At 57.8% G+C, this 56,582-nt stretch carries 60 protein-coding genes, 2 tRNA genes, 1 other RNA gene and 1 pseudogene (2 of these 64 cut by a window edge); 15 read left to right on the top strand and 49 right to left on the bottom strand.

Going from position 1 to position 56,582, the window contains the following annotated elements; all coding sequences use genetic code 11:
- On the top strand, positions 1–1,889 hold the 3' portion of the coding sequence (locus tag CZ203_RS01840; protein ID WP_143436075.1) for a hypothetical protein. It extends 178 nt beyond the left edge of the window; the window shows 1,889 of its 2,067 coding nt (coding positions 179–2,067); the start codon falls outside the window, past its left edge; it ends in the stop codon at positions 1,887–1,889.
- 48 nt (positions 1,890–1,937) lie between these two features.
- Here the strand turns inward: CZ203_RS01840 and CZ203_RS01845 are convergent, their stop codons facing one another.
- Together CZ203_RS01845 and CZ203_RS14435 are read right to left on the bottom strand one after the other, a co-directional pair.
- Complete coding sequence (locus CZ203_RS01845) at positions 1,938–3,467, bottom strand: recombinase family protein (protein ID WP_143436077.1); 1,530 nt, start codon at positions 3,465–3,467, stop codon at positions 1,938–1,940.
- Positions 3,464–3,601, bottom strand: a complete 138-nt coding sequence (locus CZ203_RS14435; RefSeq protein ID WP_159456315.1) for a hypothetical protein — start codon at positions 3,599–3,601, stop codon at positions 3,464–3,466. The genes CZ203_RS01845 and CZ203_RS14435 overlap by 4 nt, the downstream gene beginning before the upstream one ends.
- 114 nt (positions 3,602–3,715) lie before the next feature.
- Here CZ203_RS14435 and CZ203_RS15050 point away from each other — a divergent pair, with 114 nt between their 5' ends.
- Both CZ203_RS15050 and CZ203_RS01850 read left to right on the top strand, forming a co-directional pair.
- On the top strand, positions 3,716–4,168 hold the full coding sequence (locus CZ203_RS15050) for a dipicolinate synthase (protein WP_227104597.1): 453 nt from the start codon (positions 3,716–3,718) through the stop codon (positions 4,166–4,168).
- Positions 4,165–4,755 carry a dipicolinate synthase subunit B gene (locus tag CZ203_RS01850; protein WP_235847439.1) on the top strand — a complete coding sequence of 197 codons (591 nt, stop codon included), beginning with the start codon at positions 4,165–4,167 and terminating at the stop codon, positions 4,753–4,755. The genes CZ203_RS15050 and CZ203_RS01850 overlap by 4 nt, the downstream gene beginning before the upstream one ends.
- 48 nt (positions 4,756–4,803) lie before the next feature.
- Here the strand turns inward: CZ203_RS01850 and thpR are convergent, their stop codons facing one another.
- The 12 genes from thpR to CZ203_RS01910 form a co-directional block, all read right to left on the bottom strand.
- Positions 4,804–5,328: an RNA 2',3'-cyclic phosphodiesterase gene (thpR, locus tag CZ203_RS01855; protein ID WP_087064382.1), complete on the bottom strand. Its 525-nt coding sequence runs from the start codon at positions 5,326–5,328 to the stop codon at positions 4,804–4,806.
- 20 nt (positions 5,329–5,348) lie between these two features.
- Complete coding sequence (locus tag CZ203_RS01860) at positions 5,349–7,763, bottom strand: ATP-binding protein (protein WP_087064383.1); 2,415 nt, start codon at positions 7,761–7,763, stop codon at positions 5,349–5,351.
- A gap of 351 nt (positions 7,764–8,114) precedes the next feature.
- Positions 8,115–8,609, bottom strand: coding sequence for a DNA-deoxyinosine glycosylase (locus CZ203_RS01865; protein WP_087064384.1), 495 nt, complete (start codon positions 8,607–8,609; stop codon positions 8,115–8,117).
- Positions 8,606–9,661: an A/G-specific adenine glycosylase gene (gene mutY, locus CZ203_RS01870; protein ID WP_235847440.1), complete on the bottom strand. Its 1,056-nt coding sequence runs from the start codon at positions 9,659–9,661 to the stop codon at positions 8,606–8,608. The genes CZ203_RS01865 and mutY overlap by 4 nt, the downstream gene beginning before the upstream one ends.
- Entirely contained in the window at positions 9,646–10,071 is a 426-nt protein-coding gene (locus tag CZ203_RS01875) for a PaaI family thioesterase (RefSeq protein WP_087064385.1), read from the bottom strand. Before CZ203_RS01875 ends, mutY begins: the two co-directional genes overlap by 16 nt.
- 77 nt (positions 10,072–10,148) lie before the next feature.
- A tRNA-Tyr gene (locus CZ203_RS01880) sits at positions 10,149–10,233 on the bottom strand.
- A 33-nt stretch (positions 10,234–10,266) separates the two neighbouring features.
- Positions 10,267–10,342, bottom strand: a tRNA-Thr gene (locus CZ203_RS01885).
- Between the two features lie 100 nt (positions 10,343–10,442).
- The gene (locus CZ203_RS01890; RefSeq protein ID WP_087064386.1) at positions 10,443–11,165 is read right to left on the bottom strand and encodes a helix-turn-helix domain-containing protein; all 723 of its coding nucleotides are present in this window, start codon (positions 11,163–11,165) and stop codon (positions 10,443–10,445) included.
- 220 nt (positions 11,166–11,385) lie between these two features.
- Positions 11,386–12,405: an FUSC family protein gene (locus tag CZ203_RS01895; protein ID WP_087064387.1), complete on the bottom strand. Its 1,020-nt coding sequence runs from the start codon at positions 12,403–12,405 to the stop codon at positions 11,386–11,388.
- Positions 12,406–12,552: 147 nt separating this feature from the next.
- Complete coding sequence (locus tag CZ203_RS01900) at positions 12,553–13,476, bottom strand: CobW family GTP-binding protein (protein WP_087064388.1); 924 nt, start codon at positions 13,474–13,476, stop codon at positions 12,553–12,555.
- Positions 13,473–14,858 carry a uroporphyrinogen decarboxylase family protein gene (locus CZ203_RS01905; protein WP_087064389.1) on the bottom strand — a complete coding sequence of 462 codons (1,386 nt, stop codon included), beginning with the start codon at positions 14,856–14,858 and terminating at the stop codon, positions 13,473–13,475. Before CZ203_RS01905 ends, CZ203_RS01900 begins: the two co-directional genes overlap by 4 nt.
- Positions 14,859–14,983: 125 nt before the next feature.
- On the bottom strand, positions 14,984–15,823 hold the full coding sequence (locus CZ203_RS01910; protein WP_087064390.1) for a MerR family transcriptional regulator: 840 nt from the start codon (positions 15,821–15,823) through the stop codon (positions 14,984–14,986).
- An 86-nt stretch (positions 15,824–15,909) separates the two neighbouring features.
- On the opposite strand from CZ203_RS01910, the gene CZ203_RS01915 reads away from it, so the two are divergent.
- A complete protein-coding gene (locus CZ203_RS01915; RefSeq protein ID WP_087064391.1) occupies positions 15,910–17,238 on the top strand; it encodes an MATE family efflux transporter in 1,329 nt (442 codons plus the stop codon).
- A gap of 52 nt (positions 17,239–17,290) precedes the next feature.
- On the opposite strand, the gene CZ203_RS01920 is transcribed toward CZ203_RS01915, so the two are convergent.
- On the bottom strand, positions 17,291–18,886 hold the full coding sequence (locus CZ203_RS01920; RefSeq protein WP_200809410.1) for a peptide chain release factor 3: 1,596 nt from the start codon (positions 18,884–18,886) through the stop codon (positions 17,291–17,293).
- A 295-nt stretch (positions 18,887–19,181) separates the two neighbouring features.
- Between CZ203_RS01920 and CZ203_RS01925 the strand changes: the two genes are divergently transcribed.
- A complete protein-coding gene (locus CZ203_RS01925; RefSeq protein WP_087064393.1) occupies positions 19,182–20,084 on the top strand; it encodes a DMT family transporter in 903 nt (300 codons plus the stop codon).
- Positions 20,085–20,187: 103 nt separating this feature from the next.
- A complete protein-coding gene (locus tag CZ203_RS01930) occupies positions 20,188–21,297 on the top strand; it encodes a S1C family serine protease (RefSeq protein WP_087064394.1) in 1,110 nt (369 codons plus the stop codon).
- Positions 21,298–21,346: 49 nt separating this feature from the next.
- On the opposite strand, the gene recR is transcribed toward CZ203_RS01930, so the two are convergent.
- The 6 genes from recR to CZ203_RS01960 form a co-directional block, all read right to left on the bottom strand.
- Positions 21,347–21,946, bottom strand: coding sequence for a recombination mediator RecR (gene recR / locus CZ203_RS01935; protein ID WP_087064395.1), 600 nt, complete (start codon positions 21,944–21,946; stop codon positions 21,347–21,349).
- 7 nt (positions 21,947–21,953) lie between these two features.
- Entirely contained in the window at positions 21,954–22,295 is a 342-nt protein-coding gene (locus tag CZ203_RS01940; RefSeq protein ID WP_087064396.1) for a YbaB/EbfC family nucleoid-associated protein, read from the bottom strand.
- Between the two features lie 12 nt (positions 22,296–22,307).
- A complete protein-coding gene (locus tag CZ203_RS01945) occupies positions 22,308–22,676 on the bottom strand; it encodes a hypothetical protein (protein WP_087064397.1) in 369 nt (122 codons plus the stop codon).
- Positions 22,588–23,841, bottom strand: a complete 1,254-nt coding sequence (dnaX, locus tag CZ203_RS01950; protein WP_456236177.1) for a DNA polymerase III subunit gamma/tau — start codon at positions 23,839–23,841, stop codon at positions 22,588–22,590. The genes CZ203_RS01945 and dnaX overlap by 89 nt, the downstream gene beginning before the upstream one ends.
- Positions 23,842–23,887: 46 nt before the next feature.
- An RNA gene (gene ffs / locus CZ203_RS01955) (signal recognition particle sRNA large type) lies at positions 23,888–24,156 on the bottom strand.
- 64 nt (positions 24,157–24,220) lie between these two features.
- A complete protein-coding gene (locus tag CZ203_RS01960; protein ID WP_159456316.1) occupies positions 24,221–26,701 on the bottom strand; it encodes a transglycosylase domain-containing protein in 2,481 nt (826 codons plus the stop codon).
- 215 nt (positions 26,702–26,916) lie between these two features.
- Between CZ203_RS01960 and CZ203_RS01965 the strand changes: the two genes are divergently transcribed.
- A complete protein-coding gene (locus CZ203_RS01965; protein WP_087064400.1) occupies positions 26,917–27,255 on the top strand; it encodes a BofC C-terminal domain-containing protein in 339 nt (112 codons plus the stop codon).
- Positions 27,256–27,561: 306 nt separating this feature from the next.
- Here CZ203_RS01965 and CZ203_RS01970 read toward each other — a convergent pair whose 3' ends face one another.
- Positions 27,562–29,337 (bottom strand): stalk domain-containing protein, encoded by a 1,776-nt coding sequence (locus CZ203_RS01970; protein WP_087064401.1) that lies wholly within the window; start codon positions 29,335–29,337, stop codon positions 27,562–27,564.
- Positions 29,338–29,541: 204 nt separating this feature from the next.
- On the opposite strand from CZ203_RS01970, the gene pdaA reads away from it, so the two are divergent.
- On the top strand, positions 29,542–30,366 hold the full coding sequence (pdaA, locus tag CZ203_RS01975) for a delta-lactam-biosynthetic de-N-acetylase (protein ID WP_235847441.1): 825 nt from the start codon (positions 29,542–29,544) through the stop codon (positions 30,364–30,366).
- 78 nt (positions 30,367–30,444) lie between these two features.
- Here pdaA and CZ203_RS01980 read toward each other — a convergent pair whose 3' ends face one another.
- The 6 genes from CZ203_RS01980 to CZ203_RS02005 form a co-directional block, all read right to left on the bottom strand.
- Complete coding sequence (locus CZ203_RS01980; RefSeq protein WP_087064402.1) at positions 30,445–31,302, bottom strand: hypothetical protein; 858 nt, start codon at positions 31,300–31,302, stop codon at positions 30,445–30,447.
- Positions 31,303–31,362: 60 nt separating this feature from the next.
- A complete protein-coding gene (gene aroF / locus CZ203_RS01985) occupies positions 31,363–32,382 on the bottom strand; it encodes a 3-deoxy-7-phosphoheptulonate synthase (RefSeq protein WP_087064403.1) in 1,020 nt (339 codons plus the stop codon).
- A gap of 78 nt (positions 32,383–32,460) precedes the next feature.
- Positions 32,461–32,937 carry a methylglyoxal synthase gene (locus CZ203_RS01990; protein ID WP_087064404.1) on the bottom strand — a complete coding sequence of 159 codons (477 nt, stop codon included), beginning with the start codon at positions 32,935–32,937 and terminating at the stop codon, positions 32,461–32,463.
- Between the two features lie 93 nt (positions 32,938–33,030).
- Positions 33,031–33,615, bottom strand: coding sequence for a peptidoglycan recognition protein family protein (locus tag CZ203_RS01995; protein WP_159456317.1), 585 nt, complete (start codon positions 33,613–33,615; stop codon positions 33,031–33,033).
- 194 nt (positions 33,616–33,809) lie between these two features.
- Positions 33,810–36,050, bottom strand: a complete 2,241-nt coding sequence (locus tag CZ203_RS02000) for a sensor histidine kinase (protein WP_143436080.1) — start codon at positions 36,048–36,050, stop codon at positions 33,810–33,812.
- The gene (locus CZ203_RS02005; RefSeq protein WP_087064407.1) at positions 36,037–36,726 is read right to left on the bottom strand and encodes a response regulator transcription factor; all 690 of its coding nucleotides are present in this window, start codon (positions 36,724–36,726) and stop codon (positions 36,037–36,039) included. The genes CZ203_RS02000 and CZ203_RS02005 overlap by 14 nt, the downstream gene beginning before the upstream one ends.
- A 289-nt stretch (positions 36,727–37,015) precedes the next feature.
- On the opposite strand from CZ203_RS02005, the gene CZ203_RS02010 reads away from it, so the two are divergent.
- On the top strand, positions 37,016–37,762 hold the full coding sequence (locus CZ203_RS02010) for a LytR/AlgR family response regulator transcription factor (protein WP_087064408.1): 747 nt from the start codon (positions 37,016–37,018) through the stop codon (positions 37,760–37,762).
- Positions 37,759–39,105 (top strand): ATP-binding protein, encoded by a 1,347-nt coding sequence (locus CZ203_RS02015; RefSeq protein ID WP_235847442.1) that lies wholly within the window; start codon positions 37,759–37,761, stop codon positions 39,103–39,105. The genes CZ203_RS02010 and CZ203_RS02015 overlap by 4 nt, the downstream gene beginning before the upstream one ends.
- A 356-nt stretch (positions 39,106–39,461) precedes the next feature.
- Here the strand turns inward: CZ203_RS02015 and CZ203_RS02020 are convergent, their stop codons facing one another.
- A complete protein-coding gene (locus tag CZ203_RS02020) occupies positions 39,462–40,337 on the bottom strand; it encodes a helix-turn-helix domain-containing protein (protein ID WP_087064409.1) in 876 nt (291 codons plus the stop codon).
- Between the two features lie 178 nt (positions 40,338–40,515).
- Here CZ203_RS02020 and CZ203_RS02025 point away from each other — a divergent pair, with 178 nt between their 5' ends.
- On the top strand, positions 40,516–41,700 hold the full coding sequence (locus CZ203_RS02025) for an iron-containing alcohol dehydrogenase (protein WP_087064410.1): 1,185 nt from the start codon (positions 40,516–40,518) through the stop codon (positions 41,698–41,700).
- Between the two features lie 327 nt (positions 41,701–42,027).
- On the opposite strand, the gene CZ203_RS02030 is transcribed toward CZ203_RS02025, so the two are convergent.
- Positions 42,028–42,693 (bottom strand): hypothetical protein, encoded by a 666-nt coding sequence (locus CZ203_RS02030; RefSeq protein ID WP_087064411.1) that lies wholly within the window; start codon positions 42,691–42,693, stop codon positions 42,028–42,030.
- 521 nt (positions 42,694–43,214) lie between these two features.
- On the opposite strand from CZ203_RS02030, the gene CZ203_RS02035 reads away from it, so the two are divergent.
- Positions 43,215–43,865, top strand: coding sequence for a site-specific integrase (locus tag CZ203_RS02035; protein WP_159456318.1), 651 nt, complete (start codon positions 43,215–43,217; stop codon positions 43,863–43,865).
- Positions 43,866–44,061: 196 nt separating this feature from the next.
- Here the strand turns inward: CZ203_RS02035 and CZ203_RS14440 are convergent, their stop codons facing one another.
- Positions 44,062–44,238, bottom strand: a complete 177-nt coding sequence (locus CZ203_RS14440) for a hypothetical protein (protein ID WP_159456319.1) — start codon at positions 44,236–44,238, stop codon at positions 44,062–44,064.
- A gap of 125 nt (positions 44,239–44,363) precedes the next feature.
- A complete protein-coding gene (locus CZ203_RS02040) occupies positions 44,364–44,939 on the bottom strand; it encodes an SOS response-associated peptidase (RefSeq protein ID WP_087064413.1) in 576 nt (191 codons plus the stop codon).
- A gap of 190 nt (positions 44,940–45,129) precedes the next feature.
- On the opposite strand from CZ203_RS02040, the gene CZ203_RS02045 reads away from it, so the two are divergent.
- The 3 genes from CZ203_RS02045 (at position 45,130) to CZ203_RS02055 (ending at position 46,952) form a co-directional block, all read left to right on the top strand.
- Positions 45,130–45,735 (top strand): helix-turn-helix domain-containing protein, encoded by a 606-nt coding sequence (locus CZ203_RS02045; RefSeq protein WP_087064414.1) that lies wholly within the window; start codon positions 45,130–45,132, stop codon positions 45,733–45,735.
- A 109-nt stretch (positions 45,736–45,844) separates the two neighbouring features.
- Complete coding sequence (locus tag CZ203_RS02050) at positions 45,845–46,528, top strand: phosphatase PAP2 family protein (protein WP_087064415.1); 684 nt, start codon at positions 45,845–45,847, stop codon at positions 46,526–46,528.
- 121 nt (positions 46,529–46,649) lie between these two features.
- Positions 46,650–46,952 carry a hypothetical protein gene (locus CZ203_RS02055; protein ID WP_143436082.1) on the top strand — a complete coding sequence of 101 codons (303 nt, stop codon included), beginning with the start codon at positions 46,650–46,652 and terminating at the stop codon, positions 46,950–46,952.
- A gap of 47 nt (positions 46,953–46,999) precedes the next feature.
- Here CZ203_RS02055 and CZ203_RS02060 read toward each other — a convergent pair whose 3' ends face one another.
- From CZ203_RS02060 to CZ203_RS02130, 17 genes and pseudogenes are all read right to left on the bottom strand, one after another.
- Positions 47,000–47,719 (bottom strand): N-acetylmuramoyl-L-alanine amidase family protein, encoded by a 720-nt coding sequence (locus CZ203_RS02060; protein WP_159456320.1) that lies wholly within the window; start codon positions 47,717–47,719, stop codon positions 47,000–47,002.
- Entirely contained in the window at positions 47,716–47,997 is a 282-nt protein-coding gene (locus CZ203_RS02065; protein ID WP_087064418.1) for a phage holin family protein, read from the bottom strand. Before CZ203_RS02065 ends, CZ203_RS02060 begins: the two co-directional genes overlap by 4 nt.
- Positions 47,975–48,247: a hypothetical protein gene (locus tag CZ203_RS02070; RefSeq protein ID WP_087064419.1), complete on the bottom strand. Its 273-nt coding sequence runs from the start codon at positions 48,245–48,247 to the stop codon at positions 47,975–47,977. Before CZ203_RS02070 ends, CZ203_RS02065 begins: the two co-directional genes overlap by 23 nt.
- A 48-nt stretch (positions 48,248–48,295) precedes the next feature.
- On the bottom strand, positions 48,296–48,541 hold the full coding sequence (locus tag CZ203_RS02075; RefSeq protein ID WP_087064420.1) for a hypothetical protein: 246 nt from the start codon (positions 48,539–48,541) through the stop codon (positions 48,296–48,298).
- Positions 48,542–48,582: 41 nt separating this feature from the next.
- Positions 48,583–48,741, bottom strand: coding sequence for a hypothetical protein (locus CZ203_RS14445; protein WP_200809413.1), 159 nt, complete (start codon positions 48,739–48,741; stop codon positions 48,583–48,585).
- A 135-nt stretch (positions 48,742–48,876) separates the two neighbouring features.
- Positions 48,877–49,422, bottom strand: a complete 546-nt coding sequence (locus tag CZ203_RS02080; RefSeq protein WP_087064421.1) for a hypothetical protein — start codon at positions 49,420–49,422, stop codon at positions 48,877–48,879.
- Positions 49,423–49,521: 99 nt separating this feature from the next.
- Positions 49,522–50,136, bottom strand: a pseudogene (locus tag CZ203_RS15430) (DUF6273 domain-containing protein); the annotation flags it as partial.
- A 10-nt stretch (positions 50,137–50,146) separates the two neighbouring features.
- Positions 50,147–50,473 carry a hypothetical protein gene (locus CZ203_RS02085; RefSeq protein WP_087064422.1) on the bottom strand — a complete coding sequence of 109 codons (327 nt, stop codon included), beginning with the start codon at positions 50,471–50,473 and terminating at the stop codon, positions 50,147–50,149.
- 6 nt (positions 50,474–50,479) lie between these two features.
- Positions 50,480–51,739, bottom strand: a complete 1,260-nt coding sequence (locus tag CZ203_RS02090; protein WP_087064423.1) for a phage tail-collar fiber domain-containing protein — start codon at positions 51,737–51,739, stop codon at positions 50,480–50,482.
- Positions 51,736–52,317: a phage tail protein gene (locus CZ203_RS02095; protein WP_087064424.1), complete on the bottom strand. Its 582-nt coding sequence runs from the start codon at positions 52,315–52,317 to the stop codon at positions 51,736–51,738. Before CZ203_RS02095 ends, CZ203_RS02090 begins: the two co-directional genes overlap by 4 nt.
- Positions 52,310–53,455: a baseplate assembly protein gene (locus CZ203_RS02100; protein WP_087064425.1), complete on the bottom strand. Its 1,146-nt coding sequence runs from the start codon at positions 53,453–53,455 to the stop codon at positions 52,310–52,312. Before CZ203_RS02100 ends, CZ203_RS02095 begins: the two co-directional genes overlap by 8 nt.
- On the bottom strand, positions 53,442–53,741 hold the full coding sequence (locus tag CZ203_RS02105; protein WP_087064426.1) for a GPW/gp25 family protein: 300 nt from the start codon (positions 53,739–53,741) through the stop codon (positions 53,442–53,444). Before CZ203_RS02105 ends, CZ203_RS02100 begins: the two co-directional genes overlap by 14 nt.
- Positions 53,738–54,130 carry a phage tail protein gene (locus CZ203_RS02110; protein ID WP_087064427.1) on the bottom strand — a complete coding sequence of 131 codons (393 nt, stop codon included), beginning with the start codon at positions 54,128–54,130 and terminating at the stop codon, positions 53,738–53,740. The genes CZ203_RS02105 and CZ203_RS02110 overlap by 4 nt, the downstream gene beginning before the upstream one ends.
- Positions 54,131–54,134: 4 nt before the next feature.
- Entirely contained in the window at positions 54,135–54,623 is a 489-nt protein-coding gene (locus tag CZ203_RS02115; protein WP_087064428.1) for a hypothetical protein, read from the bottom strand.
- A complete protein-coding gene (locus CZ203_RS02120) occupies positions 54,620–55,918 on the bottom strand; it encodes a phage late control D family protein (RefSeq protein ID WP_087064429.1) in 1,299 nt (432 codons plus the stop codon). Before CZ203_RS02120 ends, CZ203_RS02115 begins: the two co-directional genes overlap by 4 nt.
- 4 nt (positions 55,919–55,922) lie before the next feature.
- Positions 55,923–56,126, bottom strand: a complete 204-nt coding sequence (locus CZ203_RS02125) for a tail protein X (RefSeq protein WP_087064430.1) — start codon at positions 56,124–56,126, stop codon at positions 55,923–55,925.
- 15 nt (positions 56,127–56,141) lie between these two features.
- Positions 56,142–56,582: the 3' end of a phage tail tape measure protein gene (locus CZ203_RS02130; RefSeq protein WP_087064431.1), read on the bottom strand. It continues 2,745 nt past the right edge of the window; 441 of the gene's 3,186 nt are visible here — the last part of the coding sequence; its start codon lies off the right edge, out of view — the gene reads right to left on this strand; its stop codon occupies positions 56,142–56,144.

Below are 56,582 nucleotides of genomic sequence, written 5' to 3' on the forward strand. Positions count from 1 at the left end.
GCCTCAACGGCGAGACCGCTTTTACCGATTACGGCGATTATTCCGAAGTGTACAATATGAGCACCCACGACAAGCCGGAAATGAAGGACGGCGCCGTGTCCTGGAGCCTGCCCGGAACGGAAAAGCAACGCTTTTATTATGAGTGTATCCCGACGGACGCGTCGGCGCTGCAGATGCCCTGGACTTTCGACGTTTCCTATAAGCTGGACGGCGCGCCGGTCAAGGCGGAGCAATGCACCGGTGCGGACGGCCTAGTCGAAATCACCGTGCACGCGATCCCGAACCCCAAGGCGGACGAATACTACCGCAATAATATGACGCTGATGGTCATGACCGGCATCGACATGGACAAAACGCGCTCCATTGACGCGCCCGGCGCACAGATCCAGTCGCTTGGCTCCTATAAGATGGTTGTCTTCCTCGGCCTGCCCGGCGAGGACAATACCTATACGATCCGCATCGGCTCGAGCAAATTTGAAAGCACGGGCGTGATCATGATGATGGCGCCCGCCACGATGTCGCAGCTCGACCGTATTTCCGATTTCCGCGACATGAAGGATAAGGTCGGCGACGCGGGCGACGACCTGTACGCCGGCCTGTCCGACCTGCTCGACACGGTAAGCAGCATGCAGGGCGGCCTGTCCGCCATGTCCGCCGGCATTGCCGGCCTGGAAGATGTGCGCCGGCAGCTTATCGAGTCGCGCGGCACGCTCGACCCGGATACCGACCAGTCGCTTGCGTCCCTGCAAAAGCTGGTCGACCAAATGGATTCCATGGTGCCCGAATTGACGCAGACGCAGGAAAACCTGACCCGCCTGCAAAGCAGCACGGACAACATCCTGGATATCGTGACGGACTCGCAGCAGGACATCGAAGCATACCGCAAGGCGCTCAAAAACCTAGCCAAGAGCCTGCGCGATGTGACCGACCTGCTAAACGGCCTCGATAACAAGACCTACGGCGACGGCGATATGGATTTTGTCATGAGCCGCCTGCAAAACGCGCTCAAAGACCTGTCCAGCGCGTCCCGCGGCCTGTCCGATTCCCTCGGGAGCCTGGAAAGCGGCCTTGGCGCGTTGGCGGGTTCAGGCCTAGTGACCGACCCGGCAATCCAGGCGCTGCTGCAGAGCGGCGCGCTGTCCGGCCTGACCGGCAAAACGCAGGATATGCTGTCCGCGGTCGACACCCTCGCCGGTGCTGGCAACAGCCTGCTCGCGCTCGCCGACAGCTACCTCGACGTTTTTGACGACCACTCCGGCGCGATGTCCAGCATGACGGACAGCGCCGCCAAGCTTACCGAACAGGCCAATACGACGCTCGACCGGGTCGACGGCATGCTGGACGAACTGCCGGCGCTGCAAGGCGCCCTGGACGACAGCGTCCCCGTGCTGAACAGCATCCTGTCCAAAACGGCCGACCTGCTCACCTCGACCAAGGAAACGCTCGCCTCGGCCAACCAGACGATGGCCGACCTGCAAAATACACTGCGCTCCGTCCGCGAGCAGGCGGACGGCCACACGGCGCAATCCATCGACGGCCTGCTCGACATGATGCAGAAGGCGCTCGATTCGTCCGGCACCAATAAAAGCTTGCAGACGGCGACCGATTCCATCCATGGCGCGATCAAAAATGAGGTGGACGACCTGGAGAGCGACACCAACGTGCTGAATATGGATAATTCGCTCGCCCTGCAGTCCTTCACTTCCAGCAAGAACGCATCCCCCGCCAGCCTGCAATTCATCCTGCGCACCGAGGAACTCTCGGTCGACGAGACGGAAAAGCTGCAGGAACAGGCGCGGGAACAGGCAGACGAAGGCGTATTCCAGCGCATCCTCAATATCTTCCGCAAGCTGTACCACGCAATCGCCTCTGTATTCACCGATGCATAAAAACCGCAAAAAAGGGCGGCTTCCCATATGGGAAGCCGCCCTTTTCCGTTATCCCCCATCCAGCCGAACCGCCTTGCAGGACAGAATTTCCGCGCCGTACGTCTTGCCCTTGCCCTTCGTGCGGTATTCCAGGGCAAACCGCGCGGGAATGCCATAAAATTGAACCTCCAGCCATCCGGGCTGCACCGTCAGCTGCTCGGCCGCCGCCGCAAGCACCTCGTCGGCCTGCGCAAGCGCCCTTTCGGCCGCGCGCCCCCACTCCGCGGCGTCCTGCGCCGGCGCGGGCTTCCCATCCCCCAGCATTGCAAGCGCCGCGTCATAACGCGCCCGCACCTGTGCCAGCTCGCCGGCGGTGATGTCCCCGCGCAAAAAAGCGTCCAGCGCCTTGCCGTGCTTCGCATGGAGCAGGCCGGCAGCCTGTCTCCCGGCCGCATCCCCCTCCCCGTCCGGCGCCGCGAGACGCGCCGCGAGCGCGGCCACTAGGCCTTGCCGGCCGAACCCAAGCTGTTCCAGGGCGTACCGGGCGCAGCCTGCCAGCACCTTCTGGTTGACCGCCGGGGCGGCGCAGCCCTGCCCGCGCCGCCGTGCGGCACAGCACCAGAGGACGTAGGGCATACCATCCGACCGCACCGCACGCCGCGGTACGAAAGCGCCGCCGCACAGGCCGCACCGCACCTTCCCGGAGCACCAGTAGCGCCCCGAATACCGCCCCGTCGCCCCAGCGCGCCGCGCCAGCACCGCCTGCACCTGGGCAAACCGTTCCCGGCTGATGATGGCCTCATGGTGCGCCGGCAGATAGACCTGCTCCTCCTGCCCCCGGTTCGGCACCTTTTTATGGCTCAGGAAATCCGGCGTGATGTACTTCTTTTGCAGCAGGTCGCCGCAGTATTTCTCATTCGTCAGGATCCTGCGGACCGTCGCGGGCGACCACTGCGCGCCGCCCCGCGGCGTGGGGACGCCCGCCTCCTGCAATTCGCGCGCGATGACATGCGTGCCCTTGCCCTCGTCGGTACACTGGTGGTAAATCCACCGCACCGTCGCGGCCTCGTCGGCGCGCACCGCCAGCGCGCCGCCCCGCGTTTCGTAGCCGTACAGGCTGTCGTTGCCAAAGACGACCCCGCGCTCCATTGAGCGTTTCTGCCCCCACCTGACGCGCTGCGAGGTCTTGCGGCTCTCCTCCTGCGCCACGCTCGCCATGATGGTGAGGCGGAACTCGCCGTCGTTGTCCCGCGTGTCGATGTTGTCGCTTAGGAACAGCACGCCCACGCCGATTTCCTTGAGCCGCCGCGTATACGCCAGCGCGTCCATCGTGTTGCGGGCGAAACGGGAGACCTCCTTGGTCAATATCAGGTCGATCCCGCCCTGCTCCGCCCGCTGGATCATGGCGTTAAACTGCTTGCGGCGGCGGGTCGACGTGCCGGTAATCCCTTCGTCCGCGAAAATCCCCACCAGTTCCCAGCCGGGGTTTTGCGCGATGCGGGACTCGAAATACTGCACCTGGTTTTTCAGCGAGTTCTGCTGATCCCCGCTGTCCGTCGAAACGCGGCAATAGGCCGCCACGCGCAGCGCCCCAGTCACTGCGGGCACCTGCCTTCGAGCAGACGTATGAGCCGCGTCTCGTCGAGCAGGCCTTCGCGGCGCAGCGCGCGCAAGATCCCCACCTCCAGGCGGCGGCGGAGGGCCGCCGCCTGCTTTTCCGTCAATGGGTACACGTTGCTCCCCCCCCTTCCGCTTCCATCCTATGCGCCGCCCTGCGCCCCCATGCGCGAAACCGTGGCCATTCCGCCCCGGCGCTCCCTACCGCCGAAGGCGCCATACAAATCGCGATGGAAGAATTGCTGGTCACGCTGCACGGTGCGCGTGCGCTGGTTATCGGCAACGGCCGGATCGGCAAGCTGCTTTCGCAGCGGCTCGCCTGCCTGGGCGCGGACGTGACGGTCTCCGCGCGCTCCAACGCGGACTTTGCCTGGATTTCCGCGACCGGCCTGCATACGCTCGATACGCGCCTGCTCGCCGGGCATCTCGCACCGTTCGACGTGATTTTTAATACCGTGCCGAGCCGGGTGCTCGGCCTCGCGGAGTTGGCGGAGATACCGGAGGAATGCCTGGTGATCGACCTGGCTTCCAAGCCCGGCGGCGTGGATTTCCCCGCCGCGCAGCAGCTTGGCCGCCGCGCAATTTGGGCGCTGTCCCTGCCGGGCAAGGTGGCGCCCATGTCTTCCGCCATGGCCATCCGCGATACCATCTACAACATCCTGCAAGAGGAGGGGATTCTTTGAAACAACCTATCCGCGTCGGTTTTGCCCTGACCGGTTCCTTCTGTACGTTTGCGCGCGTGCTCCGCGTCGTCGACGACCTGGTACAGGGCGGCTATGACGTGACGCCGATCCTGTCCGAAAACGCCGGTTCGCTGGACACCCGTTTCGGCACCGCGGCTTCCTGGCGCGAAAAGCTGCGCGGCGTTTGCGGCCACGAGATCATCGACAGCATCGTCGCCGCCGAACCCATCGGCCCCAAGGCGATGTTCGACGTGCTGGTCGTCGCGCCCTGCACGGGCAACACCCTCGCCAAGCTGGCGCACAGCATTATCGACACAACCGTCACCATGGCGGTCAAAAGCCATTTGCGGGGCGCGCGCCCAGTCCTCCTGGCCGTCTCGACGAATGACGCGCTTTCCGGCAGCGCCGCCAACATCGGCACGCTGCTGAACCGCAAGCATTATTACTTTGTCCCGATGGGCCAGGATAACCCCAAGGGCAAGCCCTGTTCGGTCGTCGCGCACATGGAGCGCATCCCGGATGCTATCGAAGCCGCCCTCCAGGGGCGGCAGCTTGAGCCGCTGCTGGCCGGCGCGCCCGAAGCTTAGCCCCCCAGCCATAAAAAAGGCGCTGCATGATGCAGCGCCTTTCGCCTGTTACCGGCGGATATAAAGTTCGGTATATGCCAATACGCCCTGCACCCGCTCGGACAACATCAAGCTGAAGCCGTCCACCGGCGCGACGACCGGCGCGGGCAGCAGGGAACCCTCCTGCGCCACTGCGCCCGGCGGCACCTGCCTTGCCAGGGTCAGGTGCGGGAGGAAGCCCGTCTGTGGCAGCTGGAAGCCCTCCTGCGCCAGCGATTTGGACAACGCCCGCTGCAGGCCGAGCAGCGCCGGGTCCCGCCGTAGGCCGACCCACCACAAGTCGCCGCCGTCCTGCCGGAACACGCCGGTATGGTCGAACACAAGGCGCATTGGCCGTATCCGTACCCGATCCATCGCACGGCGCACGCCGCCCAGGCGGCCGGGCGGCGTTTCCCCCAGGAACGCAAGCGTCAGGTGCAGGTGCTCCGGCCGCGTAAAGCGCCCCTGCCCCGCCGCCTGCCGCAGGCGCCCCTGTACCTCCTGCAGCGCGCTTTTTGTCGCGCCGTCAAAGTTTATTGCAATAAATAGCCGCATTTACCGCACCTCCCAAGCACTTACAGGGGCTGCCCGTCCCCCGCCTGCAAATACCGGCTGTTCCGCTCCTTTTTCCCAGCCCAATGCGACAGCGTATGCTTGAGCTGGTCAATCGTGATCGGCTTTGCCAGATGGTCGTTCATCCCGGCGAGTTTCGCCTGCCGGATGTCCTCCGTAAAAGCGTCCGCCGTCATGGCGATGATCGGCAGTTCCGCAATGCGTTCCTTGCCGCTTTTCCGGATGCGCTCCGCGGCCTGGTAGCCGTTCAGCAGCGGCATCTGGATATCCATAAACACCAGGTCGTAATACAGCGGCGGATGGGTGAGCACGGCGTCCACCGCCTTCTGCCCGTCTTCGGCAAGCTCCACCGTCACGCCGAGCATCGTGAGCATTTCCTCCGCGATCTGCTGGTTCAGCGCGTTGTCCTCCACAAGCAGGATACGCATCCCCCTGAAGTCCTGCCCTTCGGCCGCCTCTGCCTTCTTCTCGGGTGCGCGCCCTGTATCCTGCCGCGCCAGGTAGAGCGTGATGGTAAAGCACGAGCCTTTGCCGTATTCGCTTTCCACATCGATCCTGCCGCCCATCATGTCGACCAGGCTGCGCACAATGGTCATGCCGAGGCCGGTGCCGGCGACCTTGCCGGCATGGGTATCGCCCGCCCGGCTGAACGGCTCAAAAATATGCTTTAAATACTCCGGCTCCATGCCAATGCCGTTGTCGCGGACCTGGAACCGGTATGTGCCGCCCCCGTCGTCCTCCGCTTCGTGCTCCTGAACGGAAATCTCAATATGGCCGCCTTGCCCCGTGTATTTGGAGGCGTTTTCCAGGATGTTGACGAGCACTTGGCTCAGCCGCTGCGGGTCGCCCAGCACCACCGGGTGCCGGATGCCATATACCGCCTCCATCTCCTGCCCCTTTTTGAGGGCGGCGGGCTGCACGAGGAACAGCGCATCCTGTATCAGCCCCTTCAAGTCAAACTCGATTTCCGCCAGTTCAACGGTACCGCTTTCGATTTTGCTCATATCGAGCACTTCGTTGATCAGCCCGAGCAGGTGCGCGCCGGAAACCTCAATCTTCTGCAAATAATCCTGCAGCTTGTCCACATCCTGCAAATGCGCCTGTGCCAGCGCCGTCATCCCCATGATCGCGTTCATCGGCGTACGGATATCATGGCTCATGCGGGAAAGGAAATCGCTCTTGGCGCGGCTGGCCTCCTGCGCCTTTTGCAGCGCCTCTTCGAGCAGCTGCTTTGCCTGGCGCTCTTTTTCCAGGCTTTCCTCCTGCTGCCGGCGTTCCTCGTCAATATTCTTCGACATGGTAATCTCAAGCACGTCGTCCGTCGACGGGCTGTGCACCCTGACGACCTGCGTCGAGTTCCAGTGGTATACGCCGTCGTCCCCAAGCTGGCGCAGCTCCATCGATACGCCCTGCTCCCCCTTTTGGAAGGCGTCCAGCAGGGACGCCCGCGAAAATTTGCGGACGAATTCCTCCCGGAAGTCCGGGTCAACCGTGGACGCGCCCACCGCGATCAGGTCGTCAAAGGTGCCGGAGGTTGCGGCCTTTTTGCTATCAAAGCGGTCGTATTCCAGCATATAGTAGCTGTTTTGCGTCAGGTTTACGGAAATCAGCATCTGGTACGCCCCCCGGACAGCCGTTGCAAGCTGGCTGATCTCCAGGTTTTTTTGCTGCTCCTGCAAGTACGCCTCATGGATGTCGCGGAATACCAGCACGCACCAGCATCCGCCGTCATCCATGCCCTCGATCTGCGTTGCGGTGAACTCCACCATATGGTAGGTACCGTCGCCCACCTTGCGGCGCAAACGTTTGGTGATCTGCTTTTGGCCCGCTTGGAACAGGCGCAGCATGGCTTCCCGCGAGAAGTTTTCCTCAAACCGCTGCAGGTCGTCCGGATGTACGGCAATCTGGGAATAGCGCCGGTTCTCCTCGCCGAAATTGCCCCGTTCGGGGATATCCGTCCACAACATATCCTTTTGGCAGTTGACATAGTAATCTGCCGTGAGGTTTACGATGATGCACTCCTTAAAGATGGTCACCAGGCTCTGCGCGTACATTTTTTCGATCTGCGCCAGCCCTTGGGCTTCCTCAAAATTGAGCTGATGGGGAGTCACGGAAATCACGGCGGCCGGGATACTGCCATCCCACAGCAGCTTGTCCGCTGTGATATCGATATTCGTCCCCAGCGAACGGTCGAACAGCACGGTACGGCACTTGTCCTGATGTGCGAGGTCGTCCATCGGGCACGCGCCGCAGTTGCCCTTCCATATCTCGTGGCATGGCATCCCCACCTGGATATCCGGGCACATCCCCTTCACCCACCGGTTAAAATACAGGAGTTTGTGCGTGGATTGTTCGACGACATAGATCCCCGTATCCGTCAAAGCATCCATGATCCTGATCAAATTATCATCCCGCATATCGCCAACTCCTCACCTTGACCGCCGTTCCGCCCTTATTTCCTTTATTATACACGCTGCGTACCGGAATTTACAGCATAAACCAAAATCCTTTTTTATTTTTGAGCCTTTGCGCGCAGGGGCACGGTCGTGCTGTATGGGCGCAAGGACTCCGCAACCGCTCTTTTCCGGTTTTGCCGATGCATACCGGGTATCCCCCTGCCGCACATATGATAAGCTGTAGCGCAAGCACCAGGGATAGCAGCCCCGCCTCAAACCGTTCCACCCATCCCCTTTTTCCTTTCAGTCTACCATGCCCATCTAGAAGCTGCAATCAAAAAAAGGCGGCCTTCCGGCCGCCTTTTGGTGGATTTATAAATATGGCTGGATCACGCGGTACGCCTGTACCAGCCTGTCAAACGACCACGCGGCGTTTGCGGGGCTGGTGGACGGCAGAGCGGTGACAGGAAGCCCGGTTCCCGCTTCGCAGTATTTGCGGTACAGGGCGGCGGCCTTTTGCCCGGTGGCAAAGACCGCACGCACCTGCGTGCGGGCGATCAGCCCTGCAAGGTCGTTCGGCATAGGGTTGCGGATGGTGCTGTCCCCCGCGCCAATGATCTCGCAGGAGGCGAGCACATCCCACATGGCAACCTTATGCCGCAGGCACAGGCTGCGCTTTTCCGCAATGGACTGCGGCGCGTCCTCGCCCAGCACCGCGGCCAGCACGCGCCAGTAGCGGTTTTGCGGATGCCCGTAAAAGAACCCGGCCTCTCGCGACTTGGGGCTCGGGATCGAGCCCAGCATCAGCACGCGGGAATCCGGCGCATACAGCGGCGGGATGGTATGGACGACGGTTTCGTAATTCATAGTTCCCCCTCCAGGACTTTTAAAAATGGGCGGAACGCGCTCGGCAGGGCATATTCCGCGCGCAACGCGGACGGCGTTACCAGCGTAAGGCCAGCCTCCGCCGGGCAGGCGGCAACCTCCGCGTAATAGCCCGCCATCTGCCACTCAATATGCGTGAAAACATGCTTTGCCGGACGGAGCGACAGCAGCCTGTCCGGCGGGCAGCCCTGCGCGGCAAGATACGCGCGCGCCTCCGCCGGGGAAAGCTTCCCCTCCGTACCCGGCAGCTCCCACAGGCCGGCCAGCAGGCCGGAAGATGCACGCCTGCGCAGGGCAACGCGGCCGCCGCACCGCAGCAGGAAGACCGTGCGCTCTGCAACGGTGCGCGCACGCTTCGGCGCCTTGTTCGGCAGGGAGGACGCAAGGCCGCACGCCGCGCCCTCGCACAAATGCCGCACCGGGCACCCGTCGCACCGCGGCGCGCCGTTCGGCACGCAAACCAGCGCGCCAAGCTCCATCAGCGCCTGGTTGAACGCGCCCGGGTCGTCCGGCAGGATGGCCTGTACCTGCGCCCGCATGTCCTTCTTGACCGCCGGTTCGGACACAAACCGCGTATCTGCCGTCAAACGGGAAACCACGCGCAGGACATTGCCGTCCACCGCGGGCACGGGCTGCCCGAACGCAATCGACGCGACCGCGCCGGCCGTGTAATCGCCCACGCCGGGCAGTGTGAGCAGCGCTTCATAGGTTTGCGGGAAGACGCCCGCATAGTCCTCACAGACGCGCACAGCGGCCTTGTGCAGGTTCCGCACGCGGCTATAGTAGCCCAAGCCCTCCCACAGCTTCAGGTACGTCTGCTCCCCCGCCTGTGCCAGCGCCTGCACATCCGGGCAGGCCTGCATAAAACGCGTAAAATACGGGATCACCGCCTCCACCCGCGTCTGCTGCAGCATGATCTCGCTCACCCAGACGCGGTAAGGGTCGCGGTTTTCCCGCCAGGGCAGCACGCGGGCGTTCCCCCGGTACCATTGCAGCAGCGGCGCGCACAGCGCGGCGGTCAGTCTGCCGCCCAAACTTCATCCACCGTCTGGCCGGTGTAAAACATGGTAAACGTGCAGTTGGAAACCAGCGTCCCATCCGTGTCGTATACGTCCACCGTGTAGACCGCCGTATTCCGCCCGGATTTCAGTTCGGACGCCACGGCGCGCAGCGTCTTGCCCGCCCGTCCGGGGCGCAGGTAATTGATGCTCCCGGACAGCGTGACCGCGATGCGCCCGCGCGACGCCGCCGCCGAGCCCGCCGCAGAATCGCACAGCGTAAAGATCGCCCCGCCGTGCGCGTTGCCCAGAGGGTTGAGCGTCTGCGGCGTGAGGTCAAGCTCCGCGACCGCGCCGCCCTCCGTAATTTCCACCACCCGCACGCCGACATGCCGGTTCATCCCGCGCATGCGCTGGCGCACGTCAATCATTTCTTTGTAATCCATTACAGGCTCCTTTCAGCAGGGACAAGCGGGACATCCCGCAACAAAAACAAAACACGCCCGAATGGGCGTGTTTGTATTGGTGGGAGGTGGTGGATTCGAACCACCGAAGTCATAGACAACAGATTTACAGTCTGCCCCCTTTGGCCACTCGGGAAACCTCCCATATCAAATTGTTGCCATCGGCTTTTCAGAAAGTGGAGCTGGTGGACGGACTTGAACCCCCGACCTGCTGATTACAAATCAGCTGCTCTACCAACTGAGCTACACCAGCTTATCGGCCTTTCGTTCAGCCGCTCATCTCAGCGACGTGTATTATAATATCATAGCAACCGAGCCGTGTCAACAGGTTTTGTGAAATTTTTTCTTTTTTCTTATTTTCCCTTCTTGCGTTCCTTTTTGACCGCGGTATTCAGGGCGTTAATATTGTCCGAAACCGTCTGCAAAAGCGTCAGCAGCGACTGCGACAGGCCGGGATATTCCTTCGTCAGCTCGTTTGGGGCGAGCGTGGGCATCTGGATTTCCTCCTCGGCCAAGCCGAAACCGCCCTCGCCCTTGGCGGCCGCGCGGATCCGCAGCTCGCACAGGCGCATCTGGGAATCGCACAGGTAGTCGAACTGTTCCGGGTTGGTGCGGAAGGTCTCCGCCACGCAGCCGGGGTCGGCCAGATACAGGTAGCGGAATACTTTATAAAGCGCGAGGGAAAGGTACGCCGAAATCTCCCCCGTCAGCTGCCGGCTCCCGGTCTTGCCGGAAAGCTCGATAAGCAGCGCCGCGGAATTCACGATTAATTTTTTGTGCAGCATCGCGGTGACGCTGCCGCGCAGGACATTGTCCTTTTCCGTAGAAACGTCGGGGATGTGCTCGGCCGCGACCGCGGAACCGTCACGCGACATGCTCCGCCCCAGCAGATAGTCGCACGAAACGCCGTAATAGTCGGCTGCGCGCACGACAAAGCTGAGACCCGGTTCGCGCAAACCGTTCTCGTAGTGGCTGAGCAGCGCCTGGGAAACCTGGAGGTCGCCCGCCGCCGTCCGCTGACTGATTTTCTTTTCCCGCCGAAGCAGCGCCAGGGTTCTGGAAAAGTCACTTGCCATATTCGTCAAACTCCGTCATAAAGTAATTTATATTATACTGTCTTTATTACTATTTGTAAAGTGTCGCGCCGATGATTTTCTGGTTTTTTCTCGTTTATTGTCTTTTCGGCGCGTTAACGCCCAATCGGGCAGAATAAAATGCAAAAATGCGCGCAAATTGAAATCGAACTGCAGTTTGTGTCGAAATTGTAAAAACCGCCCGGGCAGGGCGGTTTTACCGTTAAGCGCTTTCTATCCCATGATAAACCCCGTGCCGCCGCAGGGCGCTGCGCGCCAGCCTCGATAGGCCGTGCACGAGCAGGACGATGGCGATACCGCCGGCCAGGCAGGCCAGTCGGTTGGTCACCGCAACCGAGGTGTCCAGCAGCACCAGCGAAGCGTACAGCGCGCTCATGGCGTTAATTACCTGCTGGTACTTATACTGCTTCGCAAAGGAGTAGGTCGTCAGGTACCCCAGCAGCAGGACGATGATATAGGCGTATTCCTGCGGGATCAGTACGCGGAACACCACAATGAACAGCACCGCGCCGATCACCGTGCCCACAATGCGGTATTTGATGCGCAGCACCATATCGTGGAACTCCGGCTGGGTCAGCGAAAAGACCACGACGTTCAACCACAGCGGCTTTTGCAGCCGCAATGCCGCGCCTGCGAACATCGCAAGCGACAGGCCGCACGCCATGCGCAGGATAAACCCCGCATGGGCATGCGCGCATGCCCTTATTTGCGGGCGCAGCGCGAGCGCGCCCTCCCCGCCCTTGTATTTGGCCCATCGCGGGATGCACAGCACAATAATAAACAGCGCCCCAGCGGCCAGCCCGGCCAGCCGCATGGCAAGCGCATGCCCATGGACAGGCGTCCCCTGGCAAAAGATATATGCCAGGCAGAAATTGATATACACTTTGAGAACCATCGGCTCGGCCGTCAGCAGCAAGATCAGCGCGACCATGCCGAAGTTGATGAGCAGCCCCAGCCACATATTGTACATGGAAAGCGCCGGGAACAGGCCGCAGCCTACATACAGTACGAAAATAATGGCCGCCGCCTGCACCGGCCGCACCATGATATCGCAGCGCGGGAACATCATCAGCCCCATCACGAGCGCCACCGCCGCCAGCGTCTCGCTTTGCCCGAATACCCCGGCATATACCAGGATAAACGCCATCATAAACAGGTATTGCAGCGTATTCGACCGCACAACCCGCCAGGCCGCAAGCGCCTTTTCTTTTGTGATTGTCAAAGTATCCCTCCTAGTAGTAACCTGACAATCATAGCAAATCGGACGCGCCCGGCGCAAGGACGTGTAAATTTAAACATTTTGTTAAATTTATATTCCCCGGGGAAACAAAGCGGCAGGCGCCCGTACCTGGACGCCTGCCGCATGCGTTTATTCGATTTTTAAAATATAATCCGGATACCAGCCGGCCGCCTGCTGCACAGCCGTGCGCACCGGCATCCCTTCCCCTGACAGGACGACCAGGCGGCCAACCTTTTCTGCATCCACCTGCCCGCCGAACGGCTCGACCTTCGCCAAGTTTCCGACACAGTCCACCAGCATCAGCCCTTCCGCCGTGCGCACGAAGCCCTTGACCCGGTAGGTATCCTCCAGGAACATTTCAATAAACTTCGTAAGCGCATATGCGGAAATTTTCGGCGACACTGTGACCAGCAGCTTTTTGAGCGTCAGGTCGGCGGTCATCATCATGGGCTGTTCGCTGATCTGCTGCTTTCCCTGCAGCCAGGACAGCACGTCCACGCCGACCTTGCCATAACTCGTTTCAAACACCGGGATATCCGGCCGCTGCCCGGCAATCAGGCGGCGCGTCTCCGCGCGCTGCGCCTCGTCGGCCAGGTCCGCCTTGTTGATCACGGCCACGTCGCTGGCGGCGAGCTGCTTTTTACAGGTGCGCGCCGTCGCATACAGCTTGGGGAAACGCACCGCGTCGATCAGGCAGACCCCGCCCATATACCGGATGTCCGGGAAACGGCCGGCCTGCGCAAACAGGCGCCGCACGCCCGTGGGGTCGGACAGGCCGGAAGCCTCCACAAGGATCACGTCCGGGCAAAGGCCGGCGGACTCCCGCAGCACCTTTTCAAACTGATCCATCCGGCAGGAGCAAAATACGGAACCGCCCGCAATCTCCTCCAAATACGCGCCGAGGCCGGCAAGGAGCGCGCCGTCTACGCCCTCCTTGCCGAACTCATTGACGATTAGCTGGATTTTCTGCCCGGCAAACAGGCGGATAAACTGCTTCAGGAAGGTCGTTTTGCCCGCGCCAAGGAAACCGGTAATAAGGTAAAGCCTGCTCACTGGTTTGCCTTGCACTGCTCAATGGCGGCGCGGACCGCTTCCTCCAGCTCGGCCTTTGTGGGGATGATGGAACGGTATTTGAGCTCGCCGTTGATGTACATGGAAGGCAGGTTCGGGACGCCCATCTTTTTGCAGCGCGCCACGTTCTCCTTAAAGATGAACTTGTATTCCACCATATCGATCTGGTCGCCGAAGGCCTCCTTTGCCGCGTTGGCCGCACCCATCATATAGCTGCACGCCGCGCACTGCGCGGAATCCAGGGTGAACACCTCCACCAGCGGCTTCTGGAGATGCGCGTAATCGGGCACCACGACGCCGCTGGTATCGATATCCTCGGCCTGGTAATTCTTGACCATCTCGCGCACGTTGTCGGTCTCCAGGCACGCCTGCGCGACACCGATAGTATTTTCGACCGGCACGTCATACGGCATATCGCAGCCGGGCGCCAGGATAAAGTTCTTCTTCGGCTGTACCTTGTCGAGCAGCTCCACCGTCCACTTCATGTTGTCCTGCTGGTTGCCGAGCAGCATGATGGAGGTCAGCGGGATGTTGCCGCCGATGACGACGTCGTAGCGGTCGGAGATCTCCTTGGCCGCCAACAGGTCGACATTTTCGTCGACAGAGATGGAATCCGGCTTGGTCTCGCACATCGCCGCGATATTGCGGGTCGCGTCGCCGCAGACAAAGAAGGAGGAATACGCGCCCTTTTCGCGGATAAAGTCAAACAGTTCCGTATACGGCCCTGTCATAAACTGCTCAAAGTGCGCGGTCGAAATCTGGGAAATCAGCGGGTCTACGACCGCGATCACGTCCATGCCCGCATCGATATACAGCTCGCTCATGCGCTTTGCGACGCGCGTGCAGTAGGCGAACAGGCTCTCGACCTCTTCCTCAAAGTCGAACATATCGGTAAACAGGTTGTTGCCGCGCAGGTGCGAGGCCAGCGTGAACGGCCCGCAGACCAGGCCGTAGAGCGCGGTGGTCTCGCCGACCGCCGCCTTCATCCGCTTCATGACGTCCAGCACATAAGGGATACGGCCGCTTTCCGCCGTCGGGATCGTGCAGTCGCACGGGGTCTCAGGCGGCTCCTCGTCGCTGCCGTCCAGCGGGTGGGTCTTGACGGACGGCGGGCAGTCGTCCGCCCACACGAGGTCGCAGCCCAGGCACTCCGCCTCGATCTGCAGGTCGAAAATAACGGGCTGCCCGTCCGGCTTGTAAAGGCGGTTTACCTCCATCAGCGACGCAAACGCCTTGTCGGCGTCCGTCAGCATCTCCGTTGCGGTATAGCCCTTGAGCTTGCCCGCATGTACGCCGGCAAACGGCACCCATGGCGCGCGCGGGGTTTCCTCGTGGCGCAGGGTTTGAAACAGCAAATCTTTCATCAAGATGTCTCCCTTCCATTTTTACGGAACATCGTCACGTGCAGCGCACGCATCCTTTGTCCCATTATACCGCGTCGCCCTGCGCGATACAATTTTATTTCCTGCCCTAAACTTTATGAATATTGCTATCCGCCCTGCGCCCCCGGCCGCGCCACCCCGATCTCCACGCGGATGACGTATTCCTCCGGGCTTGGCGTGGCCATATAGCTGATCAGGTCGCGCTCATAGGAATGGCCGCAGATTTGCAGCCCCCGCGCGCTTATAAAGGCCATCAGCCCCGGATACGCGTCGCCCACGTGCTCGTAAGGGCCCTTATAGTTCCATACGGCGTACAGCCCGGCCGGCTTGATATGCAGTCGCCCGCACCGCCGCTTCCTGGGCAGGCGGTTAAAAAAATAGTCGATGCCGTCATAATGCCCGGCGATCAGGTTTTCCCGCTCGATGATCGTGCCGATCGGCAGTTCCTCGTCCATGCCGTGGCGCACGCAGTATTCAAAATGGTCGACACAGCTTTCCGCCTGCGCGCGCTCCTCCATGCCGTGGGAACGGGTCGCGACCAGCGCCTCCTCCCCGCACTGCTCAAGGTGCGGCTCGCCGCAGTCCGCCACCAGCCCTTGCCGGGTGCGCGCCGCCGTGCGCTGCAGCACGCGCTGCATCCGGGACAGCTTTGCCTGGGCGCGGGAAAGCTCCGCCCGCTTTTCCTCCAGCAGCGCCAGGAAGCGCGACGGGTCGCGCACCGCCATATAGCCCTTGATCTCCCGCAGGGACATCCCGGCGGCCTGCAGCGTCGCGACAATGTCCATCGCATAAAACTGCTCCATCGAATAATAGCGGTAGCCGTTGGGGTCGGTGCGGGCGGGCTTGACCACGCCGACCTCGTCATAGTGGAACAAAGTATGCTTTGTTACCCCGCAAAGCCGGGCAAAATCCCCGGTTGTCAGCCATGTCTGTTTTTTTTCGCTCATTTTACAATCCACCCCTTGACTATCGGGTTACCCGATACTTTATTATAGTCGGTATCAGCAAATCTATCAACAGGAGATACCATAAAATGAGCTCTTCCATTTCCCGCGAATTCCACTTCGGTTCGCTGCTGCGCTTTGCGTTGCCCACCATCGTCATGATGATCTTCATGTCGCTCTACACCATTGTCGACGGCTTTTTCGTCGCCCACTTCCTGGGGACGGCCGCGCTGTCCTCCATCAATATCGTCTGGCCGCTGCTCAACGTGGTCGTGGCCGTCGCCATCATGCTGAGCGCGGGCGGCAGCGCGATTGTCGCGCGTAAAATGGGCGAGGGGAACCTTCCGGAGGCGCGGCGGGACTTTACGCTGATCGCCCTGGCCGCGCTCTGCGCCGGCATTGTCATCGCGGCGTTCGGCTTCGTTTTCCTCGAGCCGATCATCCGGTTCTTCGGCGCGGAAGGGGCGCTGCTGCCCTTCTGCCGCGACTATCTCGGCACGCTGATCCTGTTTGCGCCGATCAATATCCTGCAGATGTTTTTCCAGTTTTTCTTTATCACTGCCGGGCGGCCGCACATCGGCCTGGCGCTCACCGTCGGCTCGGGCGTGGTAAACGCGGTGCTCGACTATATCCTGATCGTGCCGGCAGGCCTCGGCATCCGCGGCGCGGCGCTCGCCACGGCCGCAGGCTTTACGGTCCCCGCGGTTTTCGGCCTGATCTACTTCCTGTCGAAGCGCAACGAGCTGCATTTTACGCGCCCGAAGATGGACCGCCATGTCCTGGTGCAGGCGTGCTTTAACGGCTCCTCGGAAATGGTCGTCAACCTGTCGAACGGCGTAACGACGCTGCTGTTTAACCTGATCCTGCTGCGCCTTGCCGGCGCGGACGGCGTTGCGGCCATCACCATCATCATGTATGTGCAGTTCCTCTTCCTCGGCCTGTTCCAGGGCTTCTCAGACGGCATCGCCCCTGTGGTCAGCTACAATTACGGCAGCCGCAATACCGCGCAGCTCCGCCGCATTTTTAAAATCGCGATCGGTTTCCTCGGCGTCAGCTCCATCGTGCTGGTAGGTTTGGCCGAACTGGCGCATGTGCCGCTGATCAGCATCTTCGCCCCGGCGGGCAGCGCCGCGCACGTGCTTGCGCGCAGCGGATTCGTACTGTACGCCATCAACTTTGTCTTCGCCGGATTTAATATTTTTTGCTCTGCGCTGTTTACCGCGCTCGGCAACGGGCGGGTATCTGCCATCATCTCTTTCCTGCGCACCTTCGTATTCCTCGTCAGCGGCCTGTTGCTGCTGCCGTACCTTGCGGGGGTCACCGGCGTATGGCTGGCCGTCCCGATCGCGGAACTGCTGACCCTGTTCTTCTCAGCCGCGTTCTTCCTGTGGGGGCGCCGCGAATACCGCTACGCATGACCGGTACAAAATAAAAAAGCGCGCCTGCCAAACCCCGGCAGGCGCGCTTTTTCTATGAATTTTCAGAAAACTCGGACAGCTCCAACCCCTCGTTGTGCTCCTGCGCCCAGGTGATATTCCATGGCGAAGTAAAAAGCAGCAGGAAGTTGCCGCGGAAGTCCTGCACGACCTTGGTGTCCGAGGTCAGGCGCAGCTCCTTATAATCGTATTCCTCATCCGTGTTTTCAATCCAGCGGATGTGGCTGTAGGGCAGCCCCTCGCGGATGATCTCGACATTGTATTCATTCTTAAGGCGGTATTCCAGCACTTCGAACTGCAGCACGCCGACAACGCCGACAATCACCTCTTCCATGCCGGTGTTCGGCTCGTGGAAGATCTGGATCGCGCCTTCCTGCGCGATCTGCTCCACGCCCTTGACAAACTGCTTGCGCTTGAGCGTATCCTTCTGCCGCACGCGCGCGAAGATTTCCGGCGCAAAGGTCGGGATGCCGGAATAGGCGCACTTCATGCCGGGGTCGCACACCGTGTCGCCGATGGAAAACACGCCCGGGTCAAAAATGCCGATGATGTCGCCCGCGTAGGCTTCGTCGACGATGGAGCGGTCCTGCGCCATCAGCTGCTGCGGCTGGGCAAGCTGCATCTTGCGGTTGCCCTGCACATGCCACACGTCCTTGCCGCGTTCAAACTTGCCTGAGCAGATACGCATAAACGCGATACGGTCGCGGTGCGCCTTGTTCATATTGGCCTGGATTTTAAATACGAACGCCGAGAAATGCGGGTCGAACGGGTCCACCAGCCCGATATCGGCCTCGCGCGCGGTCGGCGGCGTGGACATCCCCAGGAACTTTTCCAGGAACGGCTCTACGCCGAAATTCGTCAGCGCCGACCCAAAGAACACGGGCGACAGCTTGCCTGCGCGCACAGCCTCCAGATCAAAATCGTCGCCCGCGCCGGAAAGCAGCTCGATATCGTCGATCAGGGTCTGGTACTGCTCCTCGGGCAGCAGCCCTTCAAGCACCGGGTCGTCGATCGACATGCGCTGTGCCTTGACCTCGTGGCGGAAATCCGCGCCCTCAAACGCGATGACCTGGTCGTCCATACGGTCATAGACGCCCTTGAAGCGCTTGCCCGAGCCGATCGGCCAGTTGACGGCGTAGGTGCCGATGCCAAGCTCGGTCTCGATTTCGTCGAGCAGCTCGTAGGGGTCGCGCGCCTCGCGGTCCATCTTGTTAATAAACGTAAAAATCGGCACACCGCGCATGGCGCAGACCTTGAAAAGCTTGCGCGTCTGCGCCTCGACGCCCTTGGAAGCGTCGATGACCATGACCGCGCTATCCGCCGCCATCAGCGTACGGTAGGTATCCTCGGAAAAGTCCTGGTGCCCGGGCGTGTCGAGGATGTTGATGCACTTGCCCTGGTACTGGAACTGCAGCACCGAGGAGGTGACCGAGATGCCGCGCTGCTTCTCGATCTCCATCCAGTCGGACACCGCGTGGCGGCTGTTTTTCTTGCCCTTGACCATGCCCGCTTCCTGGATCGCGCCGCCGTAGAGCAGGAATTTTTCCGTAATGGTGGTCTTACCGGCGTCAGGGTGCGAAATGATCGCAAATGTCCGGCGGTTTTCTATTTCTTTTCGAAAGTCTGCCAACTTGTTCTTCCTCCAAAACCTTACTAGCTTTCCTATTTTATCACGTGCCCCAGCCCCGTGCAAGTTTACAAGCAAAAAATATGTCCATTTGTCCTTTTCCGTGCTATAATGGACGCGAAGCAAGCCGTTTTGCAGATAGGGAGCCATTCCCATTTTCTGCAGTTTTCACAACTTCATGCAAGCCTTTTTCCGCGTTTTCCGGCATACTGCCCCCGTGCGGCTAGAAGGCTCCCTGCATGCGCGCCCCGGGGGCGCGGCAAATCCATACAAAGTATCAGGAGGGTTCGGAGGAACCATGGACACGAACAAACCATCGCTCGGGCATCTGCTCGCATTTTTCACCGTACTGGTCTGGGGGACGACCTTTATCTCGACCAAGATCCTGTTGCGGTCGTTTTCCCCGGTTGAAATTTTGTTTTACCGATTCGGCATCGGGTACCTCGCGCTCTGGCTCTTTTGCCCGCGGCCGCTGCGCCTGTCCATCCGGCGGCAGGAGGCCTATTTTGCAGCCGCCGGCCTGTGCGGCATGACACTCTATTACCTGTTTGAAAATATTGCGCTCACCTATTCGCTCGCATCCAGCGTCGGCGTGATCGTTTCCATCGCGCCGTTCTTCACCGCGCTGCTTGCGCATTTTTTCCTGGACGGCGAAGCGCTGCGCCCCAATTTCATCTGCGGCTTTGCCTGCGCGATCACCGGCATTATCCTGATCAGCTGGAACGGCAGCGCGGTGTTCCAGCTCAACCCGCTCGGGGATATCCTGGCCGTGCTGGCCGCGTTCGTCTGGGCGGTATACTCCATCCTCGGGCGCAAGATCAGCGCCTTCGGCTACAACACGATCCAGACGACCCGGCGCACCTTCCTGTGGGGGCTGGTATTTATGATCCCCGCACTCGCCCTATTCGGATTCCAGTTCGGCTTCAGCCGGTTTGCCGCGCCCCTCAACCTCGCGAACATGGCGTATTTGGCGATCGGCGCGTCGGCCATATGCTTTGTCACCTGGAACCTCGCGGTGCGCGTGCTTGGCGCGGTCAAATCCTGCGTCTACATCTACATGACCCCAGTGATTTCGGTGATCGGCTCCGCGCTCATCCTGCACGAGCGCGTCACCAAGGTCACCGTACTGGGCACCGCGCTTACGCTCATGGGGCTGTTCCTGTCCGAGTGGCGCCTGCCGCAGCGGGCTGCGGCGGAATAATCCCCGCACGTTTTAAAATTTATTCGCACAAATTACATCATCCGTACACATTCGCCCCGTATACTGGCACCAGAAACAAAAACCAGTATACGGGGTGATTTTTATGACAATATCCAAGAAAACGCTCGCCGGCCTGCTTGCGGCCGCGCTGCTTTCGACCTCCGGCTCGGGCTTTGCGCTCGGCTGGACGCTCCATCAGGACGCGGGCGGTACCGGCGCCGCCGCGTCCACCGGCCTACAGACCGTCCCGCTTGCGGCCGGAGCCGGCAGCCTCTCTGCCACGGGTAGCGGTACGGTGGCGCAGGTTGCTGCTGCCGCTTCGGACTCTGTGGTGGAAATCACGACCGAATCCGTGCAGACGGGTTCCGACCTGCGGCAGTATATCTCATCCGGCGCGGGCAGCGGCGTGATCCTGTCGTCGGACGGCTACCTGGTCACGAACAACCATGTGATCGACGGCGCGGCCAAAATCTACGTGACGCTGCACAGCGGGGAAAGCTATCCCGCCGTGCTTGTCGGCACGGACTCCAAGACCGACGTGGCCGTGCTTAAAATCGAGGCGACGGGCCTGAAACCCGCCACGGTCGGCAGCTCCGATTCGCTGGTTGTCGGCGAAACCGCGGTGGTCATCGGCAACCCGCTCGGCCAGCTCGGCGGCACCGTGACGGACGGCATCATCAGCGCGAAGGAGCGCGAGATCACGCTCGACGGGCGTACGATGTCCCTCCTCCAGACAAACGCGGCCATTAACCCCGGCAACTCCGGCGGCGGGCTGTTCAACGCGCAGGGCGAGCTGGTCGGCATCGTGGTCGCCAAGTCTTCGGGCGAGGATATCGAAGGGCTGGGCTTCGCCATCCCGATCAGCAACGTGACCGATATCATCAACCAGCTCATCAGCGCGGGCTATGTCTCCGGCCGCATCGACCTGGGCATGAGCCTTGTCGAGGTGTCGAACGCGCAGACCGCGATGCTCTACGGCGTGCGCTGGACCGGGCTTTACATCCAGTCGGTCGGCGCGTCCTCCAACGCGGCGAAAGCAGGGCTGCAGGCGGGCGACCGCATCGTCGCGGTGGACAACGTAAAGGTTGGCTCCCTGTCCGACCTCAACAGCATCCTGGACGGGCACAGCGTCGGCGACACGGTACAGTTCACCGTCGTGCGCGGCAGCCAGACCGGCACGGCCTCCTTCACCTTGCAGGAATACCAGAAATAAAAACGGCAGCGGCGCAATGCAAATGCATTGCGCCGCTTCTTTTGCGGTTTTAAATTTCCCTGCGGCCTTCCAGCGCGCGCATCAGCGTGACCTCGTCGATATACTCGAGGTGCCCGCCCACCGGGATGCCGTATGCCAGGCGCGTCACCCGCACGCCGAACGGCTTGAGCAGGCGCGAAATGTACATCGCCGTGGCCTCGCCTTCGGTATCCGGGTTTGTCGCGATAATGACCTCCCGGATATCCTCGTCCGCCACGCGCTGCAGCAGCTCGCGGATACGGATTTCATCCGGCCCGACGTGATTGAGCGGCGATATGACCCCGTGCAGCACATGGTACAGGCCGTTAAACTCCCGCGTGCGCTCGAACGCGATGACGTCCTTGGGGTCGGCCACCACGCAGATGAGCCCGCGGTCACGCGCGGGGTTGGCGCAAATCGGGCAGATTTCGCCGTCCGTCAGGTTCTGGCACACCTTGCAGGTAAACACCGTGCTCTTGGCTTCCCGGATCGCGTCGGCAAACCGTTCCGCGTCATCCTTGGGCAGGTTCAGGATATGGAACGCCAGCCGCTGCGCCGTTTTTTGCCCGATGCCGGGCAGCTTGGCGAATTCCTCGATCAGGCGCTCGACCGGGGGCGCGAAAAACTTCATCGTTTACTCAAAAGAGGCCGGGCATGCTTGCGCCGCCTGTGACCTTCTTCATCTCTTCCTGTGACGCATCCGCCGCCGCGCGCAGCGCCTCGTTGACCGCCGCCAGCACGGTGTCCTGCAGCATCTCGATGTCGTCCGGGTCTACGATCTCCGGCTTGATCTCGATCGCCTTGAGCGTGCTCGTCCCCTGCATGGTGACCGTGATCATGCCGCCACCCGCGGTAACCGTGGTCTCGCGGTTTGCGATCTCCTCCTGCGCGCGCAGCATATCCTGCTGCATCTTCTGCGCCTGCTTGATCATCGCGCCCATGTTCATGCCGCCCATGCCATTAAACTTACCCTTTGCCATATTGCTTTCCTCCTAAAACTCGGTGACCTCAATGCCCTGTTTCCGGGCGTTGTCCAATATTTCATTCACGCCGCTGGCGTCCGCTTCCTCTTCCGCCTGCTCCGCCTCGCGCACCTTGACCACGCAGGGTTCGCCAATGAGCGCGGACGCCTCGCGGGCAATCGCCTCCTTGGTCGGCGCGGCGGAAGCGAGCATCGCCGTGACGCTATCGTCCGCATAGATGCGCAAAGTATTCCCCTGCAGTTCGCCGCGCGCCGAAAGCTTCAGGTTGACATGCGCCGCGTTGCCGATCTTACCGGTCAGGTTTGTCAGCAGCTTGGACCAGAGCGGCCAGGATTCCGCTTTCGGCTTGGCCGGCGCGGCCTTTGCCTTTTCCTGCACCGGCGCCGACGCTTCGTCCCACGGCGGGGCGTCCGCATCCCCCGGCGGGGGCGGGCGGTCGCCGTNCGTTTTTCATGCGCGCCAGGCTTTCCTGGATCATGCCGGTGTAGGCAATCAGCGTGGAGGCCGCGCAGCCCTGGCACAGCTCCCGCACCGTCTTTTCCGGATACGCCGGCGACAGCATGGCGGAGATATCGCCCTTGGCTGTCTTGACGAGCAGCATGTCGCGGATCAGCCCGAGAAGCTGGTCGAGCACGGCGGACAGGTCGCGCCCGTCGACATAGCACTCGCCGATCAGCCCCACGGCGCGCCCAAGCGCCCCGCGGCGGATGCAGTCCATCAGTTCCGCGGCGCGTTCGCCGCCCAGGATGCCGACCGATTGCGAAACGGCGTCCTCATCAATCGTATCCCCGCCGGCCGCCGTGCGGTCGAGCATGGAAAGCGCGTCGCGCATGGCGCCGTCCGACAGGCGGGCGATCAGCCTTGCGCCGCCCTCCGTCAGCGGGATGCCCTCGGCCTGCGCCACCTCCAGCAGGCGGATCGCAATATCCTCCGGCGTGATGCGGCGGAAATCGAAGCGCTGGCAGCGCGACAGGATGGTCGCGGGCACCTTGTGTATCTCGGTCGTCGCGAGGATGAACAGCACGTGCGGGGGCGGTTCCTCCAGCGTCTTGAGCAAGGCGTTAAAAGCGCCCTGCGACAACATATGCACCTCGTCGATGATATAAACACGTTTTTTGACCGCGGCCGGCGTGTACTGGGACGCGTCGCGGATGTCGCGGATGTTGTCCACGCCGTTGTTGGAGGCCGCGTCGATCTCCAGCACGTCGAGCACGCTGCCGTCCAGGATGCCGCGGCAGGACGCGCACTCGTTGCACGGGTCGCCGCCCACCGGGTGCTCGCAGTTGACCGCACGCGCCAGGATTTTGGCGCAGGTCGTCTTGCCGGTGCCGCGCGTCCCGGTGAACAAGTAGGCGTGCGACAGGCGGCCGGACTGGAGCTGGCTGCGCAGCGTATCCGTAATGTGCTTTTGCCCGATGACGTCCGCAAACCGCAACGGCCGCCATTTCCGATATAGTGCCTGGTACACGCGCCTTCCCTCCTGCCCGGAATTAAAATTATAAATACGAAAAGGTGGGCAGATGATCCATCTGCCCACCTGCATGGTACAAGTCAATATAAACCGTCTGGTCAAGCAGCGCCCCACAAGACCGCACACCGGCGGTTCGAATCGGGCACCATGGCCGTAATACTGTACATCCGGCTCAAAATCGGCAGTTCTGCGGCACACGATGGTTTCTGCTTAATGCTGCTCGGTTCCCCGCCTGACATGGTTCACAGTCCTCCGTTGCGCAGTACCAATCTCTCATCGCCTTATGCACAGCTACTGGCGCCACAGCGCCGGCCCTTACCGCCGGGATTCCCCCCTGCTATAGCGGATTGCAGGTACAAGGCACCGCTGCCACCCCGGCTAGTGCGGCCTTGTGCGACGCTGCTTAACAGACATGAATTATAATATCATATTTTGCCCCGGATGTAAAGCATTATCCTTCGGGGTCGTCTTCCGGATCCGTTACCGGCGGCGCGGGGGGCGGCGTATGATCCGGCTCGTCCGGCGGTGCGGTAGTGCCGCCCTCGTTGGGCTTGGCCTGGCCGCCTTCGTTCGGCTTGGTGTTTGCGTTGCCGTTGTCAGGGGTGGTGGTGCCGCCCTCGTTCGGCGGGACGTCGTCGCCGGGCGTGCCGCCTGCTTCACCGCCGGCCTCCGGGTCCTGCCCGGGCGTGGTGGTGCCGCCCGGGACCGTCGGCAGCGTGCCGTCCCCCTTGAGGTGATCCTCAATCTTGGTGCCGTCCGGCAGCAGGCCGGTCTCCGGGTCGACCTGCCCGATCAGTTCCTGGTAAATTTCCGCGTCCGTCTTTTCGACGGCGTGGCCGGGGCAGTGTTCCGTCGGCGCATCGCCCTTATAAAAATAGCCGGTCGCGGTTTCACAGCCCTCCGAGGGCAGCAAGCCGGTCTGCGTGCAGTAGCTGACCGCCGTAAAGCCCTTATCGCTCGTCGGCTTGTCGAACGACGCTTCCGGAAGCCCCTCGTGCACGCGCGTCATCACGGCTTTCCACAGCTTCGTGGCCGGGTTGCCGCTGACGCCGGACAGCGTATAGGTCTTGTCGTAACCAAACCAGCACACGCCGACATAATACGGCGTATAGCCGCAGAACCAGCGGTCGCGCTGGGAGGTCGTCGTACCGGTCTTACCGGCGGTGGCGATGCCTGGGATTTTGGCCGAGGTCGCCGTACCGTAACTTGTTACGCCCTGCAGCGTCTGGTTCATATAGTAGCTGGTCTTCTCGTTTTCAAACGCGACGACCGGCTCCACGTCCTCGTTGCTCAGCAGTACCTTGCCCTCGGAATCCACGACCTTGGTGTAGGTATGCGGCGGTACGAACTTGCCGTCGTTGATGAAAATGGTGTAGCCGCCCGCCATCTCGCGCACGGTCGCGCCGTTTGTCAGGCCGCCGAGTGCGAGCGGTGCGAGCGCGATATCGGTCTGCACCTTGCCGCTCGGCGTGGTCTGCGAGCCGATGAGGTTTTTAAACCCGAGCTTTTCCGTCAGGAAGGTAAACGACGCTTCCGGCGTCAGTTCCGCCAGCGTCTTGACCGCGATCGTATTGATCGACTTAGCCACGGCGTCCTTCAGGATGACCGGGCCGCGGTACACGCGGTCGTCGTTGCGCGGCCAGGGTTTCCCGTTAATCTCCTCGTAGGCGCTGTCCTCCATGCCGGTATACGGGGTGATGATGCCCGCGTCCATGGCAGGGCCGTAAACGGCCAGCGGCTTGATGGCGGAGCCCGGCTGGCGCGGCGTTTCCGCACGGTTGAGCAGCAGGCTGCCGGTCTTCTGTCCGCGCCCGCCGACAATCCCCAGGATTTCGCCGTCCTTGTTGGCGACCACCATAGCGCTTTCCGGGCGGACGCCGTTCTTGCTGATATCCGGGAAATTGGAATCGTCCGTATAGACCGCCTCCATGATGCCCTGGATACGCGTATCGACCGTGGTATAGATTTTCAGGCCGCCCGAGGTGACCAGCTTGTTTGCGAGCGTCTTGGAATACCCCTTGCGCTCCACGAGGTCGTTGACCACGTCGGTAATGACCGTATCGGTAAAGTACGAATACGGCTCCGCGTTCGCCCCCTCGTCCGCCGGGCGTTGGTAATTGAGGGGCGCTGCAAGCGCCTCGTTCATTTCGCTTTCCGAAATCATGCCCTGTTTGTTCATCTGGTCGAGGATCGTCGTCTGGCGCTTCTTGACGTTTTCCGGGAAACGGAACGGGTCGTACTTGGACGGGTTGTTGGTGATGCCCGCGAGCGCCGCGCATTCCGCAAGGTTCAGGTCGCTTAAATCCTTATCAAAATACGTCCGCGCGGCGGTTTTTACGCCGTTGGAACCGTACCCCATATAGATCATATTGAGGTACATCTCAAGGATTTTGTCCTTGCTGCCCACCTGCTTTTCCAGTTCCAATGCGCGCAGGATTTCCGTGAGCTTGCGCTTGACAGAATAATCGTCGTCCTGCGTCAGGTTCTTGATCAGCTGCTGCGTAATCGTCGAACCGCCGTAGCTGCCCTTGCCGGTCACCCAGTCGAGGGCCGCACCCGCCGTACGCTTCCAGTCCACACCTTTATGTTCATAAAAGCGCTGATCCTCAATCGCAACAAATGCATTTTTGAGGTAATCAGGGATTTCACTCATATCCGCCCAAATGCGGTTCTCACCGCCGTGCAGGCGCTCATACTCCACGTACTGCATTTCCCCATCGCCGGAAGCATCGCGCTGCGGCGCATAGACAATGCTTGTGAAGTTCATGCCGAGCCCATTCAAATCGAGGTCATCGATCGAGGGGTTGACATAACTGTGAATGTACCAGGCGAATGCCAAGCCGCAGATCGTAGCCGTCAGGATGCACACAAGCAACAGGGAAACAAAAAAGGTGCGCACCTTATGCGTCTTCTTTTTCTTTCGCTTAGCCAAAACAAAGCCTCCTTTTCCGCCGTCCCCATGTCTGGGAACCGCGGTTTTGCCCCTTTTCAAGGGATGCCCGGACACAGCCATCCGGTGCCATTTTCATATTATAACAACGATCGTCAAAGAAATCTACATAAAAATTCAAATCGACAGGTATATTTAAGATTTCCTGGGCAAGAATAGGGTATCAAAAAGTCCTGAAAAGGGGTGGAATATCAAATATGATGCAAAATTCCGTACAGGAACCCTCGGACGCCCGCTGGTTCCGGCATATGCTCCTGATTGCTGCGACTGTGCTTATCATCTCCGGGATGGCGCTGATGCATACGCGCGCCGTGCCCGCCGCCGCGCCCATACCGGCGCCCGCCGCACAGGGCTATACCGCCTATGCCCTGGATAACCATATCGCCATTTACAACGCCGGCGAAACGTCCCCCGCGCTCGTGACCGATATTGACGTGCGCGCCCTCCCGCTCGCCGACCAGGAAGCCCTGCGCCAGGGCATCCCCCTGGCGGACGACGAAGCCCTCGCCCACTTGTTGGAAGACTACGGGAGCTGATCCCCCCTCCCTTAAAACCTGAAAAGCTGCCCATGCCGGAAAAGGCCTGCAGGGCGCCGGCCTTTCCTGTATAATGGATGCGGCCTTGGAATGCCCGGGTGACGCAATCGAAGGGGGTTTTGTCAATGTGGAGGGTGAGGACGGCACATTGGAACCTATAAAGCGATCAACCAAGCGGCCGGCGCGGCAGCGGGTGTATGACCCCAACTACTGCTGCAGCCGTATATGATATCCCCCCACGTCAAACCGACGGAAAAGGCGGCCGGCTCCAAGCCGGCCGCCTTTTCCCGCGCCATGGGTTTTATCTCATTCCGCGTCTTCCGGTTGTTCTTCTGTCGGCGTCCAGGCGTCCATCAACCCTTTCAAGTCGATCACAAGGGCGCCCTCGGGCGGCTCTGTCAGCACGGTTTCGTCCGTTTCCTCCACCTCGGTATGGAGTGTCAGTTCGCACTTCATCTGGTTTTGCAGGTGGAGGGCATAGCGCGCTTCCCCCTTGCCCTTTGCATACTGTACGTCCATGGTCAGCAGGATGTCGCTGCCGTTCGTCGGCATGCCTATGCGGCAGCGCAGGGTGGCCGTACCAGCCCCGCTGACCTCATTAAAGGTCAGCTTGCCCTCAAACTCCTTGAGCCAGTTTTGCAGGCCAAACGGGCTGAGCGCCTCCTCTTGCCCGACGAAAACGGACTTGTCGACCTTGACCGTGTAAGTGGAGCCGCTCTTGGTAAATTGCTGGTCGCCCAGCACGCCGCGGAGCGTCTGCACGTCAGCCATCATCTCGCTGTATTTTTTAGAAGCGTCGTAACGCAGGTTCCCGGCCATGATGCGGTACAGGATCTGGCCGAAGGTCCTATTGCCGTTCTCTTCAAACGGCATGCTGCTTTGCAGCTTGCCCGCCAGGCCGATGTTTGTGATCTTAAACCACGCCCCGTCGACAACCGCCGGGATCTTGCCCTCCGGGGCGGCCAGCGACAGCAGGTCCTTCATCGCCGTGGTTTTGACATAGAGGGTATCCTCATCCACATTTAAGATAAGCTGCAGCTTGCCGTCCTTCAGCATGTGCTGCAAAGTTTCCATCTGGCCGGCATAGTCCGCTTGCAGCCATCTGCTCCAGCTGCCAAGTTCCGTACTCACCAGGCTGACCAGGGACGCCAGGTCAAACTCCATGTCCATCTGCATCTGGTAGCCATGGCTCAGCACGGTAGCCTTCGCCTTGATGGGATAGGTGCGGTCGCCGTCGATCGTATCGAACCGCGTAATTACGCCGGCAGCCTCGAACGCCGAACGGTACGTCTTGTCCGCATCGTAGCCCGGCGCGGAAGCCAGGAAACGGTTCAGGATGGTAAAACTGCGGTCGATGTCCGCGGCGATCGAATCGCCGTCCAGCACAACAACTGCCTGCGCCCCCTCGTCCCAGCCCACATCGAGGCCGAGCGCCTCGCAGACCGGGCGTACCGGGACATACATCTGCCCGTCCTTTTCATAGGGCGGCACATCCAGCCCCACGCTTTCCTGCGCGCCGCCGCGCCATGCGTCCAGCACCGTGCCGCCCATACCGACGGTTACACGGTTGCCGTTCAATTCAATCTGCACGACCTCAGCCGCGGCAAAATACTCCATTTCGCCGCCCAGCGCCTCTACCAGCAGGCGCACCGGCGCCATGGCGCAGGAATCCTTCATCTCCGGCTGCCCCTGTGTAAAGTCGACTTTCCGGCCGTTGACCTGCACCTGCATGGGCGGGAGATATTCATAGGCGTCCAGGCGGGCAAACTGCGTCGCAGCGTCCCGCAGGAACTCTTCGCGGCTGGAAAAATACGTATCCACCATGCCCCAGCCCCAGCCCTGGTAGGCGCGGTCAAACGCCATATCCGGGTTTTGCTGCAGTTGCGGCAGATAATACTGGTACCGCTCGCTTACCCAGTCGTAGCTGACGCCGGATATCCCCCAGTTGTCCATAAATTCTTGCGCCGTGCTGTACCCCCACTGCTGGTAAAGCGGCGGGTTTGTGTCGGCCGCAAGCGCGGGGACGCCCAAGCCGCACAGCAGCGCCGCCGTTAGCAGCAGCGCGATCGCTTTCTTTTTCATAGTCACCCCTCCTAAGATCGTAGCCCACCATCGTGGAACCCTATGATTGATTCCAGTATAACATATTTTATCTATATTGGCAGCGTATTTTTCATTTTCTTTTGTCACTTTTCACAATGCGTAATCCCGCAGCGCCTCATAATCCGCTGGGCGGCCGCATACATTCGTAGGGTAGAACGGTCAAATGAAAGGAGTGCTTGTGACTTGTTTTTGACGATCAAACGCCGCTGGGTCGTAATGGGCGCGGCCGCGCTTTGCCTCGCAGGGGCCGCCTGCTTTGCCCTATCGCGCCCGGATGCGCAAACGGTATCCGGCCAGGCGGCGGTGCCCGCTTCCACGACCGACTGGGGGCTGTCGTTCCAAACCGAGGGCGCGCCGCCCATCGGGAACGCCACGCCCGAACAACTCGCACAGTACGGCGCATATTACCTGGGCGACCCGGCGAAAAAGACCATTTACATCACCTTTGACGCGGGGTATGAAAACGGCAACACGCCTGCCATCCTGGACGCGCTAAAGAAGCACAACGCCCCGGCGGCTTTTTTTGTCGTAGGCAATTATATCGAAACCGCGCCGGATCTCGTCAAACGCATGGTGGAGGAAGGGCATATCGTCGGCAACCACACCTTCCACCACCCCGACATGTCCAAAATCGCGGACGCCGCCGCGTTCCAAAAAGAGCTCGACGACCTTGCGGAGTTGTTCCAGCAAACCACCGGGCAGGAACTGCCCAAATTCTACCGCCCGCCACAGGGCAAATTCAGCGAAGAAAACCTGAAACAGGCGCAGGCGTTGGGGTATCACACGGTGTTCTGGAGCCTCGCCTATGTCGACTGGTACACCGACAACCAGCCGAGCCATGACGAAGCGTTCAAAAAGTTGCTGCCGCGCATCCATGACGGCGCGATCGTCCTGCTGCACTCCACCTCGCAGACCAACGCGGAGATCCTTGACGAGCTGCTGACCAAATGGGAAGGCATGGGCTATACCTTCGGCTCTTTAAGCGACCTGCCGGGGCTTACGGCATAACAAAAGGCCGGGACTTGCGTCCCGGCCTTTTTGCAAGGCGATGATGATACCCTGATGCCCTTTGGCGCGTGCGTCGCCCTATTGTGGCAGCAGCGACGGGTCGACGCCATACACCTGCACGACCTCAAGCAGCGGGCTGCGCGCAATATCGCGCGGCAAAACCACCCGGCCGCCGTTGCCGTCGATGTCGTACCCGGCGGCCATGTACGCGAGCCAGACCAGGTGCGCGCACTGCGTCCCGGTAATGCCCGTTTCCCCTGGCTGCTTGGGATGGAGTACGCCGACGGTAAAATCATAAGGTATGCCCACGAGATGCTGCATTGCCCATGCCGCGGCTTGCGCGCGCGTGGCCATGGATGCATCGCGCAGGCGGAGCACCGCAAATTGCGGATACCCCTCCCACTTGGATAAATCCTGTATGCTGGACTTGCTGCCCAGCACCACGGATTCAAGCGTCCGCCGCCCCACAGGGTCGACCACAAGCGCCGCATGCCCGTTGCGCCAGCCGAAGGTATGCGAACACGGGGTGAGCAGGATATCGCCCGCCTGTATGCCGACGATGTCCGTCGACCGGGCTTCCTCCCCCGCAGCGCCTGTCACCCGCTCCTCAAAGGATATCGGGCTGTTCGGCTGGCAAAGGAAATGGGGGCTTGCAAAATACGCCGCCTGTAGGCGCAGGATCTCCTGCTTCCCGTCCGGCGCATCCCATAGCGCGTCGACCGCCGGGCGGCCAAGCCCGGCCTGCGCCAGCAGCGTGCGGTAAACGCCGTCGTCCGGCTTTTCCTTCTGCAAAAGCTGCGTCAGGTCAGCCTCTTCGCCACTGGGCGCGTAATAAGCGCCCGGTTCCGCCGTGTACCGCCAGCCGGTAAGCCCGGCCGACAGCACCAATAAAATACAGGATATGGCGGCAAATGGCCGTCTGCCCTTCGCATGCACAGCTTGTACGCCTCCCCGCTCTCCGCCGCGCCGGTACCCCGGCCAATTTTTATGCCGTATTTACGCTGTGACGAGCTGCTTGCCCTCAAACACAACGCGGCGGCTGATATTCTCCATCACACTGTCAAACTGCGGCAGGTCCAGGGACTGCGCGCCGTCGCACAGGGCGCAGCGCGGGTTGTTATGCGCCTCGATCATCAGGCCGTCGGCGCCGGCGGCGATGGCGGCGCGGGACAGCGGGTCGATCATGTCGCGGCGCCCCGCCGCGTGGCTCGGGTCGACGATAATCGGCAGGTGCGAAAGCGTCTTGGCCAGCGGCACCGCGGAAATGTCCAAGTTGTTTCGGATCATGGTTTCAAACGTGCGGATGCCGCGCTCGCACAGCATGACGTTTTCATTGCCGCCGGCACAGATGTACTCCGCCGACATCAGGAACTCCTCCATTGTGGACGACAGGCCGCGCTTGAGCAGGATGGGCTTGTTCGAGCGCCCCAGTTCCTTGAGCAGCATGAAATTCTGCATATTTCGCGCGCCAACCTGGATGATGTCGACATCCGCGAACAGGTCGAGGTGCTTTTCGCTCATGATTTCCGTCACGATCGGCATGCCGGTCTGGCGCTTGGCTGCAAGCAGCAGCTTGAGGCCGTCCGCCTCCAGCCCCTGGAACGAGTACGGCGACGTGCGCGGCTTGAACGCGCCGCCGCGCAGGAAGGACGCGCCCGCCTTCTTGACCGACTCCGCGACCATCAGGATCTGCTCCTCGCTTTCCACTGAGCACGGCCCCGCGAAAACGTTAAAGTAGCCCTCGCCGATCTTGCGCCCCGCGACCTCGATGATGGAGTCCTTGGGGTGGAACTTGCGGTTTACCTTTTTAAACGGCTCGGAAACGCGCTGTACGCGCTCCACGATCTCATATGCCGCAACGTCGCTCTCGTCGATGCGCGAGGTGTCGCCGATCAGGCCAATGATCGTAGTATTGGCGCCTTCGGAGTAATTTATCGACAGCCCCATGTCCTTAAAGTGGTTCAGCAGGTTGTCGATACGCTCCTTAGGCGCGTTTGGTTTTAAAATTACTACCATTGTCTTTTACTCTCCTTGTTGTCCCGTTAAAAAGGGGACGGCGCAAAAAGCCCGTCCCCTTTTTATGTATTTGTTTCGTTACTTCTTCATGTCCTCAAAGCGTCCCATCACGTTCTTGTTGAAATTCATGACCTGATGGGTGTACTCCTCGTCCATAAACGGGGAGCTCAGCAGGAAATCTGCCGAAGAGCGGTTAAACGCGCAGGGGATATCGTATACCGCCGCAATGCGCATAATCGCCTTGACATCGGGGTCATGCGGCTGCGCCGCAAGCGGGTCCCAGAAGAAAATCATACAGTCGATCGAATTCTCTACGATCCGCGCGCCGATCTGTAAATCGCCGCCCAGCGGGCCGCTGTTGAACGCACGGACGGGCAGGCTCGTTGCGTCCGCAATCAGGCGCGCCGTCGTGCCGGTGCCGCACAGGAAATGCTTTTTGAGGATTTCCGCGTGCTGCTGGCACCACTCGATCATTTCTTTCTTCTTATTGTCATGCGCGACCAGCGCAATATGCTTTTGCTTGGGGAATGTCAAATCCAAATAGTCGCTTTGCATACGATCACTCCTTTTCCGGATTTCATACGTTTGTTATTATACCATACAAAGTGGAAAAGGGAACAGCTTTTTGCAAAAATTTTACGAAGCAGCCTATCCCCCCTGCTGCTTTTCCTGCTCTTTCAGCGCTTGGCAGTCCCGTGCGACCCGATCCAGGAACTCGTCCCAGCGCCCGTTTTCAATCAGCCGCGCCGGGCAGACCTTGCCGGAAAAGTCCTGGTGCTTCTTGACGTCCTTGACCGAGAGGCCGTATTCCCGCAGCAGCGTCGCGGCCAGCAGCTCGCCGTTGCGCAGCGTCTGCTCATAGTCGCCGTCCTCGTTGACGCAAAGCTCGATGCCGATGCCGTTGAGGTTCCCGCCGTTCTTTTCCAGGTGGTCGCTGGCGTGGTACGCCGCCTCGTCGTCGGGCAGGTTGTGGTAAATCTCATGGTCGTCCACCGTGTAGTGCCAGGAAAGCTCCTGCGTGTCGGCGTTCGTCAGCAGGAATTTATTATGCGCCGCAGCGTCCGCGCCCGCGCTGAAATTATCCGTTTCATGGATGACGATGTACTTGATATCCCGCTTGACCCCCGGCCGGGAAGCGGAGCCTTCGGGCAGGAAATTCGAAATTACCGGGATATCGCCGATATAGGTAAGCCCCGCGTCCTCATCCGGCGTTTTAAAAAGCCATAACAGCACGCCAACAGCGGCGATTGCAATTGCAATCGCCGCGATCAGCCTTGGCGCCCTATTATGTTTCTTCCTATTGCGATTCCCCCGCCCGTTTGATGGCCGGACGTTCACCATACTCACTTGCAACCGTCTTAGTCCCCTGTTTTATATATTTGTTCCTATTGTATACCGTAGCCCCCGCAAATGCAAACGGAAGCGTGTTACTTTTCTGTAAAATCAGGGCGGTACTCCGGCATGGACAGCGTGGCCTTAAACAGGTCGCCGTCCACCTCGATATCGAAAATGCCGTGCTGGAGCTGCGCAAGGCTGGTCGCGATGGAGAGCCCCAGGCCGCTGCCTTCGCTCGAACGCGATTCGTCACCGCGTTTAAAGCGCTCCATCAGCTCTTCCGCCGGTACGTTCAGCTCGTATGCCGAAATATTCTTCATCACGAGCGTCACCATGCCGTGCCCGCGCGTCACATCGAGGTATACGCGGCTGCCGTGCATCGCATATTTGACCACATTGGACAGCATGTTTTCAAAAATCCGCCAGACCAGCCGCCCGTCCGCGTGGATAAACGCCGCCTGTTCGGGCATGCGCACCCGCACGTCGAGCTCTGCGTCGCGCAGCTTGTCGTCGAACTCGCCCAGGCCCTGCCGCACGAGCGCAGACACGTCCACCTGCTCCAGGGTGACGGTCATTGCACCACTCGTCGCCTTGGCCGCTTCGAACAGGTCCGTCGTCAGCACGCGCAGGCGCTGCGTCTTCTGGTTGATGACGCCGACATACTCCCGTTCCTTTTCGCGGTCGGGTTCGTCCTTCGCCAGCTCGTTCTGGAGCAGGTCGACATAGGTGACGATCGAGGTCAGCGGGGTCTTGATATCATGGCTGACATTGGAGATCAGCTCGGTCTTGAGGCGTTCCGCCTTGACCTCGGAAGAAATCGCAGATTCCAGCCCCTCCGACAGCGTGTTGATATCCTGTGCGAGCGCGCCCAGGTCGCCGCCCTCCACGTCGATTTTATAGTCCAGGTTGCCGCCGCGCACCTGCTTGACGCCCTCCTGGATGCGCTGAAATTTGGAAATTGTGCGGTAGGTCACAAAAATCGCGCCCGCAATGATAAACGGGATGGTAAACCAGAACATGCACAGCAGCGGCGCAAGCACGGCTACCAGCATGCCGCGCGCCATCAGCCCGCCGCCGTTCCAAACCGAACGCACCGAACGCGCCACCCATTTGGCAAAGCGGATGCACAGCCGCCCGATTGCGAAGCTGCGGATAAAGCGGCGCGCCTTGAGCGAGCGCATGAGGCTCAGGAGCAGCGGCATCCCCGCCGCCAGCACGCCGCAAACCGCCGGCACCGCGATCGGCGCGATATCCGTGACCGGCATACGCATCGTCCCCTCGAGCAAGGCCGGGAACACACAAAGCAAGGCGATAATCAACGCGATGTGCACCTCGGAGTACATGCGGTCGATCAGGCACAGGTGAACCTGCGTTTCATCGGGGACGCGCCCGGTGACGATGCAGAGATAGATAAAGCACGCCAGCGCAAGGATGACGCTCGCCACCATGATCACGACGCAGTCGGTCGTGGTGCGGTGGTCCTGCGCCCACTCCTGCTCGCGTTCCGCCAGGTACTCCGGGTAAATGCCGACCCCCAGCGCGTCGCTTGGCTGGATCGCGTACCCGTCGCGCGACGGGTAAAAAGACGTATAGGCGTAACCGCTGAAATCCATCCAGCGCTTGGCCTCGCCGTCCTTATATACGACAATGCTATCCTCGAGCAGGTCGTACTGCGCATAAATCGGCATCTTTTGGATGCTGGCGCCCGCGGTGTTTTCCAAACGGGAATTGGTCTCCGCGCGATAGGAGCTGAACGCAAATTGGCCGCTCACCGAGCTTAAAAAGGTCTGCACCCGCTGGAAATTGCGCAGCTGCTCATTGATGATGGACTGCCTGGCGTTTTCAACCGCCTCGGGGTGCTCGCTCAGGTAGCGGACGAACACGCCGTCCTCAAACATTTCCCAGTCCGGATGCTGCTGCATCACGCCGATGCTGACATTGAGGTCGGCCGGGCTGGGCGATTCGGTAGCATAAGCATCCGTGCCGTAGGTATCCTCCTTGGCGCGCTGCTCGTCATAATAGTTATCGCGGTAACGGCTGTAAGCGCTGCCGTCGAAAAGGTTGCGGTATAGGTTGTATTCGTCCACCGCGCCGCCACTGCGCACATTGTCTTCGTTGATATAGTCGTACTGCATGACCATAACATTATTGATCACGCGCGCCAGCTCGTCGGCGCACACGCTGCTGTCCGCATAGGTCTTGCTTTCAAACGCCGACGGGTCGCTCACTTTGCCCGCTATCGTCAGGAATGACAGCACAAACGCCGCCGCCATGCCCAGGATCACCAAGTATGCAATAAACTTGCAGTACCATTGGCGGCTAAATCTTTTCAATTTTGTAACCAACGCCCCACACCACCTTCAAATACTTCGGTTCCTTTGGATTAATTTCAATTTTTTCGCGGATGCGGCGCACATGCACCGCAACGGTATTCTCCGGGCTGTAGGCCGGTTCATTCCATACGTTTTCATAAATCTGCTCAATCGAGAAGACACGCCCGGCGTTTTTAGTCAAAAAACACAGGATGCCGTATTCCACCGGGGTCAGTTTGACCGGTTCGCCGTCCACCATGACCTGCTTGGCCTCGTCGTCGACCACCAGGCTGCCCGTGGTATACACGCCGCTGCGCGTCTCCATGCTGCCCAGCATGGTGTACCGCCTGAGCTGGGACTTGACCCGCGCGACCAGTTCCATGGGGTTAAACGGTTTTGTCACATAATCGTCCGCCCCCGCGGTCAGGCCGCCGATCTTGTCGTAATCCTCGCTCTTGGCAGATAGCATAATGATCGGGATATTGCGCTTCTCCCGCAGCTTCATTGTCGCGTTCATGCCGTCCATGCGCGGCATCATGATATCCATAATGATCAGGTGGATTTCATACTTCTCCACCATGTCGAGCGCCTCGATCCCGTCGGACGCCTTGTATATTTGATACCCCTCCGCTTTTAGGTATATTTCAATCGCGTCCGCGATGGATTGTTCGTCGTCGCATACCAAGATATTGTACATTTCCTATCACCCTTTCCCCAACAGTATACCATACTGCCCTGATATTTTAAGCTTAACGGATAAAGCTTACGAAAAATTTAGCCGTTTCCTTAAGTCTTTCTTAATCTGCCCACAGTGCCCCGCGCGGCCGCCCTCCCCTGTTTTGACGCGCCCGCCTGCCGCAGCTTATGGCGGGATGCAGGCGGCAATCCAAGCGCGTGGCCACAAATTGCAAGTTTTGGCCGCAAATTGCATTGCCGCGGGCGCCCGCTTCCTGTAAAATGGGGGATAAGGATGGGGGTGCCCGACAATGGAAAAACGGGGCTTGGGGTTCCGGGTCGCCATTATCGACGACCTAGCCGCGTGCCGGCGGGAAATACAGGATTGCCTTTCCCGGTATTTCCAAGAAAACTACGCCGGGGAGGCGCCCGCTGTGGAAACCTATCCCAGCGGGGAGGGATTTTTAAAACATATCGCGGAAGGCGCCTACGACATGGTCTTTATCGACCAATATATGGGCGGCCTGTCCGGCATCGAAACGGCACGGATCATCCGGGAGGCCGACAAGTTCGTGGCGCTCATTTTTGTCACCACCAGCCGCGACCATGCCGTCGACAGTTACGGGGTGCGCGCCTGCGGTTACCTGGTGAAGCCTTATTCATACGATGATTTTGCCAGGACAATGGAACTGGCCGGCATGGAGAAAATCCGCAGCGCCCGCTTTATCCGCGTGGAAGGGGATAAAATCCTGCTGCGCGAGATCCTCTGGTGTGACCGGGACGGGCATTACATGCAGATCCATACGGACAGGCGCGGCGTCCTGCGCTTCCGCCTGCCCTTCAGCGAACTTTCCGCGCTTTTCGCGCCATACCCGCAGTTTATGGCCTGCTACAAGGGCTGTATCGTCAACCTGGAACGGACGCAGCGTATGGACGATCTGGATTTTGTGCTGGACACCGGCGAAAAAGTCCCGTTTTCCAAACGGGACAAAAAGAAGATTGAAACGCTTTACCATGCATATCTATTTGACCGGGAACGGGGGGACGGGCTGTTATGAAACTGGCTGATACATTGATGGTGCTTTTGTTCCCATTCCTTGACGTGCTCCCCTTCACCCTGCCCCGGTACTGGCTCTTCCGGGACACGCTGCGCATCCCGTTCCGGTACATCGTATTGCTGCAGGTGTGCCTGGCTTCGGCGTACAGCGCGCTCTTCTACCTCGTGAACCTGGCCGGGTATGAAACGGCGGCGCAATGGACGACCATTATCCGGTATTTCTTCCTGCTGGTCTTCCTCGCCCTGGCGTTCCTGCTGATTAAGGCAAGCATCCCCAAATTGCTGTTCACTTGGCTGCTGTTCGTCGCATGGCAATTCTTCGTGATGGGCAACGCCAATTACCTGGAAAGCCGGTTTTTCCCGGATCTTTCCGCACCGCACCCATATTTGGTCTATAATATCGCGCGCATCGTGATTTATTTGGTCACCTGCCCGTTTTTGCTGCGCTTTTTCTACCGCACAGTAGCGGATGCGCTGCGGATCAACGACCGCGCCATGTGGCGGTACTTTTGGGTCATCCCGCTGTTTTCCACCCTGTTCGGCATGCTCTACTGCACCACGGACGACGTTTATGCCTACGCTTCCTGGCAGTTCCTCGCGTCCCGCTACCTGATGCTGTTCGGCGCCTGTTACGTATCCTATGTCGCGCTCAAGGTGCTGAAAATCTCCCACAGCCGGACGCTGCTGGAGGAGGCGCTAAAATATGCGGACCGCAACCTGCTGGCACAGAAAAAACAGTATGACGGCCTTGCCGCCCACATGGACGAATTGCGCAAGGCGCGCCACGACCTGCGCCAGCACCTCGCCGTGGTAAAATCCTATATTGACCGGGACGATAAGGCCGGCCTTGCGGAATACATCGAAATTTATAAGAGCGAGCTGCCGCCGGATACGCTGGAGCTGTATTGCCGCAACGACGTGGTAAACGCCGTGGTGTGTTACTATGCGGCGCAGGCGCGGGACAGCAAGATCCGGTTCGACGCCAAAGTGGATTATCCTGACGGCTGCCCCGTGTCCGCGACCGATATCACGGTGCTGCTCGGCAACCTTTTGGAAAACGCCGTGGAGGCCGTCAAACGTGGGAATGGCACGCAAAAATACATTAAACTCCGTGTAAAACGGCACGGAAATGCCGCGCTGCTCATCCTGGTGGACAACCCCTGCTTAACGCCCGTCCATTTCAACGGGGTAATCCCCTTATCCTCCAAGCGGGAAGGCGCTGGGATCGGGGTGGAATCCGTATGTGAAATTGCAGCCCGGTACGCAGGGGAGGCCAAATTCGAACAACGGGACGGCGTGTTTTACGCCTCGGTATACCTCAGCTATGCAGGCGACAGCATATGAATATGATACCGCAAAAGCCCAGGCGCTTTGATTCAACGAGCCTGGGCTTTTGCATAGTCATTACCGGACACTCCACCCTAAGCTATGACAAGCATGAAAACCACTGTTAAACAGGTAATAAAACCATCTAATACAGCGCTTTCCGTACGTAGCTGCCGGCCGGGATGGAACCATCGTCCGTTCTATCCCCGGGATGAAGGAGCCTCTTTTCTATGCATTATGCTATCCCTGACGGTGCAAATGCGGCCAAGGGCGGCAGCAGGGTAAGGGCTGTCTGGCGGCGGGAGGACGGGACATGGTTTGTGGAGAATGAAAGAGCCCCCCCTAAATTGGGGTGTCCTCTTTTTATGTCCTTTTTATTTATTATGCATACGGCGGAAGGCGCTGGGCGTCATATTGCACTCCCGGAGGAATAGTTTGCCGAAATATGCACTGTCGGAAAAACCGCATTGATAGCTGATTTCCGTGATGGACAACTCGCTTTCCGCAAGGAGTTTTTTCGCCCGATTCAAACGGAAGCCAAGGATGTAATCCGATGGGCTTTGTCCGACGCTGTGCCGAAAGCTTCGCTGTGCCTCCCGCACACTGATGCCGGCCGATGCTGCGATCTCCGCAACCGTCAGCTTTTCAGCATAGTGCTGGTTGACAAAGGAAATCATGCTGCGAATCCGGTTCTGCTCATCATTGGGTACAGCGGCGGCGGGCGTAAAGTTTTCCTGAATCTCTCGAATCAGCAGGAGCCATGTTTCCGACAAAATATTCCTTGTTTGAAACTCTGTATCACTTTGCGCTTGCAATTCCCTCAAATGATACAGGTTATTTAAAATCTGATTGGCGGCCTTTTGCCCGCGTCGAATGATATGGACGGAAATTTGCCGATTGTTCAGGATAGGATTCAGGTATTTGGTTTCAAATAGGCTCTTGAAATGGCCGCTGAGGAACACCGGATGAAAAATATGGTTGATTTCAAGCGTATGGCCGCCTGGGCTCGCATTCTTTTTCATATCCATCACATTGGTATTGATAAAAAAGCCGTCTCCCTGATGGATGACATATTCCGCATCAATCGTCGAGATCGTACTTGCCCCCTCCTCAATGTACCCCAGTTCCACCTCTTCGTGCCAGTGCCATGGAATGACAATATCGGTCAAATCCTGTTCGTGCATACAGTACGGATATTCTGTGGTCATCCCGTGGATCTGTTCCACTTGGTTTTCATCTGTGATAAACAAAGCTGCACCCCTCCCGCTTATTGTAATTTCCACGCCTAAATATTATAATCATTATATCATGTTTGTCGTAATTATACTAATATTTCTTGCAATCCTCATATTATTTGTAGAGGCACTGCACTATAATAGAGACATCAACAGAAACAGGTTGCAGCAATACATGAAAGGAGATTTCAAAATGGCTTACGGATTTGAATACTATTCCCCCACCAAGGTTGTATTTGGAAAGGGCGTTGAGGAAAAAACAGGACGCTACATACAGGCGCATGGCGGCAAGAAGGTTTTAATTGTTTATGGGGGGAAAAGCGCGCAGCGTTCCGGCATCCTGGATCGTGTAAAGGCATCGCTGGAAGCCGAAGGCATACAACATACCGAGCTTGGCGGTGTTGTCCCAAACCCCCGGCTGGATAAGGTCTACGATGGCATTCGCATCGGCCAAGCGGAACACATTGATTTTCTGCTTGCAATCGGCGGCGGATCCGCTATTGACACGGCAAAAGCAATTGCCTACGGCCTTGCAGAGCCGGAGCATGATGTATGGGAGCTGTATGAGCACACCAGGACGGCTCAAAAATGCTTACCGGTGGCCAGTGTGCTTACCATTGCCGCGGCTGGCAGTGAAACCTCTAAGGGCAGCGTCATTACAAATGAAAAAACCGGGCAAAAGCGTGCCTACGACGATAACCTTGCCCGTCCGAAATTTGCAATCATGAATCCCAAATATACCGAAACGCTTCCTGATTATCAGACGCAGTCGGGCTGCGTGGATATTATGATGCACACCATGGAGCGGTATTTCACAAACGGCGGGAACATGGAGCTTACGGATGCAATTGCCGAAGGGCTGCTTCGCACCGTCATGCACAACGCAAAAATTTTACACAGGGATCCGGGCAATTACGACGCAAGGGCAGAAATCATGTGGGCAGGCAGCTTGGCGCATAACGACCTTACAGGCTGCGGCAACGATGGCGGCGATTTCATGTCGCACAAGCTGGAACACGAACTGGGTGGCATGTTTGATGTAACCCACGGGGCCGGTTTAGCTGCTATATGGCCGAGCTGGGCGAGATACGTCTATCAGGAGTGTATGCCAAGGTTCGTCCGGTTTGCGATCCAGGTCATGCAGGTCACGCCCGGGGCAACGGATGCGGAAACCGCTCTGCAGGGCATCAGTGCAATGGAGGATTTCTATCATAGCATTGGTATGCCCATCAACCTAAAGGAACTTGGCATTCAGCCTACGGACGAACAGATCGCTGAATTGGCCGAGGGCTGCATAGCCGCATGTGGAAGCAAGACCGGTTCCGCGAAAGCCCTGTCCCTGAGTGACATGATTGCTATTTATCAAAACGCACGGTAAAAGGGATGCACGCATAGTGGTCTGCACAATTGCCCATTCGAGTTGTTGGAGGCGCAATGTTTTTAATCATTGTTGTCACTACCAATTGTGCACCCCTTGCCACTTGAAGATACGTTAGGCCGTATCCAGCTATGGATACAAGCCAATGAAATTGTTACGGCAAAATTCATTTATGCCTAAAAAAGCCCCTTTGGCCATTCCAGGCCAGAGGGGCTTTTTGCATATATTATACCGAGGATGCAACTGCGTAAACAGATAGAGCCGGCGAGTGGCAATGTCTCTCCCATCCGGCTCGGCCGTAGCTGGTGCCGGCTCAGGACGTGCAGGTCAAAACCCGTACCGCCGAGAGCCTGCAGCTCCCCACGTGTTCCTTTTGCCGGATGGCAAGAACAAAAAGCCGCCCCAGATGGGGCTTTGTGCATCTGACGTTTTTTCAAATGTTGCGACTACTTGGACAGAAAAGAGCTTTTGCAAATCAGCACTTTTCGCTGCTTCCAAATAGGAATCCACCGTCAAATTTTTATTGTCCGAAAGTACTAGAGAATACTTCCCATTTCGTTCCAGCAGCGCGATGGACGTAAAGAAAAGGCCTCTTTTTTTGACTTCATCATCACCCCTGTATTGCCTGGTAAAATCATTAACCCCATAATGCATTTTCCCGTCAAAAAACAAGTATACAACCATGCAATACCCTTTTTCGCTAAACTCATAGATCCTTATTTGTGATTGCAATCCCTGCTGCGTATCGTGCAAATAAGCTTTTAAGGCATTTTCACCCTTGTGCAGCCTTCCGGAGCCGCCAATAACCACGTCTCCATCTTTCAATGCTTGCTCCATGGTGATTATTTTGGGGAGCGCATCCATTTGCACAGAAATTTCCTGGATTTTATTTATGTAAGCAATGGATTGCTTATTATACCTGTATGTTGTAACACTAATAATAATTGCCACTAATAGCAATAGCAAAGATAGTCCAGTGATTTTCTGTTTCAAACCAACACCCCTCCCACTCCCGCATATCCTTCAGCGCTTCATCAAAACTGCTAAGCCCAGGGCTTCAAAAATCGGCCTGACTAATATAACGCTTTGGGCAAATATTAAAAAGCTTTCAACGTGTATACATACTAATCCCTTTCATGGGCTTTGCCTAGTTCCAGCATACCATATATTTGCATTTTATAACATAAATTTTTTCATTTAAAACTATATATTTTTATTCCCAATACATACCGCCCGGAGATCGGGTACATGTGCGTGAAAGATGTGCGCCCTGTACATTGCCAACGTATCCTGAACAACATTGAGGGCTTGGCAAAGGATACTGTTAAGAAGGCACGCAGCCAGCTCTACAACATGTTTGAAACAGCCAAGGACAACAGCCTCTGTACGACAAACCCCGCGTCAAAATTGGCAATGCCCCAAACGGCGGAACCAGGCACGCACAGGGCGATCACAGAGCGCGAACGCAAAAAATTATACCCGAGGCCGCGAAAACGCATCCTGCGGGCGCGTGGGTGCTCACGCTGCTCTATACCGGATTGCGCCCTGAGGAATCCATCGTACTGCGCGGCGCAGACGTTACAGGCGGCCACATCCATATCGACAAGGCCTATGACCGCAGTACCCGCGAGACAAAGCCGCCCAAGAGCAAGGCCGGGTATCGCGACATCCCCATTATCCCGAGCCTTGCCGCAGCCCTGCCCAAGGTGGAGCCGTTTGAGCTGGTCTTTAAAAACACCCGTGGCCGCCCGCTGGATGAGAAGGCAATGTACCGGATGTGGCACCGGTTCAAAGCTGCGATGCAGGAGGTTGAGGCGCAGATGGTCGCGCAGGGCACTATCCCCGCCTTTGCCGAAGAACTGCCGCCCCTGGTGCCCTACGACCTCCGGCATACCTACTGTACCGACCTCGAGCGCGCGGGCGTGCCGCTCAACGTGGCAAGCCGCCTAATGGGGCACAGCTCCGTGGAGATCACTGCCCGGATTTACACCCATACGTCAAAGGACATGTTTGATGACGCCGCCTCCAAATTGGACGCGCTGGTTGCCAGAACAGGTGACGTAATAGGTGACGTAAAAGAAACCCGCAAATACCCGCAAATACCCGCAAATACCCGCAAATGGGCAAGCCGACGCGGCAAAAAGCCATCCCGCATAGAAGCGTAATAAATACAAAAAAGCACTGTCAAACAGGTGATAAACCCATCTAAACAGTGCTTTTCGTTTGGAGCTGTTGACCGGGATTGAACCGGTGACCTCATCCTTACCAAGGCAACAATATTTTTGGTGAAATGCCCGTATTATCTAGGTTTGCGGCACTTCAATTTTAGAGGTGCAACGCGAGGTGCAACATCTGAGTGTTTTACTTCCTTTCCACAATCCACCACGGATGCTCTTTCGCAACCTGCTTCCCCTCCATATACTTTCGTGCAGCCTGCTCCGTTGGGAAAGCCTTTGCATACTCCTGCAAGAACACCGCTACTCGGTGATTGTACAAATACTTGCAGCGACCGTCTACCATAATCCTAATGTAATACATAAAGTATCACCTCCAGATATAGTACAAATCCAGAAGTGTTGGTTTGTGTGGATTATGTCGAATATAGGATGTTCTTTTTTGGCTCAGGCAACGTTTTATACCTTCTTTATAACATTGGTATGGTATTATGCTCCCCCAGACACCTCACGATGTTCAAGCATAATCCCTGTCCGGTCAAGGATCGGCTGCACGCTATCCGGATTTGATAGCCAAGACTGGATTTCTTCCGGCTGTAGGATCACCGGCATGCGGTTATGGATATCTGAGATTGAGGCGTTTGCCTCTGTGGTCAGGATCACATAGCGGTTTTCACCACGGAAGCAGTTAAAAAGGCCAGCTAGGTATAGTGTCTCAACGCCCGGCTTACGGAACAGGTACTTTTGCTTGCGCCCATCCTGCGACCATTCAAAGAAGCCGGAGGTCGGCACAACACACCGCCCTGTGAGCAGCGGCTTCCGGAACATCATTTTATCCGCCGCAGTTTCTGACCGGGCGTTGATGATGACGCCGTTCCCCTTAAAGTGCGGGAAACCCCATATATATGCCTCCGGCTTAGCTCCGTGCCCTTCGGACACCAGCACGGGCGCTGTGTTCGTCGGGAATATTTCTCCAGTCTTAAACGCTTTCCCTGCATTGTCCAGGCGTTCCGCGATCTCCCGCAACTCCATAGAATCCTGCGTAAATTGATATCTGCCGCACATATTTGCCCCTCCATTGCTTATCTGCATTGCTCTTGAGGGTAGTATGGCAACCGACACGATAAAATAATTCGAAAGGCTTGTTTTTTATTTGTGCTGATGCCCATATTCCGTAATTTGAAAGACTAGCTATAAAAAGTTGTATCCATATGGTAAAATATAAACAAAAAAAACATCAAGGTCGTAAACGCTTATGGAATTTCATGAAAAGCTGCAAGAACTTAGAAAACAAAAAAAATTAACACAAGAAGAACTTTCTGAAATACTGTTTGTTTCACGAACTGCCATTTCAAAATGGGAATCAGGGCGTGGCTATCCTAGCATTGACTCCTTAAAAGCTATTGCAGAATTTTTCGGGGTAACAATAGATGAACTGTTATCTAATAGGGAGCTGATTTGTCTTGCAGAAAAAGATAGTCACCAAAAAACACAGCATATGCGTGACTTAGTGTTTGGTTTGATTGATTGTTCTGTTGGAATGTTGTTTTTTATTCCTCTTTTTGGGCAGAAAGAGGGCGATATAATTCGTCAAGTGTCTTTGCTATCGTTACAGGAAACGCCCTTGTTCATAAAAGCTATATACCTTGCAATTATTTTATTAACAGTTGCTTGCGGCATTGCTACATTAGCTTTGCAAAATTGTTCCTGCCGTATTTGGATAAAAATAAAGACTGTCTTATCTATGGTGTTGACTACCGTTAGCGTTGTTATCTTTATTGCAAGTCTTGAACCTTATGCCGCCTTTTTTATATTCGTTCTGCTGATTATCAAGGGGGCCTTGCTGCTAAAACGCCCATGACACGAAGCGTATCATAGATGTGACGGCCAAATTCTTTCATTATTTGTACTCCAAAGCTAAAGTGTGATTAGGCAAAAGCCAATTACATAAAAGACAAAGGAGCAAAAAAATGAAACAAGCAAAGAAAAAAATCCAAAAAGATTTTGGTGTAACTGCTGGGCTGTTGGTTTTATCAATTCTCTACACAGTGGCGATTATGTTTATTGATGTACGTCCAATCGGCCCACAAGGTTCGGTTGTCGGGTTCGCAACGGTCAATCAATATTTTCATACACTATTTGATACGAATATGTTGTTATATAAAATAACAGACTGGTTGAGTATTCCTATACTGTTTGTTATGTTGGGTTTTGCAATAGTAGGTGTTGTGCAACTTATAAAAAGAAAAAGCCTATTGCGTGTAGATAGCAGTATTTTGATATTGGGCGGTTTTTATGTGCTTGTATTTTTGGTATATCTCTTTTTTGAGTTTTTTGTTGTGAACTACCGACCAGTTTTGATTAAGGGTTTTTTAGAAGCCTCTTATCCGTCCTCTACAACAATGCTTATGATGTGCATTATACCTACGGCTATCATGCAATTTCAACGATTGATTTCAAGCAAAGGATTAAGAAACATCGTAAGTACCCTTTGTGTTATCTATGCAGGTTTTATGGTCATTGGAAGGGTTTTATCAGGTGTGCATTGGATTACGGATATTATCGGCGGAATATTGTTTAGTGCAACATTTGTTATGCTGTACTATTCCATAAATCAGTGGGTGAAGTACAAAACCATTTTGGGCTTTTGCTAGTCGAATAAACAATTCTCATTTGTAAAGGCCAGCCACTAAAGTTGCGAAACATATATAAAACAGCCCCTCAAGCTATGTTGACCTGAGGGGCTTTCCGCATATACTATCCCCGGTGATGTATATGCGGAAAAAGATAGACCCGATGAGCGGCAATGTCTCGAGCGGAAAGGCTTCCCACCCTGCTAGGCCGCAGCCAGTGCCGACCATAAATGTACAGGTCAAGACCCGTACCGTCGACGGGCTGCAGCTCCCCCATGTGATCCTTTTACCGGATGGAAGGGAGTTTCCCGTCGAACGCGTATACGGTAGCCGGCACGACCCCGCACGGGACGATGCGCTGCGATATGCAGTCCGGGTCGGCGGCAGGACAAAGGCTGTCTGGCGACGGGAGGACGGGACTTGGTTTGTGGAAGCACTGAAATAAAACAGCCCCTCCAGCCATCAGGCCAGAGGGGCTTTCGCATGTCCATTTTACTTATACAGCCCGGCGCGCCAGTTGATCACCAGCCCGCGCAGCATGTAATGCTCCAAGTCGAGCTGCCCGTCGCCGTCGCCCTTGAGGTAGCCCTTGGCGATCAGGTCGTTTACGCACTCCCGCGCCCAGTCCGGCACGTCCTGGATGGTCTTGTAAACCGTGTACATATCGTCGTCCTCCTTATAGGTAATTTCTGCCCAGAAACACACGCCCCTTGCAATGGCTTCGGCCACCGTCTGCCGGTAACATGCCGTCGCCAGCTTCGTGCATTCGTCCGGGTTGCTGATAAAGCCCGTTTCCACCAGGATTGCGGGCATGTCCGTGCCACGCAGCACACCGAGGTCAGGGCGTTCCTTCACGCCCCGGTTCTTTGTGCCCGTGGACTTGATAACCTGCCCCTGTACCAGCGCGGCCAGATGCGCAGCCTTGCCGGTGTCCCGGTAGACCAGCGTTTCCACACCGGATGCAGACGGCTGCGCGCTGTTCAGGTGGATGGATACGAACCCATCCGCGCCCCATGCGTTTGCGGCCTTGTAGCGCTCGTTGATGCCCACGTGGATATCAGACTGCCGGGTATACCGGACAGCCATCCCCTGCGCCGTGAGCAGCGCGCCCAGGCGCTTTGCGATATCCAGCGCATAAACCGCCTCGTGGTGGATGCCGTTGCACGCGCCCGGGTCGCTGCCGCCGTGGCCGGGGTCAAGCATGATCTTCATTCCTTCCCGCCGTCCTTTCCAGGCCTGCAATATGTAAGCGCCCGCGCGCTGTCTTTCACGCCGGCGGTCGTCGGGTCGTTGCAGGCGTTCCATACGCTTACGGCCACAAGGCCGAGCACGTAGGGGTTGCTTACCGCGCCGAGCAGCAGGTCACCAAGCGCCGCCCAGCTTGTCAGGTCTGCCGCCGTCAGCCCCGCGTACGCGAGGATCGGCGTGAGCACCGCAAGCGCCATCTGCGCCCACCATACGGGGTTTTTAATTCTTACTTTCCAGTTCATCCTTGTCCTCCAGTCGCGTAATCCGCTTGTCATGGTCGGCAAGCTGCTTGTCCTGTTCGTCGTTGTGCTCCCAGATACGCCGGTGGCTCTCGGTGTTCTTGATGCTCATTGCGTCAAAGTCCGCCTTGACGCCCTCCACTGTGGCCGTGAGCCGCGTAATCGCCTGCGTCAGGCTGACCACCGGCTTTGCCACGATCACGAACAGGCCGAGCAGCGCCGAGATCACCAGGACAACGCCCCATTCTGTCATAGATACCTCCCCCAAAAGGGTCGGGGCGGTTGCCCGCCCCTCGCCGCCTTACTTGTGCTTCTTCTCCGGCTCGCCATGGACGCTGCCGTCCTTCCAGACATAGCCGCGCAGGGTACCGTCCTCATGGAACGCCTTGCCGCGCACGTAGTCGAAGAACGCCCGGCGCTGCTCCTCGCAGCCCTCCGGCGTGCCGTACTTGGCGTCAAACATGCTGACCGCGACGCCCCAGTCCTTGCCATTCTCGTTCGCAATCTTCGTGATCTCCGCAATGTGGCCGATGTAGTAGTTTTCCATGGTCTTGTCCTTTCCGGGCGTTAGCCCTGTCCGTTATATTGTTACGCAGGTTCGGCCTGCGTGGCCGTCGGTAAAAGTGAGGTCAGCTCGGCGTACTCGGCTTCCGTAAGCTTGCCCTTTGCGAAGAAGATATCAACCTTCACGTCAAGCCCTTCCGTCTGCCCGCGCTCAATGAGCCGTTTCAGCGTCCTGTACAGCATGATCATCCACCCCCAATTCTAATAAAATGAGCCTGTACTCCAAATCGACCAGCATAGCGTCCCGGTCGGCCTCGGTCTGGTCTGTGTCCCGCCGCTTCGCCTGTGCCTCGGCAATGGAATCCACCCTGCGCCGCATCATTCAAACGCACCCCCAATCGACGTGATATAACATTCCCCTGTCGCCGTACCGCGGTCAAGGGTGACGCGGAAAGCCACGCCCCAGGTATCCGCGGCCTTGTCCTGGTTGCTGAAAAAGATCTTCTTGCTGTTCAGCACCTTGTCCGTCACGTCCTGCCATACCGGTTCAGCGTCGCTGCCGTTGTTGCACGCTTCGACCGTCAGGACGCTGCCCACGGGGAAGCTGCCTATGACCGATGCGACCGCCACTGTCGGCATCGCGTCGGCTGGCATGGCGTCCGTGGTAAAGCTGGCCTGCGTGACCTTTTTGGTAAAGGTGTAGGTGCGCTCCGTGTACGCGCCGTTTTGGTCGGTCGCCTTAATCTTGAAGGTATGCGAGCCGTTGAGCACCTGCGCCCACTGCGTAGCCGTAAAGGCCATGTTGTAGGTAGTGCCGAGCGTCGCAGTATAGGTGCGGAACGCCTTGCCGTCCAGGGTTTCGGTCACGGTTACTGTGTCGCCGTCCGGGTCGTTGATGCTGTAGCTTGCGGTTGGCGGTGTCATGGCGAAGGCGCCGAGGCTCCGGTCGCTGTCGGAGATCGTGGGCGCCCGTGATGCAACAACGTTCCCAGATGCGTCAACAAATAGTTCGGACGGTAATATCAGGGCAGGGCGGACACCACACGAATCTGTGGCTGCTGAGACGCTATAACCACCATATCGGTCTACGCTCCAGACATCGGTAGCAGTATTAAATTGGGATCGGAGCCACCAAAATCCTGCGTTACCATTAAAATTAGAGATGCGCAGCGCCTTGGATTCTGAATCATTTCCAGAACTAAAATATGATAATTTGCTTCCGTCCACCGGAAATGCCGGGCTTAAAGATGTTAAAAAACCAACTTCATAGCCGGACAATAGAAATACCTTTGTGCTCAAACCGTTGGAACCGGTATAAATAGTGGGGGGCGACTGTCTCAAGCAGTATGGGATTTTAACCTGCTTAATAATATTCTGAATGTCGACGCCAAACCGGGACTTGAAGGTGCTGTTAAGATAGGGATGGATGGTACTGGTAGAGTACCTATTATCGCTCGGACTCCCCCACTCACGGTCTTCAAAAATATCTTTCCTGAGCAGCCACGTCCCATCGCAGGATTCATCATAGATTGAGGAAGGCCGTCCCTGCTGGACAACCAGGTAATCTACCGCCGCCCCGTTTTCCTTGAGCTTTACGATGGAACCGACCGCCACAGAGCCTAATGTCTTTGCTGCCATACCCTACCCCCTAACATTCCAGCCGCTGCTTCGCGGCGTTCCACACACCGGAAACCAGCGTATAGCCCTGCTGATCCACAAAGGTCACTGACCACGGGTTCCGGGTGACGTCCAGGAACATCGCGTCCCAGACCTGCTGCGTCAACGCCTCGTTGGCGGCCAGCCGGTTCCCCAGCGCCGCGTCCGCCGCTTCACGCTCGGGCTTCTCCGCGTCCCACCCCTGCGCCTTCGCGGCCAGCGTGGTATCGCCGACGATTACCGCCCCGTCTACGGTCTGCGGGAAGAACGCGTTGCCTTCCGCGTCATAGACCGGGTGTATTTGTCCTGTGATTGGCATGCTGCGTCACCTCCATGCGATGTAGCGGTAGGGGTTATACATACCATAAGAGTCATTTGCTGTATATGACACTTTAAATCCACCACTAGTAATCTCTACAATTGGCTTTTTAGAGTTATCGCCTGAAAATGCTGGATATGCCGGAGCATTGGGTAACGCAAGCCCGCCATACGACTCAGCACTATAACCACCCGCAACTCTACCACCCGCAGGACATTCCACTAAAACCGCTTTTGGCGTAAACCCCAGGCTGATCAGGCGGCTGGCCGCGTCGTTGCCCGTATACGTCCCAAACACCGGCGCGCTTGCCTTGGCGTTCCACGCCGCCCGCTCCGCCGCCGTAATGTGCTTGACCGCGTCCGCGATATGCGCCGTAAGGTCGGCCTGTGCGGCTTTCCCCGCGATCAGGTTCGTCACCGTCGCAGCGAAATTTGCGTCATTGCCGAGCGCCGCCGCCAGCTCCTCCAGCGTATCCAGCGCGCCCGGCGCGGAACCGATCAACCGGATGATCGCCGCGGACACAAACGCCGTCGTGGCAATCAGCGCGGAGCTGTCGCCCTGTGCGGGCGTGGGCGCTGTCGGGCTGCCCGTGAGCGCCGTATCCGTCAGGATCTGCGCCAGGGTCTTGTGCTCCAGCGTGTCCGCGTCCTGCGGGATCACGATAGGCGTACCGGGCACTGCGGGCCCGCTGTACACCAGCCGCGCCGCCATCTCCGGCGGAACCCCGCCCGCGCCCGCAGCGTCCGCTTTCGCCTTAAAGTCCTCGTTGGTCACGTTCACAAGGGTTTTGTCGGCTTTGGCGGTTAAATCCTCCTGCGTGGCAAAGACAAGGCTTTCGTCAATTACCGCGGTGACGTTCTCAGCATCACCCACAACCGCTGGAATGCTTATGACTTTCTCAATGATTTCGCTTCCAGCTGCAGCGATAAATTCTGCAAGTTCCTGTGCATTGGAGTAGCAATACAGTTGCTCGCTTTCGCCCTCCATCTTTGCGTAGACGCCAAGCTCCCGCCAATAGAATCCTGTTTGCAAGCCCGCGTTTGTAAAAGAACCGCGCACTGATACAAAACCACTGGTGCTGTTTTGGATTTTGCTGATATCGACCCGTAAAATTTCATGGGCGAGTTCCGTCATAGCAGCAGGGGGCAGGGATCCTAATTGCCCATCCCCAATTGCGATCTGGGTAAATATTAGCTTCTCGCCAACCAATGTACGAAGCGCCATTTCGCGCCCGCCCGTTGTAAACTTTGGAGCAGGAAAGCTCACTTAATCACATCCTTTGGATCCATTGAAATGGTATGCTTTGTTGCGGAATGCACCGAAAAACTGTATTGTTGCACGAACGAACCCGTACTCATGGATAGCTCCACCTTTTCAAGATGCGCACTCAGCCGCTTTACTGATTCGGCCACCCGCTTAAATTCATCTACGTTATCATCCGTTACAGCCGGGTTGTCCGTCGTAACTTTGAAGTACCCCGGTTTTCCCGCGTACTGAAACCATTCCTGTACACCCGCGCTGCCAAAGATATCACTTGTTATGTGTTCTACTGCCGACTTTGTGCCCGCAAGCGCATAATAGGTCAGGGTGTTGCGTACTAAGTTCCTCTTTGTGGGTAATGGAAGATCCGGGCGGTACTGCGGTGTCCGGAGTTCCAGCGCGAGGGCATCACACAGTTTATCCGGAAGCCCGTCGTCATTGTTCCAAATAGATAGCCCGGAGCTGTACCGGATAAGCATCTGTACCTGGCGCTGTACCGCAAACGCATACGCCTGCACCCAGGGCTGGCTTGAAATAATCGGGGGCAGCACGTCAGTTATCCGGGCGTCCTGTAGGCTAATCATCCTCAAGCCCCCCGTATACTACTTCCTGGGATGCCAGCCGTGCAATTTTATTTTCATCCACAGATGCAAATGCCGGCTTACGGATCTCCACCCGTTTTGCCCCGGCTGCCATAACCCGCTGGATCAATTCAGACGCGTTAACGTCGCGCCCAAGGGTTCTCTGCCACGATTTGTAACTTTCCACCGCCTGCCCGACTGCGGCCTGAACCGCATCCGCACGCGCGCGGTCAGAGCGGTTAATGTAGTATGTAAGGTCTATTGAGTAGTCCTGCTCCGCCGGGGCTGCCGCGGTGACCTTATCGCATAGCGGACGTATGGCTCCGTCAGATAAATAATCCTCCATTGCCCGCAGATCGCTCTCGTTAGGCAAGGCACCGCCGTCCAGCAGGAAAAGGACGGTTACTTGTTCTGGCGCGGGTGAAAATACCTTTACATCCGCAATGTCCGAGCGGAACCTACGCGCAAAGTATTCATAGCCTGCTGCCGGTCCCGCAACACTGAACGCCCCAGGCGCCCGAAATACCCGTTCCGTTAACTCATCGTCAGTTTCCACATTCGAGCCTCCCGCTGTTTGCACCGTGTTGATCGCACCAGCAAGGTATGGTAGCGGGTCTACGATCTCCATAGCCGTCCCGGCAGGGATACCGTTTCCCGCGTCCCCTTCGATCAGCGCAACTGCGGGCGCATCGGCAGTTTGAGCGCCGGCAGGGATCTCGACGTATTCGGTCGTGGCAAAGTAGACACCGCTTTCCGTGACTACCCGTGTCCCGCCCGGGATATTTACAATAACCGGCTGCGGGTTAATTGTAAATTGTAGCGTTGTTGTCGCTTTTTGTGCAGGCAGCCTGGTGCAGTTCCGCAAAGCTGCAAGGTTATCCAGCGCCCCGCCTTCCGCGTATTTCAACAAGTTTTGCCTTCCCGCGCGTTCAACGCCCTGTAGTGCCTGATACAGCAGGAGGGAGGTCGCCTGCAGCACAAGGCGCATCGGGTCTGCTGGAGCTAGCTCCACGGATTCCCCGGTTATCCTGCTGTATTCTGATACATAGTCCCGTAGCATCGTTTCTTGTACCTGTTGCAGCGTGGTATCCCCGATAAACGACACGTCGGGTATTGCCTCAAGCGCTTTAATCTGTGACAATCTCGCACCTCACTTTCGGGTTCAGCGTACCATCGGCGGTATGGGCGCCCCACGTTATTTCAGCCACCCTTGCACGCGGCTCGTATTTCGTGGTTTTCTCAATAATTTCAGCTGCGATCGCTGCTTGCGCTGCCGGGAGGGGTAAATCTAACGGATCCCAGGACAGGCCAAAATCGCGATCCAATGCAAGCGTACCTGCGGGCGTACCATACAATATTTCCAGGCAGCGGCGCACGTCGTCCGCTGCCGAGGAATGCTGGACGATATTAATTTCTACCTGGCTCATACGTATTCCTCCAGGGTCACTGAGACAGTGGCTGATACCAATTCGCCTCCGTTGTACATCCTGTCCCATGATTCCGATAAGTTCATCAGCCGGAAAGGGTTGTCCGACAATGGCTTCCCACCAATAACAAGCGGGTATGCTTGCCGGCTCTCCGCAATCTGTGTCAGGCGTTCAAGCAGGGCACGCGGCTGTACCCCTAATGTGGCGAGCAGCGTCAGTTTAAACGTCACCTTCCGCAGGGAAGGCGCAATAAATTCTGTCCTTGGTTTAACCCCGTGCAATTTATGTGTTGCCCAGCTGCCGCCCGAAGTGCGTTGCAAGGATTGTGGGGTTAATACGCATTTATCGGAGGTTTCGAACACAATACCCCCGTATGTACCAATTGCCATCTTATTATCCCCCCAAACCGGTTATGCGCCGGTCATGCTGTTCTAACTCCGTATCGTGGCCGCTTAACCGCCCTTCTGCTGCAGACATGCGCCCTTCAAGCGAAAGGATCCTCTGCAGCAGGCTCCCTATGGAAGAAGAACTCCCGCTGCCGGTCTCCTCTATTTGCAACAACGGGGCGAGCAGTTGGAGGGTGCCGGTGCCTGCGTCATACTGCAGGATTGCTCGCCCCGTTGTTGCGTCAAAATCTTTGCGGAACACGCCTTTTCCCGAAGCTGCCGGACGGTTTTCCGCGCTCCAGGCGCGGCCAATGATCAGTTTGCGCCCACCCCCGTCCAATACGAATACCATCTGCCCCACCTCCGGCATATGGTACTCAGCAGACAAAAAGGGGATGGGGGGAGATACCGCGTTGTCCCTGTCTGGATACGCCACACAAGCTGTGCCTGCGTCATAGTCTACAGTGGATATCCTACCGACTAAAAGTTCTGTCATGCCATTGCACCCCTTATCGCATTCGCGGCTTGTATTACGAGGTTATCTAAATACGCAATCGCCTTAATATTTTGCTGCCAATAATCCGGGCTATTTATAACGCCCGCGTCTACCAGCACCAGCAGAGCCGCCTGTACTTCTGTGATCCCGCCGCCTTCCCGTCGCTCCTGTATCCTGGCAGATAAATTCAGGAGCAGTTCGTCCAGGTATTGTACGTCCCCATAATGCGCGACCCAGTAATCGGGTGTGTTAATGACCCCCACAGCGGTTAAGCGCTGAATAGCATCCTGCACCGCAACTTTCCCGCGCTCCTCTACTAAAACCAGGCTGTACTCGCAGGTGTACCCGTTGCTGTTGAGCCCGTGGACTACTTTATCGATATAATACTTGCCGCTCAGTTTCCCTATCCCCACAACGTTAACCGTTTGGCTTGCCACAAGCGACGGGTTGCCCATCGTGCTGACCTTCAACGTGGTCAGGCCATGATTGGCTTTCTCCAGTGCCGCATTTAGTAAAAGTTCAGCGTCGGCGCGGCTTTCCGCCTTAGCTGAGGTCTTTAAAACCCGGCGGCCTGCCCCGACTGAAAACGCGACTTCCTTTTCTGTTTTGGGGTCGGTGTAGGTGATCTCCCCGCGGGTATAGCCACCCGTCATTGTTGCCCGGTAATCATAAGCGGACATATCCTCCGTACGGATCAGGCCAACCGCATCCTTTTTCTTATACGCGACACGGTCAAATATGACCAGTTTCTGTGAAAACACCTTCATACTGAGGCCGTACTTTTCACAAAGCCCCATGAGGAATGCGCTATTTGTCTGTTCCTGCTGCTCAACGGTTTCAAGTTTTATCTCCGGCGCATCATAAACGAACGCCAAACCAGCAGAATAGGCTATGTCATTCGCAATTTTCTTAATTGTGATTTTGTTCCAGGTTTTCGTACGTTCACGGCAGTCAAAGTCGCAATTGACCGGCGCGGAGACCCCTCCGATTTCAGCGCTCTGTGGCCATCCAGTGTACCGTAAGTCATCCAGGGTAAACTTCCCGCACGCTAAATCCCGGTTATCATCTGGCCGCGCCCAATCAAATACACGGATCTCCGCTTGCAATAAATCACCCATGTGAGGCATCCAAGCGTTTGACCACAGGGCGTCCTTATCGCCTAGCTGCACTGATAGGGTATCGCTTTCCCCAGAGGCCGGATCCGTATAGGTCATGCCTATAAAAAACCGGTCAAGCGATGTTGTGATTGCTTTCCCGTTATAGGTTATTACCGCTTCCGCAAGCCTTGTATTCATGGGCTCACCTCCAGGGCGGTAATTCAGCGCTGCGTTCTTGCGGCGGGGCGGGGATCGTAAGCACAGTGCCAGAATCAAACAAGAAAATATCCAGCAGGCGGGAGTTTGCTTGCATCAAAATGCCGGCTAAATATTCATCGCCGTACATCTTTTTAGCAATAACATCCCATGTATCGCCGGATACGGTCGTATATGTATTTAAAGCCAACTTACATCCTCCAAACTACGCCCTGCGGAATGCAGCACGCCTTTCGTCATCCTTCATGCGCTGGTACCACGTCTTAAACTGCTCAAAAGATTCCGCGTTTGCGCGCGTGACGTCTTCTTGGTTAACCGTACCGTAAAACTGCTGTACTGGGGCGTAGGTTACGCCCATCTGCCCTCCGGCAGCCGGTGCAGCGGATTGTCTTGCGAGCATAGCATCCAGTTTAGATAGCGGGAGGACAGCTTCGTGTTCCCTGCCTTCACCTATCAATGCGAGAGTAGGACCCGTCGCAATACCGCCGGATGCCATAGCCGGGACGGTATTCCCGTTTTCCTTTTTCGCCTGGATAGTAGGGATTTTGCTAGAGACTTTTGGCACCTTCGCCAGCGTGCTGTTTACAATGTCCGCCGCAACACCCGCAACAGTGCCGAGCGCCTTACGGCGTTCCTCTAATACACC

This window comes from Intestinibacillus massiliensis, from assembly GCF_900155735.1.
In the GTDB taxonomy this organism is placed as follows: domain Bacteria; phylum Bacillota; class Clostridia; order Oscillospirales; family Butyricicoccaceae; genus Intestinibacillus; species Intestinibacillus massiliensis.

What these genes read in the sequence shown, in the direction of transcription:
- CZ203_RS15050 (WP_227104597.1), top strand. Translation starts at nt 3,716, where the DNA reads ATGGAAGAATTGCTGGTCACGCTGCACGGTGCGCGTGCGCTGGTTATC.
- thpR (WP_087064382.1), bottom strand. Translation starts at nt 5,328, where the DNA reads ATGCGGCTATTTATTGCAATAAACTTTGACGGCGCGACAAAAAGCGCG.
- CZ203_RS01860 (WP_087064383.1), bottom strand. Translation starts at nt 7,763, where the DNA reads ATGCGGGATGATAATTTGATCAGGATCATGGATGCTTTGACGGATACG.
- CZ203_RS01865 (WP_087064384.1), bottom strand. Translation starts at nt 8,609, where the DNA reads ATGAATTACGAAACCGTCGTCCATACCATCCCGCCGCTGTATGCGCCG.
- CZ203_RS01875 (WP_087064385.1), bottom strand. Translation starts at nt 10,071, where the DNA reads ATGGATTACAAAGAAATGATTGACGTGCGCCAGCGCATGCGCGGGATG.
- CZ203_RS01890 (WP_087064386.1), bottom strand. Translation starts at nt 11,165, where the DNA reads ATGGCAAGTGACTTTTCCAGAACCCTGGCGCTGCTTCGGCGGGAAAAG.
- CZ203_RS01905 (WP_087064389.1), bottom strand. Translation starts at nt 14,858, where the DNA reads ATGAAAGATTTGCTGTTTCAAACCCTGCGCCACGAGGAAACCCCGCGC.
- CZ203_RS01910 (WP_087064390.1), bottom strand. Translation starts at nt 15,823, where the DNA reads ATGAGCGAAAAAAAACAGACATGGCTGACAACCGGGGATTTTGCCCGG.
- CZ203_RS01915 (WP_087064391.1), top strand. Translation starts at nt 15,910, where the DNA reads ATGAGCTCTTCCATTTCCCGCGAATTCCACTTCGGTTCGCTGCTGCGC.
- CZ203_RS01925 (WP_087064393.1), top strand. Translation starts at nt 19,182, where the DNA reads ATGGACACGAACAAACCATCGCTCGGGCATCTGCTCGCATTTTTCACC.
- CZ203_RS01930 (WP_087064394.1), top strand. Translation starts at nt 20,188, where the DNA reads ATGACAATATCCAAGAAAACGCTCGCCGGCCTGCTTGCGGCCGCGCTG.
- recR (WP_087064395.1), bottom strand. Translation starts at nt 21,946, where the DNA reads ATGAAGTTTTTCGCGCCCCCGGTCGAGCGCCTGATCGAGGAATTCGCC.
- CZ203_RS01940 (WP_087064396.1), bottom strand. Translation starts at nt 22,295, where the DNA reads ATGGCAAAGGGTAAGTTTAATGGCATGGGCGGCATGAACATGGGCGCG.
- CZ203_RS01965 (WP_087064400.1), top strand. Translation starts at nt 26,917, where the DNA reads ATGATGCAAAATTCCGTACAGGAACCCTCGGACGCCCGCTGGTTCCGG.
- CZ203_RS01970 (WP_087064401.1), bottom strand. Translation starts at nt 29,337, where the DNA reads ATGAAAAAGAAAGCGATCGCGCTGCTGCTAACGGCGGCGCTGCTGTGC.
- aroF (WP_087064403.1), bottom strand. Translation starts at nt 32,382, where the DNA reads ATGGTAGTAATTTTAAAACCAAACGCGCCTAAGGAGCGTATCGACAAC.
- CZ203_RS01990 (WP_087064404.1), bottom strand. Translation starts at nt 32,937, where the DNA reads ATGCAAAGCGACTATTTGGATTTGACATTCCCCAAGCAAAAGCATATT.
- CZ203_RS02005 (WP_087064407.1), bottom strand. Translation starts at nt 36,726, where the DNA reads ATGTACAATATCTTGGTATGCGACGACGAACAATCCATCGCGGACGCG.
- CZ203_RS02010 (WP_087064408.1), top strand. Translation starts at nt 37,016, where the DNA reads ATGGAAAAACGGGGCTTGGGGTTCCGGGTCGCCATTATCGACGACCTA.
- CZ203_RS02015 (WP_235847442.1), top strand. Translation starts at nt 37,759, where the DNA reads ATGAAACTGGCTGATACATTGATGGTGCTTTTGTTCCCATTCCTTGAC.
- CZ203_RS02025 (WP_087064410.1), top strand. Translation starts at nt 40,516, where the DNA reads ATGGCTTACGGATTTGAATACTATTCCCCCACCAAGGTTGTATTTGGA.
- CZ203_RS14440 (WP_159456319.1), bottom strand. Translation starts at nt 44,238, where the DNA reads ATGTATTACATTAGGATTATGGTAGACGGTCGCTGCAAGTATTTGTAC.
- CZ203_RS02040 (WP_087064413.1), bottom strand. Translation starts at nt 44,939, where the DNA reads ATGTGCGGCAGATATCAATTTACGCAGGATTCTATGGAGTTGCGGGAG.
- CZ203_RS02045 (WP_087064414.1), top strand. Translation starts at nt 45,130, where the DNA reads ATGGAATTTCATGAAAAGCTGCAAGAACTTAGAAAACAAAAAAAATTA.
- CZ203_RS02050 (WP_087064415.1), top strand. Translation starts at nt 45,845, where the DNA reads ATGAAACAAGCAAAGAAAAAAATCCAAAAAGATTTTGGTGTAACTGCT.
- CZ203_RS02055 (WP_143436082.1), top strand. Translation starts at nt 46,650, where the DNA reads ATGCGGAAAAAGATAGACCCGATGAGCGGCAATGTCTCGAGCGGAAAG.
- CZ203_RS02060 (WP_159456320.1), bottom strand. Translation starts at nt 47,719, where the DNA reads ATGAAGATCATGCTTGACCCCGGCCACGGCGGCAGCGACCCGGGCGCG.
- CZ203_RS02065 (WP_087064418.1), bottom strand. Translation starts at nt 47,997, where the DNA reads ATGAACTGGAAAGTAAGAATTAAAAACCCCGTATGGTGGGCGCAGATG.
- CZ203_RS02070 (WP_087064419.1), bottom strand. Translation starts at nt 48,247, where the DNA reads ATGACAGAATGGGGCGTTGTCCTGGTGATCTCGGCGCTGCTCGGCCTG.
- CZ203_RS02075 (WP_087064420.1), bottom strand. Translation starts at nt 48,541, where the DNA reads ATGGAAAACTACTACATCGGCCACATTGCGGAGATCACGAAGATTGCG.
- CZ203_RS14445 (WP_200809413.1), bottom strand. Translation starts at nt 48,741, where the DNA reads ATGCTGTACAGGACGCTGAAACGGCTCATTGAGCGCGGGCAGACGGAA.
- CZ203_RS02080 (WP_087064421.1), bottom strand. Translation starts at nt 49,422, where the DNA reads ATGACACCGCCAACCGCAAGCTACAGCATCAACGACCCGGACGGCGAC.
- CZ203_RS02085 (WP_087064422.1), bottom strand. Translation starts at nt 50,473, where the DNA reads ATGCCAATCACAGGACAAATACACCCGGTCTATGACGCGGAAGGCAAC.
- CZ203_RS02095 (WP_087064424.1), bottom strand. Translation starts at nt 52,317, where the DNA reads ATGATTAGCCTACAGGACGCCCGGATAACTGACGTGCTGCCCCCGATT.
- CZ203_RS02105 (WP_087064426.1), bottom strand. Translation starts at nt 53,741, where the DNA reads ATGAGCCAGGTAGAAATTAATATCGTCCAGCATTCCTCGGCAGCGGAC.
- CZ203_RS02110 (WP_087064427.1), bottom strand. Translation starts at nt 54,130, where the DNA reads ATGGCAATTGGTACATACGGGGGTATTGTGTTCGAAACCTCCGATAAA.
- CZ203_RS02115 (WP_087064428.1), bottom strand. Translation starts at nt 54,623, where the DNA reads ATGACAGAACTTTTAGTCGGTAGGATATCCACTGTAGACTATGACGCA.
- CZ203_RS02120 (WP_087064429.1), bottom strand. Translation starts at nt 55,918, where the DNA reads ATGAATACAAGGCTTGCGGAAGCGGTAATAACCTATAACGGGAAAGCA.